The sequence below is a fragment of the Pseudarthrobacter sp. Hb11 genome (assembly GCF_059383655.1).
Map to the genome: position 1 here is coordinate 1 of NZ_JBWZCM010000010.1, position 56877 is coordinate 56877.

53 protein-coding genes (1 of these 53 only partly in view) are annotated in these 56877 nt (G+C 64.8%); 30 read left to right on the forward strand and 23 right to left on the reverse strand.

The features are described from left to right. Positions 1-582 (forward strand): MFS transporter (locus tag AC50X7_RS13675; protein ID WP_494979514.1); only part of this gene is annotated, 582 nt, incomplete at its 5' end. A gap of 80 nt (positions 583-662) precedes the next feature. On the opposite strand, the gene AC50X7_RS13680 is transcribed toward AC50X7_RS13675, so the two are convergent. The 4 genes from AC50X7_RS13680 to AC50X7_RS13695 form a co-directional block, all read right to left on the reverse strand. Then, positions 663-1367: a Gfo/Idh/MocA family oxidoreductase gene (locus tag AC50X7_RS13680; RefSeq protein ID WP_494979515.1), complete on the reverse strand. Its 705-nt coding sequence runs from the start codon at positions 1365-1367 to the stop codon at positions 663-665. Next, positions 1337-1684, reverse strand: coding sequence for a Gfo/Idh/MocA family protein (locus tag AC50X7_RS13685; RefSeq protein ID WP_494979516.1), 348 nt, complete (start codon positions 1682-1684; stop codon positions 1337-1339). The genes AC50X7_RS13680 and AC50X7_RS13685 overlap by 31 nt, the downstream gene beginning before the upstream one ends. A 93-nt stretch (positions 1685-1777) precedes the next feature. Then, positions 1778-2797, reverse strand: coding sequence for a sugar phosphate isomerase/epimerase family protein (locus AC50X7_RS13690; RefSeq protein WP_494979517.1), 1020 nt, complete (start codon positions 2795-2797; stop codon positions 1778-1780). Next, entirely contained in the window at positions 2794-3972 is a 1179-nt protein-coding gene (locus AC50X7_RS13695) for a Gfo/Idh/MocA family protein (protein ID WP_494979518.1), read from the reverse strand. The genes AC50X7_RS13690 and AC50X7_RS13695 overlap by 4 nt, the downstream gene beginning before the upstream one ends. 152 nt (positions 3973-4124) lie before the next feature. On the opposite strand from AC50X7_RS13695, the gene AC50X7_RS13700 reads away from it, so the two are divergent. The 7 genes from AC50X7_RS13700 to AC50X7_RS13730 all read left to right on the forward strand — a co-directional run bounded on the left by AC50X7_RS13700 (position 4125) and on the right by AC50X7_RS13730 (position 11289). Continuing rightward, complete coding sequence (locus tag AC50X7_RS13700; protein WP_494979519.1) at positions 4125-5144, forward strand: LacI family DNA-binding transcriptional regulator; 1020 nt, start codon at positions 4125-4127, stop codon at positions 5142-5144. A gap of 142 nt (positions 5145-5286) precedes the next feature. Next, the gene (locus AC50X7_RS13705; protein WP_494979520.1) at positions 5287-6282 is read left to right on the forward strand and encodes a substrate-binding domain-containing protein; all 996 of its coding nucleotides are present in this window, start codon (positions 5287-5289) and stop codon (positions 6280-6282) included. Between the two features lie 58 nt (positions 6283-6340). Continuing rightward, a complete protein-coding gene (locus tag AC50X7_RS13710; protein ID WP_494979627.1) occupies positions 6341-7390 on the forward strand; it encodes an ABC transporter permease in 1050 nt (349 codons plus the stop codon). A 12-nt stretch (positions 7391-7402) separates the two neighbouring features. Continuing rightward, the gene (locus tag AC50X7_RS13715; RefSeq protein ID WP_494979521.1) at positions 7403-8338 is read left to right on the forward strand and encodes an ATP-binding cassette domain-containing protein; all 936 of its coding nucleotides are present in this window, start codon (positions 7403-7405) and stop codon (positions 8336-8338) included. 46 nt (positions 8339-8384) lie between these two features. Continuing rightward, positions 8385-9473, forward strand: a complete 1089-nt coding sequence (locus tag AC50X7_RS13720) for a Gfo/Idh/MocA family oxidoreductase (protein ID WP_494979522.1) — start codon at positions 8385-8387, stop codon at positions 9471-9473. Continuing rightward, positions 9473-10258 (forward strand): TIM barrel protein, encoded by a 786-nt coding sequence (locus AC50X7_RS13725; RefSeq protein WP_494979523.1) that lies wholly within the window; start codon positions 9473-9475, stop codon positions 10256-10258. Before AC50X7_RS13720 ends, AC50X7_RS13725 begins: the two co-directional genes overlap by 1 nt. Continuing rightward, entirely contained in the window at positions 10255-11289 is a 1035-nt protein-coding gene (locus tag AC50X7_RS13730) for a Gfo/Idh/MocA family oxidoreductase (protein ID WP_494979524.1), read from the forward strand. Before AC50X7_RS13725 ends, AC50X7_RS13730 begins: the two co-directional genes overlap by 4 nt. Before the next feature lie 83 nt (positions 11290-11372). Here AC50X7_RS13730 and iolB read toward each other — a convergent pair whose 3' ends face one another. Both iolB and AC50X7_RS13740 read right to left on the reverse strand, forming a co-directional pair. Then, positions 11373-12266, reverse strand: coding sequence for a 5-deoxy-glucuronate isomerase (gene iolB, locus AC50X7_RS13735; protein WP_494979525.1), 894 nt, complete (start codon positions 12264-12266; stop codon positions 11373-11375). A gap of 89 nt (positions 12267-12355) precedes the next feature. Then, entirely contained in the window at positions 12356-13096 is a 741-nt protein-coding gene (locus AC50X7_RS13740) for a GntR family transcriptional regulator (protein WP_494979526.1), read from the reverse strand. 205 nt (positions 13097-13301) lie between these two features. Between AC50X7_RS13740 and AC50X7_RS13745 the strand changes: the two genes are divergently transcribed. After that, positions 13302-14435 (forward strand): LOG family protein, encoded by a 1134-nt coding sequence (locus tag AC50X7_RS13745; protein ID WP_494979527.1) that lies wholly within the window; start codon positions 13302-13304, stop codon positions 14433-14435. A gap of 28 nt (positions 14436-14463) precedes the next feature. On the opposite strand, the gene AC50X7_RS13750 is transcribed toward AC50X7_RS13745, so the two are convergent. Further along, the gene (locus AC50X7_RS13750; RefSeq protein WP_494979528.1) at positions 14464-15387 is read right to left on the reverse strand and encodes a matrixin family metalloprotease; all 924 of its coding nucleotides are present in this window, start codon (positions 15385-15387) and stop codon (positions 14464-14466) included. Positions 15388-15497: 110 nt separating this feature from the next. After that, positions 15498-16697, reverse strand: a complete 1200-nt coding sequence (locus AC50X7_RS13755; protein ID WP_494979529.1) for a VIT1/CCC1 transporter family protein — start codon at positions 16695-16697, stop codon at positions 15498-15500. A gap of 255 nt (positions 16698-16952) precedes the next feature. On the opposite strand from AC50X7_RS13755, the gene AC50X7_RS13760 reads away from it, so the two are divergent. After that, a complete protein-coding gene (locus AC50X7_RS13760) occupies positions 16953-17177 on the forward strand; it encodes a hypothetical protein (RefSeq protein ID WP_307096402.1) in 225 nt (74 codons plus the stop codon). A 77-nt stretch (positions 17178-17254) separates the two neighbouring features. Here the strand turns inward: AC50X7_RS13760 and AC50X7_RS13765 are convergent, their stop codons facing one another. Next, entirely contained in the window at positions 17255-18775 is a 1521-nt protein-coding gene (locus tag AC50X7_RS13765; RefSeq protein WP_494979530.1) for a sodium:solute symporter family protein, read from the reverse strand. Positions 18776-19044: 269 nt separating this feature from the next. Here AC50X7_RS13765 and AC50X7_RS13770 point away from each other — a divergent pair, with 269 nt between their 5' ends. After that, entirely contained in the window at positions 19045-19620 is a 576-nt protein-coding gene (locus tag AC50X7_RS13770) for a helix-turn-helix domain-containing protein (protein WP_494979531.1), read from the forward strand. A 154-nt stretch (positions 19621-19774) separates the two neighbouring features. On the opposite strand, the gene AC50X7_RS13775 is transcribed toward AC50X7_RS13770, so the two are convergent. Further along, on the reverse strand, positions 19775-20404 hold the full coding sequence (locus AC50X7_RS13775) for an endonuclease domain-containing protein (protein ID WP_494979532.1): 630 nt from the start codon (positions 20402-20404) through the stop codon (positions 19775-19777). A gap of 227 nt (positions 20405-20631) precedes the next feature. Between AC50X7_RS13775 and speB the strand changes: the two genes are divergently transcribed. The 10 genes from speB to AC50X7_RS13825 all read left to right on the forward strand — a co-directional run bounded on the left by speB (position 20632) and on the right by AC50X7_RS13825 (position 34189). Continuing rightward, the gene (gene speB / locus AC50X7_RS13780) at positions 20632-21696 is read left to right on the forward strand and encodes an agmatinase (RefSeq protein WP_494979533.1); all 1065 of its coding nucleotides are present in this window, start codon (positions 20632-20634) and stop codon (positions 21694-21696) included. 5 nt (positions 21697-21701) lie between these two features. Further along, positions 21702-23411, forward strand: coding sequence for a thiamine pyrophosphate-binding protein (locus AC50X7_RS13785; RefSeq protein ID WP_494979534.1), 1710 nt, complete (start codon positions 21702-21704; stop codon positions 23409-23411). Between the two features lie 279 nt (positions 23412-23690). Continuing rightward, entirely contained in the window at positions 23691-24173 is a 483-nt protein-coding gene (locus AC50X7_RS13790) for a MarR family winged helix-turn-helix transcriptional regulator (protein ID WP_494979535.1), read from the forward strand. A gap of 48 nt (positions 24174-24221) precedes the next feature. Further along, positions 24222-25817, forward strand: a complete 1596-nt coding sequence (locus AC50X7_RS13795; protein WP_494979628.1) for an MFS transporter — start codon at positions 24222-24224, stop codon at positions 25815-25817. A 152-nt stretch (positions 25818-25969) separates the two neighbouring features. Further along, positions 25970-27703: an ABC transporter ATP-binding protein gene (locus AC50X7_RS13800; protein ID WP_494979536.1), complete on the forward strand. Its 1734-nt coding sequence runs from the start codon at positions 25970-25972 to the stop codon at positions 27701-27703. Positions 27704-27729: 26 nt separating this feature from the next. Beyond that, complete coding sequence (locus AC50X7_RS13805; protein WP_494979629.1) at positions 27730-29778, forward strand: ABC transporter ATP-binding protein; 2049 nt, start codon at positions 27730-27732, stop codon at positions 29776-29778. 116 nt (positions 29779-29894) lie between these two features. Next, entirely contained in the window at positions 29895-30311 is a 417-nt protein-coding gene (locus tag AC50X7_RS13810; RefSeq protein ID WP_307096392.1) for an acyl-CoA thioesterase, read from the forward strand. 118 nt (positions 30312-30429) lie between these two features. Next, positions 30430-30663, forward strand: a complete 234-nt coding sequence (locus tag AC50X7_RS13815) for a PLDc N-terminal domain-containing protein (protein WP_307096390.1) — start codon at positions 30430-30432, stop codon at positions 30661-30663. Positions 30664-30732: 69 nt separating this feature from the next. Continuing rightward, positions 30733-32964, forward strand: a complete 2232-nt coding sequence (locus AC50X7_RS13820) for an McrB family protein (protein WP_494979537.1) — start codon at positions 30733-30735, stop codon at positions 32962-32964. A 49-nt stretch (positions 32965-33013) separates the two neighbouring features. Next, a complete protein-coding gene (locus tag AC50X7_RS13825) occupies positions 33014-34189 on the forward strand; it encodes a 5-methylcytosine restriction system specificity protein McrC (RefSeq protein WP_494979630.1) in 1176 nt (391 codons plus the stop codon). A 32-nt stretch (positions 34190-34221) separates the two neighbouring features. Here AC50X7_RS13825 and AC50X7_RS13830 read toward each other — a convergent pair whose 3' ends face one another. Then, a complete protein-coding gene (locus tag AC50X7_RS13830) occupies positions 34222-35877 on the reverse strand; it encodes an ATP-binding protein (protein WP_494979538.1) in 1656 nt (551 codons plus the stop codon). A gap of 94 nt (positions 35878-35971) precedes the next feature. On the opposite strand from AC50X7_RS13830, the gene AC50X7_RS13835 reads away from it, so the two are divergent. Next, complete coding sequence (locus AC50X7_RS13835) at positions 35972-36739, forward strand: response regulator transcription factor (protein WP_494979539.1); 768 nt, start codon at positions 35972-35974, stop codon at positions 36737-36739. On the opposite strand, the gene AC50X7_RS13840 is transcribed toward AC50X7_RS13835, so the two are convergent. Then, positions 36712-37125 carry an Hpt domain-containing protein gene (locus AC50X7_RS13840; protein ID WP_494979540.1) on the reverse strand — a complete coding sequence of 138 codons (414 nt, stop codon included), beginning with the start codon at positions 37123-37125 and terminating at the stop codon, positions 36712-36714. The two genes, AC50X7_RS13835 and AC50X7_RS13840, sit on opposite strands and share 28 nt — an antisense overlap. Positions 37126-37316: 191 nt before the next feature. On the opposite strand from AC50X7_RS13840, the gene AC50X7_RS13845 reads away from it, so the two are divergent. Next, positions 37317-37505 carry a hypothetical protein gene (locus AC50X7_RS13845; RefSeq protein ID WP_494979541.1) on the forward strand — a complete coding sequence of 63 codons (189 nt, stop codon included), beginning with the start codon at positions 37317-37319 and terminating at the stop codon, positions 37503-37505. A gap of 119 nt (positions 37506-37624) precedes the next feature. Here AC50X7_RS13845 and AC50X7_RS13850 read toward each other — a convergent pair whose 3' ends face one another. Both AC50X7_RS13850 and AC50X7_RS13855 read right to left on the reverse strand, forming a co-directional pair. Then, positions 37625-38089: a very short patch repair endonuclease gene (locus tag AC50X7_RS13850; RefSeq protein WP_494979542.1), complete on the reverse strand. Its 465-nt coding sequence runs from the start codon at positions 38087-38089 to the stop codon at positions 37625-37627. Between the two features lie 23 nt (positions 38090-38112). Continuing rightward, positions 38113-38541 (reverse strand): pyridoxamine 5'-phosphate oxidase family protein, encoded by a 429-nt coding sequence (locus AC50X7_RS13855; protein ID WP_494979543.1) that lies wholly within the window; start codon positions 38539-38541, stop codon positions 38113-38115. 207 nt (positions 38542-38748) lie between these two features. On the opposite strand from AC50X7_RS13855, the gene AC50X7_RS13860 reads away from it, so the two are divergent. The 3 genes from AC50X7_RS13860 (at position 38749) to AC50X7_RS13870 (ending at position 41656) form a co-directional block, all read left to right on the forward strand. Continuing rightward, positions 38749-39411 carry a DUF6318 family protein gene (locus tag AC50X7_RS13860; protein ID WP_494979544.1) on the forward strand — a complete coding sequence of 221 codons (663 nt, stop codon included), beginning with the start codon at positions 38749-38751 and terminating at the stop codon, positions 39409-39411. 164 nt (positions 39412-39575) lie between these two features. Then, the gene (locus AC50X7_RS13865; RefSeq protein ID WP_494979545.1) at positions 39576-40400 is read left to right on the forward strand and encodes a hypothetical protein; all 825 of its coding nucleotides are present in this window, start codon (positions 39576-39578) and stop codon (positions 40398-40400) included. 185 nt (positions 40401-40585) lie between these two features. Next, positions 40586-41656: an alkene reductase gene (locus tag AC50X7_RS13870; RefSeq protein WP_494979546.1), complete on the forward strand. Its 1071-nt coding sequence runs from the start codon at positions 40586-40588 to the stop codon at positions 41654-41656. 248 nt (positions 41657-41904) lie between these two features. On the opposite strand, the gene AC50X7_RS13875 is transcribed toward AC50X7_RS13870, so the two are convergent. Next, complete coding sequence (locus AC50X7_RS13875; RefSeq protein WP_104044724.1) at positions 41905-42201, reverse strand: hypothetical protein; 297 nt, start codon at positions 42199-42201, stop codon at positions 41905-41907. 144 nt (positions 42202-42345) lie between these two features. On the opposite strand from AC50X7_RS13875, the gene AC50X7_RS13880 reads away from it, so the two are divergent. Next, a complete protein-coding gene (locus tag AC50X7_RS13880) occupies positions 42346-44832 on the forward strand; it encodes a Tex family protein (RefSeq protein WP_494979547.1) in 2487 nt (828 codons plus the stop codon). 61 nt (positions 44833-44893) lie between these two features. On the opposite strand, the gene AC50X7_RS13885 is transcribed toward AC50X7_RS13880, so the two are convergent. Continuing rightward, positions 44894-45691: a ZIP family metal transporter gene (locus tag AC50X7_RS13885; protein ID WP_494979548.1), complete on the reverse strand. Its 798-nt coding sequence runs from the start codon at positions 45689-45691 to the stop codon at positions 44894-44896. 102 nt (positions 45692-45793) lie between these two features. Between AC50X7_RS13885 and AC50X7_RS13890 the strand changes: the two genes are divergently transcribed. After that, positions 45794-46114, forward strand: a complete 321-nt coding sequence (locus AC50X7_RS13890; RefSeq protein ID WP_494979549.1) for a hypothetical protein — start codon at positions 45794-45796, stop codon at positions 46112-46114. Positions 46115-46135: 21 nt separating this feature from the next. Here AC50X7_RS13890 and AC50X7_RS13895 read toward each other — a convergent pair whose 3' ends face one another. From AC50X7_RS13895 to AC50X7_RS13915, 5 genes are all read right to left on the reverse strand, one after another. Beyond that, positions 46136-46879, reverse strand: a complete 744-nt coding sequence (locus AC50X7_RS13895; RefSeq protein ID WP_494979550.1) for a YqjF family protein — start codon at positions 46877-46879, stop codon at positions 46136-46138. A gap of 311 nt (positions 46880-47190) precedes the next feature. Next, complete coding sequence (locus AC50X7_RS13900; protein ID WP_494979551.1) at positions 47191-49212, reverse strand: HNH endonuclease signature motif containing protein; 2022 nt, start codon at positions 49210-49212, stop codon at positions 47191-47193. An 85-nt stretch (positions 49213-49297) separates the two neighbouring features. After that, positions 49298-49690, reverse strand: coding sequence for a DUF1622 domain-containing protein (locus AC50X7_RS13905; RefSeq protein WP_494979552.1), 393 nt, complete (start codon positions 49688-49690; stop codon positions 49298-49300). 85 nt (positions 49691-49775) lie between these two features. Beyond that, positions 49776-50636, reverse strand: coding sequence for an SDR family oxidoreductase (locus AC50X7_RS13910; RefSeq protein ID WP_494979553.1), 861 nt, complete (start codon positions 50634-50636; stop codon positions 49776-49778). Positions 50637-50639: 3 nt separating this feature from the next. Further along, the gene (locus tag AC50X7_RS13915; protein WP_494979554.1) at positions 50640-51554 is read right to left on the reverse strand and encodes an MSMEG_6728 family protein; all 915 of its coding nucleotides are present in this window, start codon (positions 51552-51554) and stop codon (positions 50640-50642) included. A 156-nt stretch (positions 51555-51710) separates the two neighbouring features. Between AC50X7_RS13915 and AC50X7_RS13920 the strand changes: the two genes are divergently transcribed. After that, on the forward strand, positions 51711-52301 hold the full coding sequence (locus tag AC50X7_RS13920) for a hypothetical protein (RefSeq protein WP_494979555.1): 591 nt from the start codon (positions 51711-51713) through the stop codon (positions 52299-52301). 162 nt (positions 52302-52463) lie between these two features. Here the strand turns inward: AC50X7_RS13920 and AC50X7_RS13925 are convergent, their stop codons facing one another. Both AC50X7_RS13925 and uvrA read right to left on the reverse strand, forming a co-directional pair. Next, the gene (locus AC50X7_RS13925) at positions 52464-53138 is read right to left on the reverse strand and encodes a transglycosylase family protein (protein WP_494979556.1); all 675 of its coding nucleotides are present in this window, start codon (positions 53136-53138) and stop codon (positions 52464-52466) included. A gap of 170 nt (positions 53139-53308) precedes the next feature. Continuing rightward, positions 53309-55885 carry an excinuclease ABC subunit UvrA gene (gene uvrA / locus AC50X7_RS13930; protein ID WP_494979557.1) on the reverse strand — a complete coding sequence of 859 codons (2577 nt, stop codon included), beginning with the start codon at positions 55883-55885 and terminating at the stop codon, positions 53309-53311. 48 nt (positions 55886-55933) lie between these two features. Here uvrA and AC50X7_RS13935 point away from each other — a divergent pair, with 48 nt between their 5' ends. Continuing rightward, positions 55934-56877, forward strand: the 5' portion of a protein-coding gene (locus tag AC50X7_RS13935; RefSeq protein ID WP_494979558.1) for an adenosine deaminase. Its footprint extends 118 nt past the window's final position; only the first 944 of its 1062 coding nucleotides appear in the window; its start codon is at positions 55934-55936; its stop codon lies off the right edge, out of view.

Consider the following 56877-nt stretch of genomic DNA (forward strand, 5'->3'; position numbering starts at 1 on the left):
GACGCCAACTCCATCATGTACTACGGGACGTCCCTCCTGTCCTCGTCCGGTGTGGGCGATCAGGCCGCCCTGCTCGCCAACGTCCTGAACGGCGTGACGTCCGTGGTGGCTGTGGTCATTGGCATGTACCTGATGATGCGGGTGCCCCGCATACCCATGCTGATCGTGGGACTGTGCGGCACGGCGACGTCCCTGACGGCCATCGCGGTCATCTCCATGGCCCTGCCGGAGAGCACCCTGCGCGGATATCTGGTGCTGCTGTTTATGGTGACGTTCCTGGCTTCCATGCAGGGGTGCATCGGCACCGTGACGTGGCTGACCATGTCCGAGATCTTCCCCATGCACGTCCGCGGCATCGCCATGGGCATCTGCGTTTTTGTGCTCTGGATGATCAACTTCCTCATCGGTTTCTCCTTCCCGCAGATGGTTTCGTGGATCGGCGTGTCCGGGACGTTCCTCATTTTCGTGGCACTGCAGCTGTGCGCCATTGCCTGGGTCAAGCGCGTGGTTCCGGAAACCAAGGACAAATCCCTGGAGGAGCTGGAGCACCTGTTCAAGCAGCGCTTAGGCGTGCCTGCCTAGGGCGCCGAAAAGGGGCAGCAAAAAACGCCCGACGCCGGCCGGCGTCGGGCGTTTATGTCTCCCGCGGGCGGCGAAGGGTCCTAGAGGGCGATGACGGCGTTCTCCTGCGCACTGCGGCGGGCCGCATCCAGGACCTCCAGCGTCCGGATGCCCTCCGGCGCGGGTACGGGCTTCGGCCCTTCGCCGCGGACTGCCCGGGCAAACTCGGTGTAAAAATCCGCGTAGTTGCCCTGCGCGGAGGGAACGGCTTCGCGGCGATCCCGAAGGGACAAGGTGCCCCAGTTTTCAGCCACATCGACTCCCCACGTGGCAGCATCCTCGGCGGGCCTGCGCCCGGAAAACAAGGCGTCCGCCTGGACGTCAGCACCGGAGGCCACGTAACTGCCCCTGCTGCCGTACGCCCGCAACTCCCGGGTGCTCGAATGGTTCAGTTTGCTGGCGGACACGGTGGAGACGGCACCCGATTTATGCGACAGGGTCAGGAAAAAGCCGCAGTCCGTCCGCTCGCCAAAGCGGTCCGTCCAATCCAGGGTCGCGTGCACGTGGGTGGTCGGTCCCAGAAGCCACAGCATCTGGTCAACCAGGTGGCTGCCGAGGTCCCGAAGCAGTCCACCGCTGGCGCCAAGCTCGAGGCTGCCCGCGTTGTCCTGGTCCATGGTGGAATGGACCCGCCACAGCTCACTAAGTTCACCGCTTGCAAGGACGTTCGCCAGCGTCAGGATATCGGCGTCGCGGCGACGGTTGTGGTTGACGTTCAGGACAACGCCAGCGTTGTCCGCGGCCACGGCCAGTTCCCGCGCAGCCTCCGCATTGGGGCGAAGGGCTTGTCCGCCACAACGTGCACGCCGGCCTTGATGGCTTCCAGGACGAGTTCCTGGCGGGTGTGCGGTGGCGTGGTGATGGTCACCGCATCCACGCCGGCTTCCAGGAGCTCAGCGAGGCTCCAATAGATGGGCAGTCCGGGGAAATCCGCGGCGACCTGGGTTCGTTTCGCGTCGGAACGGGCCACAACGCCCACGAGTTCCACGCCGTCGGCGGCTTCAATGAACGGAGCATGGAAGTACCTGCCGCCAACTCCGTATCCAACAATGCCAATGCGCATGCTTAAGTTCCTTATCTGTGGGAAAGCCCCGTACGACAGGAAGCAGCAAGGAGGCGTCGCCCCCTTGCTGCTTCCATGGTGGTTGTTGGACTGTCAGGCCGTCAGGTTCATCGCCGCGGAGAGCGCTGCGTCGGCGTCCCGCAGGACCGTGGCTGCCACTTCGAGGCCCTCGATGCGGCCCAGGGAGGTGTCCTCGTGTTCGATGTTGACCAGCATGTCCGGGTCCACCTCGTGCAGCGCGCGCAGGAATTCTGTCCAGAAAGCAGTGTCGTGCCCGCGGCCCAGGGCCACGAAGTCCCAGGCCGAGTTCTTGGGCCACTCGTTCGCCCATTCGTCGCCGCCGAGGTTGGTACGGTTTTCCTCGGGGGAGAGCCTGCGGAAGCTGTTGTCCAGGACCCCGTACAGTGCGGCGTTTTCCGTGTTGACCCGGACGTCCTTCGCGGCGGCCTGGAACACCAGGGGACCGAGTTCACGGACCACGGCCACCGGGTCCATCTGCTGCCAGAACAGGTGGGAGGCATCGAGTTCGACGCCGACGTGGGTGGCACCAGTGAGGTCGATGAGCTTGTAGACATCGGAAGTGTTGAACACAATGTTCTGTGGGTGCAGCTCCAGGGCAACTTTGACGTCATGGTCGGCCGCGAGGCGGTCGGTTTCCTTCCAGAACTTCGCGGCTACGCCCCACTGGTAGTCCAGTACGTCCAGTGCCGCAGAGTTCCAGGCGTTGACTACCCAGTTGACGGTGGTGGCGCCGGGCTCGCCCCCGGGCAGGCCGGACATGGTGACCACGCGGTTCTGGCCGAGCCGGTGGGCCAGGCGGATGGAGCGGCGGATGTCCTCGGCGTGCTTCTCGCCGATCGCGCGGTTGGGGTGCAGCGGGTTGCCGTTGCAGTTCAGCCCGGCGATCGAGACGCCGGTGCCTTCGAAGACCGCGAGGTAGTCGTCCCGGGCGGCGTCGCTTTCCAGGATGTCATTGAAGGTGGGGACGTGGACGGCAGGGAGGAAGCCGCCGGTGTTGATTTCGATTCCGGTGAGGCCAAGGTCCGCAATGACCTTCAGTGCCTCGGGAAGCGGCCGGTCGTGCAGGATCGCGTTGTAGACGCCTAGTTTCATAGCGAGATCTTCTTTCCGTTGTTGAGCGCGGATTCGGCGACTGCGCCGAGCAGCTCCATATTGCGGACACCTTCGTCGAAGGTGGCGCAGCGGGGCAGTGAGTCCGCTTCACTAATGCCGGCAACTTCCTCGAGGAATGCCCGGGCCTGGTAGCCGAAGGCATCGTTCTGGCCGAAGCCGACCTCGGGCGCGTCCATGGCAAGGCCGCCGGCGATGTAGGGATGGCCCGGGCCGAGGATGATCTGGCGGTAGCCGTTCTCATTGCCTGAGCCGTCGTTGAGGAACAGCTGGATCTCGGCAGGTCGGCGCTGGTCGAACTTGGCGGCACCGTTTTCGCAGAACACCTCGAACTGCAGGCTGTTGGCGTGCCCGGCGGCGACGCGGGAGACTTCGAAGCTGCCGGCGCCGTTTTCAAACTCTGCGTTGAACGCTGCGTAGTCGTCGTTCTCGACGGCTTCGAAGGTTTCGCTGACGGCAACGTGGTCGTGGCCCATCACGGCGGCGAGCGGCAGCGGGCGCTTCCCGATGACTGTGCTCAGCTGCCCGCCGGAAACGGATTTGATGTCCCCGCACAGGAACTCGGAGATGTACGTCAGGTGGCTTCCGACGTCGGCGAGGGCACCGGAACCGGGGCCGCCCTTGTAGCGCCAGCTCATGGGTGCGGCGGGGCTGAAGCCGTAATCGGTCCAGTAGCGGCCGCTGAAGTGCAGCACATTGCCGAGGAGGCCGTTGCGGATGAGGTCACGGATGTACGCGATGCCGGGGGTGCGGCGGAAGGTGAAGCCGATCCGGGCGATGCTGCCGGCGTTCCGGGCTGCCTCCGCCATGGCACGGGCGTCCGCAAGGGAGTCGCTCAGCGGCTTTTCGCAGAGCACGTGCTTGCCGGCGGCGAGCAGGCCTTCCACCACTTCACGGTGGAGGGAGTTGGCGATGACGACACTAACGACGTCGATGTCGTCGGCTTCGGCAATTGCCTGCCAGGACGTGTCGTTGCGCTCATACCCAAAGCGGCGGGCGGCCAACGAGCCGAACTCGGCATTGACGTCGCCAATTGAGACCAGGCGTACCGGCGGAAGCACGGGGCTGTAGAGGGCGGATGCCGTGCGGTACGCGGCAGCGTGGGCCTTGCCGGCCATGCCTGCACCGATGACGGCGACGCCTAGGCTTTCAGCCATTGATTTCTCCTTCGAAATTTCAGCCGCGGCAGGGACCTCAGCGGCATTTTGGAGCGCTACAATTTGAACGCTGGATCCGAGCGTAACCATGTATGTATGTCCTGTCAATCATCCCGGGATATCCTCTAGTCCGGACACGAAAGGCATTTCCAATGACTGCTCACCGCCCCGAGGCGCGACGCCCCACGATCTATGACGTCGCTAAGCAGGCTGGCGTTTCGCCGTCCCTGGTTTCCCTGGTGCTGCAGAATCCGGTGCGGGTAAGCGACAAGCGCCGTGAAGCGGTCCAGGCGGCCATTCAGGAGCTTGGTTACCGCCCCAGCCGGGCCGCCACGACGCTCGCCAGCAGCCGGACTAAGAGCATCGGCCTGGTCATTGACGACTACCGGAACCTCTGGTTTGTCGACCTGCTCCGGGGGATGGAGTCGGCGCTTACCGACCATGGCTACCATGTGATGCTGGCCGATTCCCGGCCCGGCGAGAACCGTATCAAGGAAGCCGTGGACGGACTGCTTGCCATGCACGTTGACGGGCTGGTGATCGCGGCGGAGCCCAGCGCGTTCATGCTGGCCGGCATGGGGGTGCCCTCCGTGGTGGCCGGATGGCGCGACGGCGTGCCGTCGGGCGCTGACCTCATCACGAACGACGACGACGGCGGCGGCGCCATGGCCGCGGACCACCTGCTGGCGCTTGGGCACAGGCGGATCGGCCACCTCACCGGCTCAGGCGGCGCTGCCGCCCATCGACTGGCAGGCTTCCGCGACCGGCTGCGGGGGTCCGGCTCCGAACCGCTCATCGTGGGGGAGGCTGGTGGCACGTCCGAGGAGGACGGGTACGCCTCGGCGTCCTGGCTGCTGGACCACCATCCGGACACCACAGCCATCTTCGCTGCCAACGACACGATGGCACTGGGCGCCTTCGGTGCCGTCAAGGCGCGCGGTCTTGCGGTTCCAGCGGACATTTCCGTGATCGGATACGACAACTCCACCTTGGCGAAGTCGCGCTACCTCCAGCTGACGTCCGTGGACAACCGAAGCGACCTGGTGGGGGTGGATGTTGCCCACGCGCTGCTGGCCCGTATCCGGGACGCGTCGGCTGGCCCGCAGCGCAAGCTGATCGAGCCCGCCTTGGTGGTCCGGAGCACCACCGCGCCGCCACGATCCCAGGGGTAATAAGGGTCGCTCTACGTCAAAACATCCTAATGTCAGGACAAACTATTGACATTCGTGAGTTGGATCACCATGATCGAGGTAGACAGTGCTCCGGCGGCTGCAGAGTGGCAGCCCGGGGACTGAGAGATCAAAGGAGATTTAGGTGGCTAATTTTTCTTGGCGCAAGGCTGCTCTGGTGGCGGCAGTAGTACCGATGATGGCTTTGAGCGCGTGCTCGAGCACCGGCGGGAGGGCGCCCGAAGCTGCGAACGGCGGTGGCGGCGGCCAGGTCGCCACAACCGAGCGCATGAAGATTGCGTTGATCGCCCACGCCCCTGCGGGTGACACCTTCTGGGACACGGTTCGAAAGGGAGCCGAGGAGGCGGCCGCGAAGGACAACGTTGAACTGCTCTACACCTCCGATCCTGAGGCCGGCCGGCAGGCGCAGCTGATCGAGCAGGCCATCGACCAGAAGGTGGACGGCATTGCGGTAACCCTGGCCACGCCGGACGCCTTGAAGGAGGCGCTGAAGAAAGCCGCCGATGCAGGCATTCCGATTGTCAGCTTCAACGCCGGCGAAGCAGCCTCTGCGCAGCTGGGAGCGTTCACCCACTTCGGCTCCAACGAGCAGCTCGCGGGCCAGGCGGTGGGTTCACGGCTGGCAGAGGGTGGCTACAAGCACCCGGTGTGCGTCATTCAGGCGCAGGGGCACGTGGGCCTCGAGGCGCGGTGTGCCGGCGTGAAGACCAAGGTACCCGGCACGGAAATCCTGTACGTAAACGGAGCGGACATGACGTCGGTCGAATCGACGGCCACCGCGAAGCTCCAGGCATCCAAGGACGCTGATGTCATCATCGGCCTGGGTGCGCCCATTACCCTGACGCTCCTAAAGTCAGTGGCCACCGCCGGTAGTTCTGCCAAGGTTGCCAGCTTTGACCTGAACAAGGAACTTGCCCAAAAAGTATCTGACGGCAGTGTGTTGTTCACGGTGGACCAGCAGCCGTGGCTGCAGGGCTACGGTGCAGTGGATGCGCTGTGGCAGAACCAGCGGGGTGGATTCAGGCTCGGCGGCGGACAGTCGGTCCTGACCGGCCCGGCAATCGTCGACCAGTCCAACGCCGCTGATGTCCTGAAGTTCGCCGAACAGGGTATCCGCTAACAGCCCGCTGGCCGGGCCGGTGAAGGCCGGCCCGGCAGCAAGGAGAATTATCATGACTATGACCCAGACAAAAACGACCACAAAGTCGGCGGTGTCCGACGAGCGTGTGGCCAGGCGCAGTGCGTTCCAGAAGCTGTTGGGCCGGCCCGAGGTCGGCGCCCTGGTAGGTGCGATCGTGCTGTTTATCTTCTTCGCGTTGGTGTCCTCAACGTTTACCCAGCCCAATGCGCTGGCGACCATTCTCTATGGCAGTTCCACGATCGGGATCATGGCGGTGGGGGTGTCCCTGCTGATGATCGGCGGGGAATTCGACCTGTCCACCGGTGTTGCCGTGATCTCCTCGGCCCTGACCGCTTCGATGTTCAGCTGGTACTTCAGCACGAACGTCTGGGTCGGTGTCGGCCTTGCCCTGGTCGTGTCGGTGGGCATCGGCTTCATCAACGGCTGGATCCTGATGAAGACCAAACTGCCCAGCTTCATCGTCACCCTCGCGACGTTCCTGATGCTGACCGGCCTGAACCTGGGCCTGACCCGGCTGATCGGCGGGTCCGTGTCCTCACCCTCGATCTCCAACATGGACGGCTTCGACTCCGCCCGTGCGGTGTTCGCGTCCTCGGTGAACATCGCCGGCATCGAAGTCAAGAACACCGTGTTCATCTGGATCGCACTTGTTGCTGTTGCAACCTGGGTGCTGATGCGGACGAAAGTGGGCAACTGGATCTTCGCAGTAGGCGGCGACGCCAATGCTGCCCGCGCAGTGGGCGTTCCCGTGAAGGCGACCAAGATCGGCCTGTTCATGGCAGTCGGTTTCTGCGGATGGGTCTTGGGTATGCACAACTTGTTCGCGTTCGACGCCGTCCAGTCCGGTGAGGGTGTGGGCAACGAGTTCCTTTACATCATCGCAGCAGTGATTGGCGGGTGCCTCCTGACCGGCGGCTACGGTTCGGCCGTGGGCGGCGCGATCGGCGCGTTCATCTTCGGCATGGCCAACAAGGGCATCGTCTACGCGCAGTGGAACCCGGACTGGTTCAAGTTCTTCCTCGGCCTGATGCTGCTGCTCGCCACCATCGTCAACCTCATCGTCAAGCGCCGCGCGGAACTGAAGTAAGGGGCCCGAGAAATGAATGCCAAAGAGATCGACCAGCAAACACTGCTCCAGAATGAGCGTGACCCCCTCACCCACACTCCCGTGCACCTGCTCTCCCTCGAGGGAGTCGGCAAGCACTACGGCAACATCATTGCGCTGAGCGACGTCACCATGGCCGTGGACAACGGCCGCGTCACCTGCGTGCTGGGGGACAACGGTGCGGGCAAGTCAACACTGATTAAAATCATCGCGGGCCTGCACCAGCACGACGCCGGGACACTGAACATCATGGGCGAGGAACGGAAGTTTGATTCACCCCGCGACGCCCTCGACGCCGGCATCGCCACCGTTTACCAGGACCTCGCGGTGGTGCCCTTGATGCCGATCTGGCGCAACTTCTTCCTCGGCTCCGAGCTCACTCGCGGCTTCGGACCGTTCAAAAGCATGGACGTTGAGAAGATGAAGGCCATCACGCTCAAGGAATTGGCCGAGATGGGTATTGACCTGCGCGATGTGGAACAGCCCATCGGCCAGCTCTCCGGCGGGGAGCGACAGTGTGTCGCCATCGCACGCGCCGTGTACTTCGGCGCCAAAGTCCTCATCCTGGACGAGCCGACGGCGGCCCTCGGCGTTAAGCAGTCGGGCGTAGTTTTGCGCTACATCCTCCAGGCCAGGGACAGAGGACTCGGGGTCATTTTCATTACCCACAACCCGCACCACGCCTTCCCTGTCGGGGACCGGTTCCTCCTGCTTAAGCGGGGCAAATCAATCGGTTATTACGACAAAAAGGACATCACCCTGGACGAGCTCACCGCCCAGATGGCCGGAGGCGCGGAGCTTGCCGAACTTGCGCACGAACTTGAGCAGCTCGGCGGCCACGGCGACGTAGTACAGGAAGTACAGGCCGAAGTTGCCGGCGTCGCCGGAACGGCAGAAGTCCCCAGGGGCAGCAGCGCGCGCCACGCCTAGCAGTCCGTCTGCACCCTTGTTGTTCCACTATTGAAAGGACGAGCCTTTGGCTTACATCACCCACCACCTCACAACAGGCCCGGCGCCTGTTCGAATCGGGCTTATCGGCTCGGGCTGGATGGGCGCGTTCCATGCAGACAGCATTGCCCGCCGCGTCCCCGGCGCCGTTTTGGCGGCCATCGCAGACCCCAATGTCGAATCTGCCCAGGCCCTTGCCGAGGAGCTGAACACGGCGAAGGTGACGGCCAACGCCGAGGACATCCTGGCCGATCCGGAGATTGACGCCGTCATCATCGCCAGCCCGGCCCGGTTCCACGCGTCCCTCATTGCACAGGCTGCAGCAGCCGGGAAGCATGTCTTTTGCGAGAAGCCGGCCGGGCAGGGCCTGGAGGAACTCAACGCCGCGCTCGCAGCGGTCGAAGATGCGGGCGTGCACTTCCAGATCGGCTTCAACCGCCGGTACGCTGACGACTTCCAGGCCGCCAAGAAGGACCTCGCCGCCGGCATCGCCGGAACACCGCAGCTCCTGCGCTCGCTGACCAGGGACCCCGGCAACGGAAGCATCCCCAACGCGGCCCGGGTCCCGGCATGGACCATTTTCCTGGAGACCCTCATCCACGACTTCGACACCCTCAACTGGTTCAACGAAGGTGCCGAGCCGGTAGAGGTTTACGCCGTGGCGGACGCGCTCGTGGAACCCTCCCTGCGTGACCAGGGGTTCCTGGACACCGCGGTAGTGACCATCCGTTACAGCAACGGAGCCGTGGCCGTGGCCGAGGCGAACTTCAGCGCCCTCTACGGGTATGACATCCGCGGCGAGGTGTTCGGCTCGAAGGGAATGGTCCAGGCTGGCCGCGCCACGGAAACGGCGGCCCGCCGGTACACAGCGCAGGGGCTGTCCGCCGACACCCCGCGGCTGAACGTCGAGCTGTTCCGCCAGGCCTACACGGACGAACTTGCCGACTTTGCCGGTGAGGTGCAGGCAAGGCGCGACGGTACGCAGTTGCCGTCGTCCGGCTTCACCCTTACCCCCGGCGCTGCAGACGCCCGCCGTGCCCTGGCCATGGCCCTGGCCTGCATTGAGTCAGTCAAGTCCGGGGCGCCCGTTGCTGTCACGCAGAAGGCAGCCGTTTGATGCGCCTGGCAGTATGCGCGGAAATGGTTTACACCCACCTTCCCTTCGCGGAACGGGTGCGTCGGATCCACGAAGCCGGTTTCGACGTCGAACTGTGGGATTCGCGGGGCAAGGACATCCAGGCGTTGAAGGCCACGGGTGCCGTCTTCTCGTCCATGACGGGCTACACCTCAGGCAGCCTGGTAGACCCCGATACCGCCGATGACGTAGTGCGGACTGCCGAAACGCTGATCCCCACGGCCCTGGAGTTGGGAATCAGCCGCATGGTGGTACATCCGGCGGAACTCATCGACGGCCACGCTGCCCGCCCTGTGTACCGCCCCACCGGCAGGATGTGGGACACCGGCGCGCGGACTCTGGAGCGGCTCGGAAACCTGGGAGAGAAGCACGGCATCACGTTCTGCCTGGAAAACCTCAACACCATCCTTGACCACCCTGGCATCCCCCTTGCGCGGGCAAAAGACACGCTCGCCCTGGTGCAAGCGGCCGGGCATCCCCACGCCAAGCTGATGCTGGACCTTTATCACGCCCAACTGGGCGAGGGGAACCTCATCGAACTGGTGCGAACCGCCCTGCCGTACATTGGCGAAATCCAAGTGGCTGATGTTCCCGGCCGCTGCGAACCTGGAACCGGCGAGATCAACTACGCGGCTGTAGCCTGGGCCCTCGCCGAGCTTGGATACAAGGGCACCGTGGGCATGGAGGCCTGGGCCAAGGATGACAGCGACGCCGCCCTCGACGCCTTTCGAAGCGCCTTCACCGTTTATGCAGAGGAAAAACGATGAAGAATGTAACGCTCGGATTGGTTGGCGTGGGCCGGATCGGGGCCATGCACGCAGACAACATCGTGGCGCTCAACGGTGTCCTGAACCAGAAAGGTATCCAAGTCAGCCTCAAGCTGACGGACGTAGTGGAAGAGCACGCCAGGACCGTCGCGGCCGGCCTGGGCGCCGAGTTCCTCCCTTCTGTGCAGGCGCTGCTCGCCTCCGGCCTGCACGGTCTGGTGATTGCCACCGGTACCGGCACCCATCCCGGCCTCATCAAGGCAGGCGTTGACGCAGGCATCCCGGTCTTCTGCGAGAAGCCCGTGGCGTTGGATGTTCATGACGCCCTGCCGGTGCTGGAGTATGTCCGGGAGCGGCAGGGTGTGGTGCAAATTGGCCACCAGCGGCGCTTTGACCCCGGTTACCTCGAAGCGCGGCGTGCCTACCAGGCGGGTGAGCTCGGCTGGATCCATTCGCTGCGCGCGCTCACGTGTGACATGGCGCCGCCGCCCGTCGAGTTCCTGGCCGGTTCAGGCGGTTTGTTCCGGGACTGCTCGGTGCACGATTTCGACATCCTGCGCTGGTTGACGGGCAGGGAGATCGTGGAAGTGTTCGCGAAGGGTTCCAATAACGGAGATCCCGCCATCGGTGCAGTGGGGGACGTGGACACCGTACTTGCGTTAGTGACGTTCGACGACGGGACTTTGGGTTCGGTCTCCGCTACCCGTTACAACGGGGCCGGCCACGACGTCCGGTTGGAGATCCAGGGGTCCCGGGGGTCGCTGCTGGTGGGGCTTGATGACAAAACAGCACTCGCCTCGGCAGAAGCCGGCGTCGGCTTTCCCGCCGGTGAACCGCACCATACCTTCGCAGAAAGGTTTGGTGCCGCCTACCGCGCCGAGATGGCGGCGTTTGTGGAGCTGATTTTGGGTTTGCGCGAGAATCCCTGCACCCCGGAGGACGCCGTGATGGCGTCCCGGGTGGCGGACGCTGCACAGGAGTCCCTGGCCACCGGAGTGCCGGTGCGTGTTGCCCAGAAGGTGGCCAGCTAAAGGTCTTTCCGTAACAACTGATGCTCCGTTCCGCAGTGCGGTACGGAGCATCAATTGTTTCCGTCATCAGTTGTTTCGGGCGCTCAGCCCGTGAAGGGCAGCCGCGGGTCGATGTCCTGGCCCTCCCACGTCTGGCGGATCCAGCCGTGGTGCGGATCGTCGCTGATGAGCCAGTCGCGGACCGGACCGGGCCCCGCCATGACGTTGAGGTAGTACAGGTCGTACCCGGGCGCAGCCATGGCAGGACCGTGCCAGCCGTACGGAACCAACACAACGTCCCCGGTGCGGACTTCCGCGGACACGTCGATGGGCCGCTCGTCCGAGGCGTAGACCCGCTGGTAGCCGATGGCATCGCCGTCCGCGGGTGCAGCCGAACCGGCCGCCATCTGTGTCTCGAAGTAGTAGATCTCCTCAAGGCTGGTCTCGCCATCCTTCTCCTCGTCGTGCTTGTGAGGAGGATAGGAGGACCAGTTGCCCGCCGGTGTGATGACTTCGCAGACGATGAAGCGGTCAGCTTCCAGCGCGGCCGGCGTGCCGAAGTTGTGCACCTGGCGGGAGCAGTTTCCCGCCCCGCGCAGTTCCACCGGAATTTCAGCAGCGGTCACCAGCCGGGTGGGGTAGGACGTTTTGGCCGGCGCGCTCGCCACCGCCACCCTGCCGCCGTCGGCAGAGCTGATGGTGAGGGCTTTTCCGGTGCCTGTGTACAGCACGTCGCTGGGGCCGTTGAAGACGCTTGCCCTGCCGGCCAATGTGAAGTCCTCACCGTCCACGGCGGCCGTGAAGGAACCGTTGAGCGGCACCACGATGCGCTCCTCGGCAGAGGGCGGAAGTTCGACGGCGGCGCCTGGCCCGAGCGTTGCGACCCTCAATCCCGTGTGGTGCCAGCCGTCGACCTTGAGTGCTGAATCGGATGTTCCCAACGAAACGTCCCAGCTGCCGTCGGCGGCGGAACCCAGCGGATATACCCAGTTGGCCATAGATTTTGCTCTCTCCTTCAGGAGCAGGCGCCCGGATGTGGCGCCTGCGAGGGTTCAGCGCTTTGCGCCGTGTCAGTGGTTCGTCGGGCTCAGCGCTGCACCAGGGTCATTTCGAAACTGTAGGAATCGCCCCGGTAGACATGGTGGCCGGTTTCCACATTGCGTCCGGTGTCGTCCACGGCGGTGCGCTCCATGGTCACCAGGGCCGAGCCGGGTTCGGTTTCCAGCAGGGGTGCCTGGTAGTCGTTGGCCACCATCGCTCCGATGCGCTGCGAAGCGAGCCGGAAGTTCACGCCGCCGTTGCGCAGGATGCCGTAGAGCCCCTGCTCGCTGAGCTGGGCTTCGTCAATGGACGTGATGTCATCCCGCACCCAATTTTCCATCAGTGCCAAGGGTTTGCCGCCCACCCTGCGCAGGCGGGTGAAGTGATAGACCTTGGCCCCGGCGGGGAGATGTAGGGCTTCCCGGGTGGCCGCATCGGCTTCAATATGGGAGAAGCTGAGGACCTCGGTTGTGGGTTTGCTGCCGTTATTACTGAGGTCATCGTAGAGGCTGGAGAGTTCCAGCGGCCTGCGGACCTGGCTGGAAACCACTTGGGTTCCCACACCGCGCTTGCGCACCAGCAGCCCGGATCGGACTAGTTCGTCCATGGCTTTGCGCATGGTGGGCCGGGACAGGTTGAGCTGGGCGGCAAGATCGATCTCGTTGTCCAGCCGGCTGCCGGGAGGGAGCACTCCGGTGTGGATGGCCGCTTCGATGCCTTGCACCACCTGATGGTAAAGGGGCACCGGCGAAGAGCGGTCGATGCTGAGGTTTAGTTGATTCGCCATGAAGCGCTCCCTTGTGGCCGCGGCGCCCGGTCTGCCCGGACCCGCGAATGTCAGCCTATGTTCGCTTGATAGGACATACTGCCTTTGTTGACGATAATAGCAGGCACTTTTGGGCCCGCCAAGGACTCCGCAGGGGAGCCCACCCGGGAGCGTCCTACTAGGCTGGGCGGATGAGCAACCGATTTCTGGCGCGTCAGTTTAACGCATGAATCTCTCCGGCAATCTTGGCCCCAGCCCCCGCAGCCTTGAGGTGGACGATCTCGCTACCTTCGATCGGCTGGTCAGCGCGCGCGGAGTGGACCTGGACGGCTGGCATGCCCAGTCGCTGGACCTGCGCGGGCGGGCCGCGGCCCTGGAGCAGGTGAACGTTGAGGGCGCCATTTTCCTTGGCTGTTCCTTTGACGAGGGGATGGAGGATCTTCTCCGACGGCGGGGCGCCCTGATTTTCCCGCGCCTCGAGGCAGTTCCGTTCAACCCCTACCGGGCCGGTTTGTACTCGCCGGCCGAGCTGTACGCCGGCCTCGCGGATGCCCCGTATGAAGAGCTGCCGGACGCACAGATCTACCAGTGGAGCATTCAGCCGGGGCAGCGGCACCGGCTGGATGCCACCCTCGCGTCGGCGCTGCACGACCACGCCATCGGTGATGCGCTGGAAGAAGCCATTCATTCCGGACCCTTCTCCACCCGGTCCGTTGTCGGCGTGATGGGCGGCCATGCGGCCCAGCGGGGGAGCGCGGACTATGCCCAGGCAGCACGGCTCGGCGGGCTGCTGGCCCGGGACGGGCACGTGGTGGCAACCGGCGGGGGACCGGGAGCCATGGAGGCAGCTAACCTGGGCGCCTACCTGAGCCAGGCGGGCGACGACGGGATGGCGGCTGCGCTGGAAAAGCTCGCCGCCGTCCCGGGGTTCCGTCCCTCGGTGTCCGCGTGGGCGCGGGCGGCGGCTGCCGTCGTCGAACGTTACCCGGACGGAAGGCCGTCGCTGGGCATCCCCACCTGGTTCTACGGCCATGAGCCGCCCAACTACTTCGCCACCCACATCGCCAAGTACTTCGCCAACGCCATCCGCGAGGCAATCCTGCTCGAGCTCTGCCAAGGGGGCATCATCTTCCTGCCCGGTGCCGCCGGCACCGTCCAGGAGATCTTCCAGGACGCCTGCGAAAACTACTACGGCGCCCGCGAGAAAATCACCCCCATGGTGCTGGTGGGCAGGAACCACTGGGAACACCAGTACCCGGCGTGGCCCATGCTCCGCAGCCTGGCCGCGGGCAGGCCGATGGCAGACCGGATTTTTCTGGTGGACACAGTTGACGAAGCGGTGGAAACACTGCGGGGCTAGCCAGGATGGCCGGCCGCGGCAGGGCGGCTCAGAGGTCCTTGCGGCATTGTGCCTTGCCCAATTCGTAGAGGCCGTTGAGGTCCCCATTGGACAGCCCCTCGGGAGTGCCGATCTCCGGGTACATCAGTTGGGTGGGGTCCTCCACATGGTCCAGCCCCATGACATGGCTGAGTTCGTGCAGGATGACCGCAGTGGCGTAGAGGTGGCCGTCGGGGTCCAGCAGTTCATCGGCAATCTGCGGGGCGTCCAGGTCCAGGCCGCCGGTCACGAAGGTCTTGGGTCCGTCGTCGTAGCCGTAGTGGGTGCTGCCGCCGGTGCCGATCACTTTGCCTTTGAGCTGCGGCGCGACTTCCGGGGTGGTCCACGCGATGAGGAGCGGCGCCCAGCGCTCGCCGTAGGCATCGGGCTGGTACGGCGGCCGCTGGGGAGACGGCAGTTCGGTGGTGGTGCCGTCGTAGACGAACTTTATGCCCGTGGCCGCGGAAATAGTAGAGATGGCGTCGGGAACCAGGTGCTCCGAGCCCGCGGGCGCCAGCTCATCATTGATGACGTAGTGCAGCGGCCGACACGGGGAGTACCCCACCGGGCTGCCGTCGCCGTTGACCGCCAGGAACCGGTAGGAATCACTGCCCACCGCTGGTGGTACGGGCGCCCCCAAGGGAGCTTCCTCTTCCTCGACTCCCGCCGGCGGCGCTGCTGTGCGTGCCTCCGCCGCCGACTGCCCTCCAACTTCCCCGGCGGTTCCGGCTTCGGGCACGCGGCCCTCTTGCCCGCCCGGGCCTGGGCCAAGGCGGACATCGAGGAAATCCTTGAACCGGGGATCATCCAGCACCAGCGCCGCCCCCAACAACGATGCGGAGAACAGGGCACCTGTGAGTACGAACCGAAGGGCCCGGCCGGTGCTTCCAGGGCGCGCCCGCCTCCCGGCGTGGCGCGGCGGCTGCCCGTCCACTACTGCACCCCCTATATTCGGTCCCGCTCATCCGCTGCTGCCGGCGAACCTGTTGCTATCGAACTTTACTGCTGGTGAGCCCTGCTGCTGGTGGACAACGAGCTCTACTGCTAGTGGATGACGGTGCCGAAGACCAGCCCGAGCAGGTAGGTGACCGCCGCGGCGCCCAGCCCGATGGCGAGCTGGCGCAGGCCCCGGGTAAGCGGTGACGTTCCGGAGAGCAGGCCCACGATGCCGCCGGTGACCAGCAGGGCAAGGCCCACGAGAACACCTGCCACCACCAGGGCTGCTACACCGGTCATGCCGAACAGGAACGGCAGGATGGGGACAATGGCCCCTGAGGCGAAGAAGCAGAAGCTGGACAGGGCCGCGCCCCACGCCGTGCCCACTGCCTCGTGCTGGTCCTCTGCCTCGGGAAGCTCCGGCTGCAGGGAAAGGCTGGGGTCGCAGTCGCAGGACAGGAGGCCCATGCGTTCGGCAACGCGGTGCTGCGCTGCCTCCTGGGACATACCCCTGGCCAGATAGACGAGCAGCAATTCGTTGTGCTCGATGTCCAGTTTGGGGGCTGCTGCCAGAGTCACCTGGGTGGGGCGGGTGGCCGCGAGGAGTTCGCGCTGGGAGCGGACCGAAATGAATTCTCCGGCTCCCATGGACATTGCACCTGCCAGCAGGCCGGCAATGCCGCTGAGCAGCACCACACTGCTGGCCACGCCGGACGCCGCCATACCCATCACCAGGGAAAGGTTGCTTACCAGGCCGTCGTTGGCGCCGAAAACGGCGGCGCGGAAGGTTCCCGCCAAGCGGTTGCGCCCCCGAGTGGCCAGTCCGCGGACCACTTCTTCGTGGATCTGCTCGTCGGCAGCCATCGCGTCCGTGGCGTTGGGGTCCTTGGCGTAGGGGGAGCGGCCTTCTGCCCTCTGGGCAAGGGCCAGTACGAACACGGACCCGAAATGCCGCGCCAGGAACCCCAGCAGCTGGCTTCGCATCGACGCCGGGCGGGGCTTGCCGGCGTTTTCCCCGAGGAGGCCCAGCCAGTGGGCCTCGTGCCGTCCCTCTGCTTCGGCAAGGGCCAGGAGGATCTCCCGTTCTTCACCCTGCCGGTTCTGCGCCAGGTCCCGGTAGACAGCTGCCTCGGCACGCTCGTCTGCGAGGTACTGGCGCCAGCGGCGGATGTCCGCGGAGGTGGGCTGGGGTACCGGCCGGCGGTCGAATGCGGCCCCGGACGAGCCGTTGCCGGCGGGGCCGGAATCTAAGGGAAACGACTCTGATGGGGCTGCGCGGTGGCGGTATGGATCGGCGTGCTGAGACACGGAAACTCCTGGGCTGGATGGGGCATGGTTCGGCCCCATTGCACCGCCAGCTTACCGCGTAAATCCGCGGTTTTTCGGCTGGCTTCCCTCACTCCGGAGTTTCGGTATCCCTCAAAACGCAGGGTTTTCAGGGGCTCGAGCACCCAACGCGCTGACCCTTGACCGCGGCACCGTGCGGTGCTGTGATGAAACTGTGGCGCACGCCAGCGCGCACCCGAAAGAGCACGTCAGAGGCGAACAAACGGAGGTCGCACAATGAACACCACCGGACAGCACCCGGACATGCCCCACCTTGATTCGGTAGAAGCCGATCCCGCTTACGACTATGCCGAGGATGTGCCCGTCAGTGAAGAAGACTGGGACACCGAGGATGAATTCCTGGACGCGGAGGAACCCGTAGTCCAAACGCCGCCCGTCATCATCGACGCAGAGGAACGCGTGGTCCCGCTGGATGACGACGAATTCCGCGAGGCTCAATAGAACGGACGACGGCGGCACCACACCTTCGCTGGAAAGCAAAGGTGAGGTGCCGCCGTCGTGCGTGCCCGAGACGTCTGCTAGGGAGCCGAAACTGCTTCTGCCGAAGTCTCCCGGCTGTCCTGCCCGGAAACGCGGCGCTGCCAGTTGCGCATCACTTGGGGGTCCGTGGGCTTGGTCAGCAGGGAAACGGCGACGTACACCACGGCGGATGCAAGCAGGCCGTAGTAGATGGGCTCGTTGGCGTAGATCCCGTCCAGCGGCGCCTTGGCGTTGATCTCCAGGACGATCATGGTGCCCAGCGTGACCACCGAGCCCACGGCCATGGAAGCGGCGGCGGCCACACCCGTGCCGCGCTTCCAGACCAGGCCACCCAGGATGGCCACGAGGAGGCCGCCCACCAGGATGTCGTAGGCGATGGTCAGGGCCGCAACCACGTCCTTGGTGATGATGGCGATGACTATGGCAACGATGCCTAAGGTGAGGACCCAGATGCGGTTTGCCTTGACGTCATGCTCGGGGTTGTCCGTGTCCTCGGTGTTGATGTTCTTGCCGAACCAGCTCGCCACAAACGGCAGGACGTCGGCGCGGGCCACGGTTGCGGCCGCAATGAGTGCCCCGGATGCTGTGGACATCATTGCTGCAACGGCGGCTGCGAGCACCAGTCCGCCGATGCCGATCGGCAGCAGGCTCTGCGCCACCTCGGCGTAAACGTCGTCCTTTGCGGCAATCTCGATGTCGGCCAGCGCCACGCTGGCGGCCATGCCGATCAGCGCACCCGCAACACCGTAAAGGATGCAGTAGATTCCGGCGGTGGCGCCGCCCCACCTGGCCACCTTGGCCGTCTTGGCCGTGAAGACGCGCTGCCAGATGTCCTGGCCGATCAGCAGACCCAGGGTGTACACCACAAAGTAGGTGATGATGGTCTGCAGGCCGATGCCGTCGATCTGGAAGAAGCTTTCATCCACCCGGCTGCGGATGCCGTCCATGCCGCCCGCGGCGTTGAGGGTGAAGGGGAGCATCAGGAAGAAGATGCCGACAGTTTTGATGATGAACTGCACCTGGTCCGCCAGGGTGATGGACCACATGCCGCCCACCGTGGAGTAGATCAGCACAATGGCGCCGCCGACGGCAATGGCCATGGCACGGTCCCAGTCGAAGAGGACCACGAAAATGGTGGCGTAGGCGCCGGTGGACGTGGCGCAGAGCATCAGTGTGTACGCGAGCATCACGATGCCCGAAGCCTCGGTAGCCCTGCTGCCGTAGCGCAGGGTGAGCATCTGCGAGACCGTGTAAATCTTCAGCTTTTGGATGGTGCCGGCGAAAAGGAGGCTCAGGAGCAGGACGCCGGCGCCGATGGCGACGACCAGCCACATGCCGGAGATGCCGAACTTGTAGCCGAGGCCCACGCCGCCCACCGTGGAAGCACCGCCCAGGACGACGGCGGCCATGGTGCCGGTGTAAAGGAACGGGCCAAGCCGGCGGCCGGCGACCAGGAAGTCGCTGTTGTTCTTGGTACGGGACTTGCCCCACCAGCCGAATGCCAGCATTGCGAGAAGATACACCACCACAATGGCGATGTTGATGACATTTGCGTCCACGTTGGACTCCTTGGAGCTTTTGGCAGCTGGGGTGGTCTCCGGAAGAAAGGGACGGCCGGGAACCGCTGCATGAGGATGAGTGAGAGTGGGTTCTCAAATATTGCCCTATAGGCAACAGGTGTTTTCCAAAGAGTAGGCTGTGACCGTGGTAACAGTCAAGAGGCTGCTGATGTCCGGAACCCTGCGCGCCATGCAGGCGTCATAGACGCGGCTGGCCATTAGTATTGCTCCAGAGCGGGGCCGGGCTGCCGGCCATGAAAGGTACGCAGATGAAGGCACTGCCAGTTGAGCCGAGCAATATACCTGTTGCCATTGGCTCCCGGATCCGCGCCGCACGACAGTCCCAGCGGCTCACCATTGAGCAGGTCGCCGACGCTACTGGTCTTACCAAGGGGTTCCTCAGCCGGGTGGAGCGTGACCTGACGTCCCCCTCCGTAGCTTCGCTCGTGACGCTATGCCAAGTCCTCTCAATTTCCATTGGCGACCTGTTCGCCGCGCCGGAGACCCACCTCACCAAGCGCAATGACGGGCCGCGGATCTCCCTCGGCGGCCAAGGCATCGTGGAGCGCCTGCTCACGGCCCGCTCGGAGCGGCGCATCCAGATCATCCAGGCCTGCATCGAACCGCACGGCCGCGGCGAATCCGAGCTCTACGCCGTGGACTGCGACGTTGACGTTCTCCACGTTATTAAGGGCAAAATCAAGCTGATCCTCACTAATGAGGAATACGACTTGAGTACCGGGGACACCGTGACCTTCCCCGGCCGGGAACCGCACACCTGGGTCAACCCCACGGACCAGCCGGTCGAAGTCCTCTGGGTCCTGGTCCCGGCCGCCAGCCGCTGACTCCGCCCCCTGCCGGTTCTCCCGGCTTGTGCCTTCCTGTCCACTTGGTCGGGTGGCCCTAAGCGGTTAACCGACTGCCTCCGGTACTTACGCGGGTTATGTGGAACGGTATTGCAGCGGGCCGGCCGGTAACTGGGCGGGAAGGCGCGCCCCGTCAGCCAGCGGTGCTTGCTCTGAGTGCCAGTGCAGTGCGAATGTCGGCCAGAACCCGTTCCTGGTTGAACCAGATGTGCTCTGGCATGTAGCGGAGAACCGCGTAGCCTTTTACGGTTGAGGAGTTGTTCCGGTCACGGTCACGCAGCATGTCCGCCCGTTGTGAATGGAACGCAAACCCGTCGATCTCCACTATCAGGAAGCCGTTCAGGAGGAAGTCCACCCGACCGATGCCCGGCAGGGAAACCTGTGGTTCGAAGGCAACGCCGTTGGTGCGGAAGAGGTGCTGGGCAGCCACTTCAACGATGGATTCGGCGCGGAGGTCCAGCTTCCGAAGTGCCCGTAGAGCGGGCGCTGACCGGTCAGCGAGGAGTTGTTGTTTCAGCAGCTCCACTGGCAGGCCGTGCAGCCGGATGGCCGACGTCGCCAAAGCGGTGGACGCTGGTGGCGGCAGGCACCCCAGCGAGTGCAGGACCACATCCGCCACTCCGGCCACGGGCAGCAGCGGATGTCCACCGAAGCGAATGGACCGGTGCCGGACAAAGCCTGCGCCGTGGCCGTGGTTGCAGGGCAGGTGGAGCTGGTTGTATCTGGGTATCGGGCCCGGCTTTCCATGTACCTTCCTGCCCACTTGCTCTGCGTGAAGCAGTCCAGTTGTTGAGGGCCCCGCGCAGTTCCGCGGTCGAAGCGGAGCCGGTAAGAAGGTGTGGCGGAGTAATTGGGCGGGAACGTCCGCCTCGCCGCGCTGACCCCTTGCAGGGGGAAAGCTAAATAAGTAAACAGCTGGTGCACATGCGAAAACAAGCTGTATGATGGCAGTCACATCAGTCCCTCAACTCCTCGAAGGAGAGGCCTCCATTGGAAGAGCTGCGCATCGAAGCCAACGGCAACATTGGCCCCATCGATTCATCCCGCATTCCCCGTTACGCCGGGGCGGCAACGTATGCCCGGTTGCCGCGCCTGGACCAGGTGAAAAAGGCGGATGTCACCGTGGTGGGCGTTCCCTTCGACTCGGGTGTCTCCTACCGCCCAGGGGCTCGCTTCGGCGCCAACCACGTCCGCGAAGCAAGCCGGCTGCTGCGCCCCTATAACCCCGCATGGGACGTCAGCCCGTTCGAAAACGTCCAGGTGGCCGACGCCGGGGACATGGCCGTCAACCCGTTCAACATCAACGAAGCCATCGAGACCATCCAGCAGAACGCACTGGACCTCACCAGCGGCGGCAGCAAGCTCGTGACCCTGGGCGGGGACCACACCATCGCCCTGCCCCTGCTCCGCGCCGCCGCAGAGCGTGCCGGGGAACCCATCGCCATGCTGCACTTCGACGCGCACCTGGACACCTGGGACACCTACTTCGGTGCCGAGTACACGCACGGCACGCCGTTCCGCCGCGCCGTCGAGGAGGGCATCCTGGACACCGAGGCCATCAGCCACATCGGCACCCGAGGGCCCCTGTACGGCAAAAAGGATCTCGACGACGACCATCGCTTCGGGTTCGGCATCGTCACCTCCGCGGACGTCTACTACCAGGGTGTCCTGGAAACCGTGGCCAAGGTCCGCGACCGGATCGGCAACCGCCCCCTTTACATTTCCGTGGACATTGACGTCCTGGATCCGGCCCACGCACCGGGCACAGGCACCCCGGAAGCCGGCGGTATCACCAGCCGCGAGCTGCTGGAAATCATCCGGGGCTTCCGCGGCATGAACCTGGTGGGCGCCGACATCGTCGAGGTGGCTCCCGCCTACGACCACGCCGAAATCACCGGCGTGGCCGCAAGCCACGTCGCCTACGAACTGGTCACCCTGATGGCGGACAACGCTGTGGCCGGTGACCGCTTTGGAGCCGCAACAGGCTACGCCGCCCAGGCCCTCGGCCAGGAAGCCCGCCGTCCGGCAGGCTTCGCCGCAGCCGGCAAGGAGTGAGCAGTATGATCGATTTCGATCCGGGGACGGCAGCTGCTCCTGCAGGGGACAGTGCTCCCGCGGGTGCCCGCAACGGCGGGGACCTCGTCGTCGAAACCCTTGAAGCCCTGGGTGCTAAAACCGTGTTCGGCATCCCCGGCCAGCACGCACTGGGACTCTTCGACGCGATGGGCAGGGGCAACCTGCAGTTCGTCTCGTCGCGCGTGGAGAACAACTCCGCTTTCGCAGCAGACGGGTACTCCCGCGCAACGGGGGAGGTGGGTGTTCTTTTCCTGTCCACTGGCCCCGGTGCCCTGACGTCCCTGGCCGGGCTGCAGGAAGCGTATGCCACCGGGGTTCCCATGGTGGTGGTGGCCAGCCAGATCCCGCTCGAGGGCCTGGGTGCCAGGCGCAAGGGTATGCTTCACCAGCTCGATGACCAGAAGGCCTCGGCCGCCAACGTCACCAAGAGCCAGCGGCTGATCCAGCACGCGTCAGGTATCCCGTCCGCCATCCAGGACGCCTGGACCGAAGCGATCTCCTCGCCCCAGGGACCAGTCTGGATCGAAATTCCGCAGAACGTCCTGCTCGATCCGATCATGGTCCCGCCGGTGGAGGATGCGCTCGCCGAAGCTGCGGACAACCCGCCCCGGGTGGAGCTGGTCCGGGAGGCGGTGAGGTGGCTGCAGTCGGCGAAACGCCCTGCCATCATTGCGGGCGGCGGGACGCGGCGGGGCCGGGCCGAGAAGTCCCTGCTCTCCATCGCGGAGAAACTTCGCGCTCCGGTGATCTGCACGCCGGGCGGCAACGGCGCGTTCCCCTGGAACCACGAGCTGTCGCTGCAGTCCTGGGTCGAGGACCGCTACATGACCGATGTGCTGGAGGACGCGGACGTCCTGGTGGTGATCGGTTCGTCCCTGGGTGAGGTCACCTCCAACTACTTCACCTTCGAGCCGCGCGGCCGAATCATCCAGATCGACGCCGAACCCCGGGTTCTCGAGTCGAACCGACCGGGCCTGGGCATCCGCGCCGACGCCGGCCAGGCCCTGGCTGCCCTGGACGAGGCGCTGGTGATTGAGTCTGTCCAGACCAGGCCGGACTGGCACGGAATCCCGCCCGAGGACCTGGTGAAGGAAGCGCTGGCGAAGGTCCGGGCACGGCTGGAATCCCAGGACCTTGGCAAGGAACTGAAGTTCATGGCCGACATCCGCGAAGCAGTCCCGGCGGATATGCAGACCTTCTGGGACATGACTATTTCCGCATACTGGGGCTGGAGCTGCTGGGACGCCCGCGAGGGCCAGTTCCACTCCGCCCAGGGTGCCGGCGGGCTCGGTTACGGCTTCCCGGCAGCCATCGGCGCGGCAGTGGGACTGGAAACCGTCGGCAAACCCGGCCGGGTCCTCGCCGTTTCCGGTGACGGCTCGTCCATGTACTCCATCTCTGAACTGGCCACCGCGAAACAGCACAACGTGCCGGTCACGTGGCTGATTGTGGACGACGGCGGCTACGGGATCCTGCGCGAATACATGGTGGGTGCGTTCGGCAAGGCAACCGCCACCGAACTCGCGCGGCCGGACTTCGTCCAACTCGCCGAAGCGTTCGGCGTGCCGGCCACAAAAGTCGCACCGGAGGACGTGCGGGAGGCGCTGCAGGCGGGGTTCGCGGCCGACGGGCCCAACGTCGTCGTAGTTGAGACGCTCCTGAAGATGTTCGCCCCCACCCACCTGCCCGAATAGGTTGCGCCAGTCCTGGACCTGGCAGCCGGCCTGAATCCGGCACAGGCACAGACAGTAAAAGGCCCCGCGGCACGACGTGCTGCAGGGCCTTTCTGGCAACCGCTCCGCCTGATGGGGGACAGGCGGAGAAGCTGAAACCAAGGTAATGGAAAGCATGTTTACTGACAAGTTGCATCTCCCATGCCGGGCGTAAACCTGCCCGCCCCAGCACTTAGTTTCCCAAAGCAACCAACTTCCGATATAGTTGCTTAAGGCAAGCAAGTAGGGAGTGCTGAAGCAATGGCAGTAGCACCGGACACGGCGGCGGATCTCGTGTACCAGATCTTTGACCTTCAGCGTGCTGTGCGGTGCATTGCCACCGCCAGCGTGCGCGGTCAGGACACGGGAGTAGCGCTCCAGGGTGTCCTGCGCTTCGTGGGTGAGGGGGAGTCCCGGGCCACTCACTTGGCCGAGCGGCTGGGAGTGAGCGCCCCGGTCCTGAGCCGCCACATCGCGGACCTTGAAGAGCATGGCTTCGTGGTGCGCAGGCAGGACCCCGACGACGGCCGGGCCCAACTGGTTGCCCTGACACCCCTGGGTGCGGAGAAGCTCCGCCTCATCGAGGAGCAGCGGACAGCCGTCCTGCAGGACTACCTGCGCGACTGGAGCGAGGAAGACGCGGGCAGCACCGCAAAAACCCTGCACAAGCTCACGGAATCACTTATGCAATCAGCCCGGGCAAAGGCGGCCGGCACCATCACCACCACACCTCCCAGGAGCTGAACCATGGCAACCCACCTCGAGGCAAGCCCAACCGCCGCCACGGCCCACATGTCCGCTGCACCCGCGGAGGCGCCGCCGGAGATGTCCCACCGCCAGATCATGGAGGCCCTCACCGGGCTCCTGGCTGCCTTCTTTACGGCGATCCTCAGCAGCACCATCGTGGCCAACGCGCTGCCCACCATTATGTCCGACCTGCACGGGACGCAGACCGACTTCGCCTGGGTCATCACGGCCGCGCTGCTGGCCAACGCCGCCACCACGCCCATCTGGGGCAAGCTCGCTGACCTCATTAATAAGAAAGTCCTGGTCCAGCTCAGCATCGTGATCTTCGTGGCCGGTTCCGTGATGGCCGGCCTGTCCGAAACCATCCCGCTGCTCCTCGTGGCACGGGTGATCCAGGGCGTCGCCATGGGCGGCCTCACCGCCCTGGCCCAGGCCATCATCGGCACCATGATCCCGCCGCGGGACCGCGGCAAGTACTCCGGCTACATGGGCGCAGTGATGGCAGTCGGCACCGCCGGCGGCCCGCTGCTGGGCGGCTTCATCGTGGACAGCCCGCTCGGCTGGCGCTGGACCTTCTTCGTGTGCGTGCCGCTCGCCGTCGTCGCACTGATCCTGCTGCAGGTCACCCTCAAAATCAGCCACGTGCGCCGGCCCGCCAAGATCGACTGGCTCGGTTCCATCCTGCTCACATCCGGTGTGAGCCTGCTGCTGATCTGGGTCTCCTTCGCGGGCAACCCGGCCTACTACGACTGGATCTCCTGGCAGTCGGCCCTCATGGTGGGCGGCGGCATCGTCCTGCTGGCGCTGCTGGTCCTGGTGGAATCCAAGGTGGAGCAGCCCATCATTCCGCTTAAGATCATCTCCGAGCGCACCACCGCCCTGGCCATCATTGCTTCCGTGGCGGTGGGCATCGCGATGTTCGGCTCGTCCACCTTCCTGGGCCAGTACTTCCAGGTGGCCCGCGGCGCGACCCCCACCGAAGCCGGGCTCCTTACCCTGCCCATGATCGCCGGAAACCTGGCCGGCTCGGTGGCATCCGGCCTGCTGATCAGCCGGACGGGCAAGTGGAAGGGCTACCTGGTTGCCGGTTCCATCCTGCTGATCGGCGGCCTCGGGCTTGCCGGCACGATGGACCACACCACGGAACTCTGGCACGCAGGCGTCTTCACTGCGGTGCTCGGTCTGGGCCTGGGCATGCTGATGCAGAACCTCGTCCTGGCGGTGCAGAACACGGTCCGGGCTGCGGACATCGGAACGGCCAGCGCCTCCGTGGCGTTCTTCCGGTCCGTGGGCGGCGCCATCGGCGTCTCCGTTCTGGGCGCCATTCTGGCCAACCGGGTCAGTGAACTTGCCACGAAGGGACTGGCAGCAGCCGGAATCCCGGTGCAGGGCGGCTCGGCCGGTTCCAGCATGGACCTCGCGCACATGCCGGAGCCTGTCCGCGACATTATGCGGGCAGCCTATGGCGACGCCACCGCGGAAGTCTTCCTGATCTCGGCCGCCGTGACCGTCGTCGCGCTGGTCTCCGTGCTGTTCATCAAGGAAAAGCCGCTGCGGCGCACCGTGGACATCCAGCCTGCGGAGTCGGCGGCGCAGGAGAAGGAAGGCACGACGGCGGTCCCCGCCTCCGCTGCCCGGTAAGCCGCCGGCACTACTCCTCCCGGATGATCTTTTGCGGAGCTGTTCCACCCCCCGGGAGGAGTTTCGTAGAGTGGGAAGGCTAAGGCTGTCAGCCCCGGCTGGTACTACTTAAGCCTCACCACTTCGCGAACTCTTCCTAAGGACCCGTGGGCATGCTCCTTACCCTCATACGGCGGTATTCCAGGCCGTACATGCCATACATTGTGGCCGTCATCGTTCTCCAGCTGGCGTCCACCATCGCTGCGCTGTACCTCCCCAGCCTGAACGCCCAGATCATCGACGAAGGGGTATCCCTCGGGGACACCGACTTCATCTGGCGCACTGGCGGAGTAATGCTCCTCGTCGCGTTCATCCAGGTGGGAACGGCCATCGCCGGCGTGTACTACGGTTCCAAGACCGCCATGGCCGTAGGGCGTGACCTTCGGCGAGGGGTGTTCCGGAAGGTCACCAGCTTCTCCGCGAAGGACGTCAACACCTTCGGCGCGCCCACCCTGATCACGCGCGGCACCAATGACGTCCAGCAGGTCCAGATGCTGGTGCTCATGGGGCTGAACTTCATGGTGGCCACTCCCATCATGTGCATCGGCGGCATCATCATGGCCCTGCGCGAGGACCTTAACCTGTCCTGGCTGGTCTGGGTCTCCGTGCCCGTGCTGCTGGTGGTGGTGGGCTACCTGGTAGTCCGCCTGATGCCGCTCTTCCGCGCCATGCAAAAGAAGATCGACCGCATCAACGGAGTCCTGCGCGAACAGATCATCGGCATTCGGGTGGTGCGTGCCTTTGTCCGCGAACCCTACGAAACCGAGCGCTTCGGCGAGGCCAACAAGGACCTGACGGACGTATCCCTGAAGATCGGCGCCCTGTTTGTCCTGATGTTCCCGGCCATTGGCATGATTTTGCACCTGTCCACCGCTGCGGTGTTGTGGTTCGGCGGCCAGCGCGTGGACTCAGGCGAGATGCAGGTGGGCGCACTTACCGCATTCCTCCAGTACCTGCTGCAGATCCTGGTGGCGGTCATGATGGGCACGTTCATGGCCATGATGATTCCGCGAGCCTCCGTGTGTGCGGACCGCATCGGTGAGGTGCTCGACGTCGAACCCTCCATCAACGATCCCGAACGGCCCGAGACCCCCGCTGAACTGGCCGGCGTGGTGGAGTACCGAAACGTCACCTTCGCGTACCCGGGCGCGGAGTCGCCGGTGCTGAGCAATATCAGCTTCACCGCCAAGCCGGGCGAGACCATCGCGATCATCGGTGCCACGGGCGCAGGGAAGACCTCACTGTTGTCCCTGCTGCCGCGCCTCTACGACATCGCTGAGGGGGAGGTGCTGCTGGACGGCGTGCCGGTCAGCAATCTGGACCGCGCGGAGATCACCAAGCGCGTGGCCCTGGTTCCGCAGCGGCCCTACCTGTTCTCCGGCACCATCGAACACAACCTCCGCTTCGGAAAAACCGAGGCCACGGACCAGGAACTTTGGGACGCCCTTGAGGTGGCACAGGGAGCCGACTTTGTCCGGGACAAGAAAAATGGGCTGGGCTCCCGGATTTCCCAAGGCGGTACCAACGTCTCCGGCGGCCAGCGGCAGCGCCTCTGCATCGCCCGTGCATTGGTCACCAAGCCCAGGGTCTACCTCTTTGACGACTCCTTCTCCGCCCTTGACGTTGCCACCGACGCCCGCCTCCGGGCCGCGCTCAAGCGCACCACCGCCGACGCCACGGTCATCATCGTGGCCCAGCGCATCTCCACCATCACCGAAGCGGACCAGATCCTGGTGCTGGACAACGGCCGCATCGTGGACCGCGGAACACACGAGGAACTCCTGGAAACCTCACCCACCTACCAGGAGATTGTTGAATCCCAGCTGAGCGTGGAGGAGATGGCATGAGCCCCCGCAGGAAAGACTCCACCGACATGAACCAGCCAGCAGCTTCCCGCGACCAGCCTGAGGCGGAGCCGGTGGCGGACGCACTGGCTGGGGACGAGGAATTCTTCGAGGAGGAATACAAGCCTTCCGAAGCCGACGGCGACATGTTCGGTGGCATGCCGGCCAAGAAAGCTGAGCACTTCTGGCCGTCCGCCAAGCGGTTGCTGGGTCTGCTGAAGCCCGAGGCCGCGGGCATCTACGCCGTGGTGGCCATGGTGGTGGTCGCGGTGGTCCTGAACGTGGTCGCCCCCAAGATCCTGGGCCAGGCGATGGACGTGATCTTTGGCGGCGTGGTTGGCAAGCAGCTCCCGGCCGGTGCCAGCAAGGAGCAGTTCGTGGAGGGACTGCGCCAGCAGGGGCAGGACAACTTCGCGGACATGATCTCCAAGATGGAGCTGGTGCCCGGAAGCGGCATCGACTTCCAGAAGCTGTCCTTCCTTATTGCCGTGGTGCTGCTGATGTACTTTGTTGCCAACGTCTTCCTGTGGCTGCAGGGCTACGTCCTGAACCGCATCGTGATGAAGGTAATCCGCCGGCTCCGCGATGACACCGAAAAGAAGCTCAACAGGCTTCCGCTGAACTACTTTGACACCCGCCAGCGCGGTGACGTCCTCTCCCGGGTAACAAACGACGTCGACAACATCCAGCAGGCGCTCCAGCAGGCGTTCGCGCAGCTGATCAACTCGCTGCTGACCGTCATCGGCATTGTGATCATGATGTTCATCGTCTCCTGGCAGCTGGCCCTCATTGCATTGGTGGCCCTTCCGCTGTCCGGCGTCGCTGCCGGGATCATCGGCTCGCGCAGCCAGAAGCTTTTTGCCGCCCAGTGGAAAAACACCGGTGCTTTGAACGGCCAGATCGAGGAGTCGTTCTCCGGCCATGACCTGGTGCGGGTCTTCGGGCGGGACGCAGACATGCTGGAACGGTTCGAGGAACGCAACGAGGCCCTGTACAAGGCCAGTTTCGGCGCCCAGTTCGTGTCCGGCATCATCTTTCCGGTGATGCAGTTCATCTCCTACCTCAGCTACGTTGGCATCGCCGTTGTGGGCGGACTCCGGGTGGCTTCGGGTTCCATGTCCCTGGGCGACGCCACGGCCTTCATCCAGTACTCCCGCGAGTTCACGCAGCCGCTGGGGCAGATGGCCGGCATGGCCAACATGCTCCAGTCCGGCGTGGCGTCATCCGAGCGCGTATTCGAATTCCTGGATGCCGAAGAACAGGACATTGAGACGGCCACCGAGCACCTGCCGGCCAAAACGGACGGGCACGTTGAGTTCAGGAACGTCACCTTCAGCTACACGGAAGACAAGAAGCTGATCGAAGACCTGTCCTTCACCGCGCAACCGGGGCATACCGTCGCCATCGTTGGGCCCACCGGTGCAGGAAAGACCACCCTGGTCAACCTGGTGATGCGCTTCTACGAGCTCACCTCCGGCTCCATCACCCTGGACGGTGTGGACATCACCCACCTCAGCAGGTCCGAACTGCGCTCCAAGGTAGGCATGGTGCTCCAGGACGCCTGGCTGTTCGGCGGTTCCATCTACGACAACATCCGCTACGGCAACCTGGACGCCACGGAGCAACAGGTCATGGCCGCGGCAAAGGCCACCTTCGTTGACCGCTTCGTTCGTGCCCTGCCCGACGGATACGACACCGTGATCGACGAGGAAGGCAACAACGTCAGCGCCGGCGAAAAGCAGCTCATCACCATCGCCCGAGCCTTCGTGGCCAACCCGTCGCTGCTGATACTCGACGAGGCCACGAGCTCCGTTGACACCCGCACTGAACTGCTGGTGCAGAAGGCCATGGCTGCGCTCCGCACGGACCGCACCAGCTTCGTGATCGCCCACCGGCTCTCCACCATCCGCGACGCCGACACCATCCTGGTGATGGAGAACGGCAGGATTGTGGAGCAGGGCAACCACAAGGTCCTCCTTGCTGCCAAGGGCGCCTACTACCGGTTGTACATGTCCCAGTTCGCCGGTGCCGACGCCGGGGCACTGCCGGTGGATGATTCGACGGCGGTGCACAGCTGAGCGCGCAGGAGGCACCGGCGCAGGAGAACGCGACGGCGCAGCAGGGCCCACCCCTGCAGCATGACCCGCAGAAGCCGGACAGCAACGGCGGGCGGCGGATCGAGGTCCTGGTTCCAATGCGGTGGGGGGACATGGACGCCTACGGGCACATCAACAACGTGCAGATCGTAAGGATGCTTGAGGAAGCGCGGATCGGCGCTTTCGGGCCGCCGCGGGGAGCGGGGCTGCCAGGCATCGAGCCCCATGTCTCCCTCTTCAACGACGTCCCGGACGGCACCATGGCGCTGGTGGTGGACCACAAGATCCGCTACGTCAGAACCTTGGAGTACCGGAACATCCCTGCTGTGGTCCAGGTGTGGATCGGTGCCGTGAAGGGAGCCAGTTTCGATATCCACTACCTGGTCCAGGACCCGGTCACGGGGGAGGACTGCGTGAAGGCGAGCAGCCACCTGGCGTTTGTGGACGAAGCGACAGGCCGGGTGCAGCGCCTCACGCCTGAACAAAAGGAACGGATGGCGCCGTTCACAGCATGAAGTGGATTTTCGCAGGCGCCACGTGCACGTTGCGCCGGGCGTCCCCTTAGCCGGTGCAGCCCGTTGCGCCGGAACTGCCTGCACCGGAAACTGAAAACCCAACCAAAGAGGAGTAGCCATGGCACAGAAAAAGACCTGGAAGGAAATGTCCCCGTCCGCTAAGGCCGGCACCATACTGGTGGGCATCGCACAGGTGTCCCTCCTGGTGGCAGCGCAGCGCGACATCTCCAAGCGCCCGGCGGCAATGATCAACGGTCCGAAGGCGGCGTGGCGGGCGGCATCCTTCATCAACTTCATCGGGCCGGTGGGCTACTTCACCTTCGGCCGGAAGAAGCCGGGAGCGGTCAAGTAGCAGCCCGGGACAGGGGGCGTGGGCAGGGCTCTGAGCACCCGTTCAGCTTCACCCTGTAAGTTTGAATCCATGACCCCCACTTCCACTGCTGCCATGACCCGCGCCCTCGGCATCTCGAAGGAAATCGAGGACGCCGCGTGGTTTGTGCTTGGTCCCGGGCTCCTCGGCAAGCCGTCAGCACTGGATGGACGCACCATGACGTGGACGTCCGAGGCCGCGGCGGAACTCCTGGAAAGGCTGGAACGGGGCACGCCTGATCCGAAGGCGCCCATGATGACAAACCTCCGGCAGAACCTGGGCGGCGCATCCCGGGAAGCGAAGCAGCTTGCCGTCGAACTGCTGTTCCTGCAGTCGCTGCCGCTGGCCCATGAGGTGAAGTCTCTGAAGGTCAAGCGCGCCCGCGTCGCCGAGGCCGCCTCCTGGCTCGAGCCTCCGCTGGACCTGCCCGAGGAGCTTTATGAGGGGCTGACGGACCACGGCGTCATCCGTGACCGGACCGCCGAGTTCAACTGGACCATCTGGGACCACCTGAAATGGCTGTGCCGTTTTGTACAGCACGTGGACCAGCAGCCGACGGCGGACATTGCCGAGGCGCTGCAGGACCCGTTGAAGTTCCACCATCTGGCCGCCGCAACGCCGGGGGACCAGCCGGCCATCCGCCGCAGCATCGAGTTCCTCACCTGGCCCACCTACTTTGAACCGGTGGTCGCGGACGTGGAACGCCAGGAAATCCGTGACGCCTTCGCCTCGCTGGTGGGCGGCGCGAAGGGCGACGCCGAAGAGGACGTCACCGCCGACATCCACCGCATCCGCCTGCACCTTGACGAGCAGGCAGGCCAGCGCATCGACTGGCACGCCCGCCAGCTGGTCAGCCAGTGGCGCAAGGTAGGCGATCCCGGCCGGCGGGCGTGGTTGCTGCGCACTCACAGCGACAACACCGAGCTGCTCACCGCCTGGCAGGGCGAGGAGAAGGTGACGCTCGACGTCGAACATCTCCGCCTGCTGGGCCCCGGCGTCACGGCAGGGGTGGTCCAGCACGCCGTGGACGAGGACTACAAGCACCTCGGCTACGTGGAGCGCGAGGACACCAAAACCGCGGTCTTTGCATTCCTGACCGTCATGAAACCCGGGGACCTGGTGCTCTACCAGCACTCGGGCACCGTGCGGCTGGGCGTGGTGCTGGGCGAGCCCGAACACAACGAGGACAACCGCCGGCTGCGCCGAAAGGTCCGCTGGTTCGACGAAGGCCACACCACCACCAGCCTTCCCCGCCACGTGCAGCGGCAGTTGGCCACGCCCGGAATCGTTGTTGACCTGACCAGGGTGGTGCAGGCACTGCAGGGCCTGCTGCCCGCCGAAGCGGAAACAGAGCCCGACGGCGATGCTGAAGCGGCCGCCGTCGTACCTTCCGTCCAGGAGGGCTTCCGTCCGCTGACCCGCGATTTCGCGGACTCGCTCCACATGGAGCTCGAGCCGCTCCAGGAGATTGCCGAGCTGCTGGAGGAGAACCGGCAGCTGGTGCTGTACGGTCCGCCGGGTACCGGCAAGACCTACCTCGCGAAGCACCTCGCCGCGGAGCTTGCGGATGACACCACTGACGAGCGGGTCAAACTGGTCCAGTTCCACCCCTCATATGCCTACGAGGATTTCTTTGAGGGCTACCGGCCGGACAAGACGGACGAGGGCCAGGTGTCCTTCAAACTCGTGGCCGGTCCGCTCCGCCGCCTCGCCGAAGAAGCCGCCAAGCCGGGCAACGAGAAGAAACCGTACTTCCTGATCATCGATGAGATGAACCGCGCCAACCTGGCCAAGGTGTTCGGCGAGCTGTACTTCCTGCTGGAGTACCGCGACGACCGGATCTACCTGCAGTACAGCCCCAACGAGCCGTTCACACTGCCGGACAACCTCTACATCATAGGCACCATGAACACCGCGGACCGGTCCATCGCCATGATGGACGCCGCCATCCGCCGCCGTTTTGCGTTCATTGAGCTGCACCCGCAGACCGAGCCGGTGAAGGGCTCGCTGCTCCGGTTCCTTGAGGCACGCCAGCTGGACACCACCCCGGCGCTGCTGCTCGATGTCCTGAACAGCGCAATCGATGAGTGGGACCGGGACCTTATGATCGGCCCGTCGTACTTTATGAAGCCGACGGCCCAGACCCCTAACGGGCTGCGACGCATCTGGAAGTACGAGCTGATGCCCCTGCTCGAGGAGCACTACCACGGGCAGCTGACCCGGCCGCAGCTCGAAGAACGCTTCGGACTGGACCGGCTGCTGGAACGCCTTGCAGGCCGCTGACCCCGGCGCAATAGTCCGGCACCTGGTGCTGGACGAACTGTCCCGCGGGATGGTGGAACGGCTGGATCCCGCCAGCGCGTCCTTCCTGAACTCCAGCGGCCTGGCTAAGGCGTCGCCGATGGGCCTCGGTCTATACCGGATCGAGCCGGTAGGCAAGGTCGGCTCAGTGCGGACCCCCACCGTGCAGCTGGACGTCCGGCCCAAGGACCGGCTGGGGCTCAGTCGGCTCCTGTTCCTGCTCAGCTACGCCGGGGAACAGGGGTTCCGTCCGGATCCCGTGGCGGCCATCGAGGACCGCGAGCTGTGGAGCGCACTCGCTGAGTCATTGGCCCAGCTCGCGGAACGCGCCTTGGGGCGCGGTGTGCTGCAGGGCTACCGCACTGTGGACGAGTCACTGCGCACGGTCAAGGGACGAATCCGGATCTCGGACCAGATCTCCCGGCGGCCCGGCATGCTGGTGCCCCTCGAAGTGTCCTACGACGAGTTCAGCGAGGACATCGCCGAAAACCGCATCCTTCGCGCCGCTCTGGAGCGGATGGGACAGGTGCCGCGGGTCCGCCCCGAGGTGCTGAGCCGGCTCCGCCAACTCAAGGGAAAGCTCGACGCCGTCACCCGCCTTCCAGCAGGTGCCCCGCTGCCGAGGTGGACGGCCACCCGGATGAACCTCCGCTACCACCCCGTCCTCCGCCTGGCGGAGCTGATCCTCCGAAACGCCTCGGCCGAAGCCGGCCAGGGCAAACAGCAGACCGCTTCTTTTGTGGTGGACATGGCGCAGGTGTTCGAGGACTTCGTCGGCACGGCACTGCGTGAGGCGTTGGCGGAGTACCCGGGGGAGCTTCGGCTCCAGTACAACGCGCTCCTGAGTGAGGCGGTGCGGGATGCGGACCGCCTGTCCGTGCGGCCGGACGCTGTGCACCTGCTGGGCGGGCGGCCCGTGGTGGTCTACAACACCAAGTACAAAGCCGCCTCCGACCTCGGTGCCTCGCTCACGGCAGACCATTACCAAATGCTTGCCCACTGCACGGCTTTAGCGGTGCCCACGGCCTGGCTGGTCTATGCGGGGTCGGGGGAGGTCAAACTGCGCCGCATCCTCAACACGGACATCGACATTGTCGAGTTCCCGCTGGACCTGTCCAGGCAGCCGTCCGAAATCCTCGCCTCGATCGCGGAACTTGCCCGGCAGTCCTGGGGCGAAGTGGTCCGGCAGGCGCGCGGCGAAGGTTGACGCTCGCGCCGGGGGGGCCGCCGTCGTACGTCTTAGACGGGAACCCGGAACGTGAATGTGGTTCCCTTGCCCAGGGTGCTTTCCACTTCGATGGTTCCGCCGTGGGCTTCAACGATCGCTTTGCTGATCGGCAAGCCCAGGCCGACGCCGGGGATGGCTGTCCTGCGGACGCTGCTGGTGCGGAAGAATTTTGCGAAGACCTCTGAGGTGTCCTCCGGGTTCATGCCCATTCCGGTATCGGTGACCCGGCAGGCCAGGTGGCCGTCTTCCTGCGCCAGCGAGACCACCACGTTGCCGCCGCCGGGGGAGTATTTGATCGCATTGGACACCAGGTTGTCCAGGACCTGGGAAATCCGAGCCCCGTCCACGTGGGCCTCCAGCCGTTCCGGTGTGTCGGCCTCCAGCGCCACACCGGAAGCAGCCGCCTTCGGCATGGCCGAGGAGACGCTGTTGCGAACGAGGTCAGCCACGTCGACGGCGTGCGGAGAGACGATCAGCTGCCCGTTTCGGGTAGACAGCAAATCAGAAACCAGCGTCAGCAGCCGCTCCGAATTCCGGCGGACAATCTCCAGCATGCCCCGCTGTGATTCGTCCGGCTCATCGCCGAGCAGAATTTCCACATACCCGAGGATTGACGTGAGGGGTGTCCGGAATTCATGCGAGACGCTGGAGACGAAGTCGTCCTTGGCTGTCAGTGCGTTAACGAGGTCCGTGACGTCGCTGAACGCGATCACGGAGCCGGAGAACTTCCCGTCGGCGTCCTTCATTGCCCGGGCGGTGGTTACGAAGGCCCGTTGCTCATTGCCTGAGCCGAGCCAGACGAGGTAATCCGTGAAGGTTTCCCCGAGGACGGCACGGCGGACCGGGCGTTCCTGAACCGGGACCAGCGTCTTCCGGTCCGGCCCGAAAACGAGCAGCTGGGACTCGTTCGGGTCCGCTATGTCCTTGGGCCGTGCCAGTTCGTGGTTGATCCGCTGCTTCCGGTTCATGAGCACGTCATGCCCGTCGGCGTCCACGGCCAGGACGCCCAGGTGGACAGTGTCCAGGACCGTATTCAGCAGCGCTTCCTGGCGCTGGCTGGTCTGCAGGTTGGCCTGCAGTTGGGCATCTTTATCCTCCAGCTCGCGCTGCTGCCGGGTCATGCTCAGGGTTAAAACGCTGACTGAAACGCCGATGCCCAGCATCATCACAGGCAGGAGCAGGGACCGCGCGAGGTCCTGTCCAGTGACGCTGCCCTTCAGCACCAAAGGGACCCAGATGATGGCAAGCGGTGCCAGGAAGGACAGCCAAAGTGCTGCGCGGGGGTAATACCCTGAGGCGCACAGCCAGATCACCGGGAACACGGCCAGCAGGCTGATTCCCGCCAGGCTTTCCTGCCCACCCTCCCTGCCCATGGCAATGGAAACGAAATCCAGCAGCGGAATGATCAGGAAGCTTGTATAGGGCAGCCGCTCCCAAGGAACCAGGTAGCACAGAGCCATGATGGCCAGCTGTGACACCAGGAAGGCAATAAAGAGGGGGTTGTTCATGGTTTCCGGGAAAAACGCCCACACCAGGAAAGCCGTAAGGATTGTCGTGACAAACAGCGGCATCTGGCTCAGCGCCACCCGCTCCGTCAGCCGGTACTCATGGAAGGGCCGCCGAAAGAACCTTATCCGGCCGGACGACCATGCCATGGGGTCAGTCATGGCGCGAAAACTTACGGGACAAGGTGTGCGAGGCCATATCAGCAGGATATCCGCAGCGAGCTATACTTCAGACGTTGGCTGCTGAGGGGGCGCTATGAGTGATGCACGTGTTGGACTGGTCATCGAGGATGACCACGACATTAGGGAACTGGTTCGCACGGTGCTGACCCAGGCAGGCTTTGACGTGACCGTGGCCAGCAGCGGAGCGGAGGGCGTCCTGACGGCGAAGACCCTTAACCCGGACGTCATCACCCTGGACCTCGGGCTGCCGGACATCGACGGTTTTGAAGTGTCCCGGCAAATCCGTGAGTTCTCGGACGCCTACATCGTGATGCTGACGGCCCGCACCGAGGAGCTGGATACCCTTATCGGGCTCGAATCCGGCGCGGACGATTACCTCACCAAGCCGTTCCGGCCTCGGGAGCTGCGCGCACGCATCGCTGCAATGATGCGCCGTCCCCGTTCCGTCCCGGATCCGGCAGAAGTTTCAGGGATCGAGGCCTCGGCCGATGGGCAGGCGCATCCCGAGCGCGGGAATTACAGCCATAACGGGCTGGAGTTGAGTTATGCATCCCGCACGGTGACTGTGGACGGCGCCGAGATGAACCTGACCCGCACTGAGTTCGAACTGCTGCACGCCCTGCTGGAAGCAGGCAGGACTGTCCGGACCAAGTCGGATCTCGTACGCCGGCTGCGGGACGAGGATTACGACGTCGGGGGTTACATCAGCGAAGCCGACGAACGGTCCGTCGAGGTACATATGGGGAACCTGCGCAAGAAGCTGGGTGATTCGCCACAGAAACCGCGCTGGCTTCAGACGGTTCGGGGCGTGGGTTACAGGCTGGCTCCAGGCGAACACTGAGCCTGCAGACTTTTCATCGTCAGCCGGCTGCACCGTCTGATGGGTTTAAGGAACGAGGCAGCGAGCTTCGGGAGGACGACGACGGCGGCGTCAGCGTCAAGCCCTCCAGAACGGATTTCGCCCTCCAGGGCCCTGGCCAGGCCGGCGAGCCGCTCGGCTCCGACCATTTGGCTGGATGACTTCAGGCTCAGGACGGCGTCCACGGATCCGTCCAGGTCACCAGTGGTCAGGGCCAGCTTCAGGCGTCCGATGCGATGCGGGAGGTAGTCGATGAAATTCCCTACGAAGACACGGCAGTACCCCTCGTCCTCCTCGAGATCCTCGCGCAGCCGGTCCAGGATTCTCTGGTCCACGAGCGGGCTGCCGGCATCATCGGACGGGGCCATCATTGTCCTTTCGGGTGTGGTCTTCCACTCCGGAAACCCGGGGGACTAAGTGGGGCATTAGCTCCTCTTCAGATTAGGGCTGCTCCGCCTACCCAGTAGTGGTTCCGGAGAGAATTGCGGGTTTCTTGATGAGGCTGCGGGTTTTACGCCCAATACTTGAGTCGGCGAATGTCGTGTCAACAACGGGAACTATGGGTTCCACTACGTTCTCCTTCGAGGACCCGCTGCGTTTCGGAGTAGCCACCCCTGGCGGAGCCCGGGCTGCGGCGGAACTCGACGAAGTGGTGGCCCTCGACGGCAACAACTGGGGCACGTCCACCGCGTGGAGCAGCTCCTCGGCGTTTGCCTTGAATGCGGCACTGTTGGCGCGTCGCAGTTAGCTGGCGAGAGGGAATGGTGTTGCTCCGGACTCCTGGTGCTGCAGTCCTCCAAGCGGGACAACGGAGTCATCCTTCCGGACCCGCATCAAGAGCTTCTGGGGCAAAGGCCAAAGATTGCATCAAGAATGCTCTTTGTTGAGGCCCGCTCGGGAAGCGTGCGGGGCTGTTTCCAGGAAGTGCACCAGCTGGGCTTCAAGCGCAGAGCCATCCTTGAGTTCGCACTCCCAGACGGTGAGGACCTCCCAGCCGGCGTCCTCCAGCCGGCGGCGCTGGCCGGCGTCGCGCTCTTTGGTGCGTGACCGCTTAACCGCCCAGAACTCGGCGTTCGCTTTCGGCGCGTGCAGGCCCACCCGGCAGTCGTGGAAATGCCAGAAGCAGCCGTTGACGAAGATGACCTTGCGGCGTCCGGCAAAGACGAGGTCCGGATTGCCCGGCAGGCGAGTGCTGCCGGTCCGCCCATGCAGGCGGTACCGGTATCCCTTGGCGTGGAGTAGCCGGCGCACCAGCAGTTCGGGCTTGGTGTTCTTGCCCCGGATCCGGGACATGTTCCAGCTGCGCTGCTCCGGGCTCAGCTTGTCCGCCATGCGTTCAGTCTATGTTCGTAGGCTTAGCGCTCCGGCTGGTCTCCGAGCTGGAAATGCCGCCCGGTCACCGACACTGGCTCGATCTCGACGTAGAAGTCCTTGAGCGTTGGCACCCAGGACTTCAGCCCCAGCTCCTCCACGGCGGCCAGTTCGGCCGAATTGCTCAGGACCCGGGCTTTCCCACGAAGGACCACGGACCATGCCTCGTCAGAGAGGATGCCGTCGGCCTCGAAGAGAACTGCCGAGTTGATGGTCAGCTGGGCGAGCTTGTTGCCCGGAGCAGTCCTCAGATACAGCTTGCGGTTCGAGCTCACATAGTTGACGGGAAAGATGTCGGGTTCTCCGCCAACTGAGACCACCAACCGACCGTGCCTGGTCCCTTCCAACAGTCGCCAGGACTGCTCGCCGTTGAGTTCCAGGACTGGATTTCCGTCTGCGTGTTCAAACATCATGACGCCATTCTTCTACAACTCGTAGAAGTTCGCTAGGGGTTCGGCGGCCTTCTCCGGCTTGCTCTATGACTTTCTTCAGGCTGGGTGGGGTGGTAGAACCATGGCGGGTGCCTGTGGATAAGTCTGATCGCCGAAATGTGACCTGGGCTACCCTTAAGTCACTGTCCGGAGCATGCCGTCTTGAAACTACTGGGGGATTAGCGGCCCATGACATCGCACAACGTTCTCACGCCCCGCTTCATGCGTTCCGGCGCTGTGGCTTTCGGTGTTGCTGCCACGTTTATGCTGGCCGGTTGCTCGGGTGGAGCACCTGCAGATCCCGGCACCGCACCCCCGATTGCTTCAGAAACAGCCTCCTCCAGCCCTGCGGCCACCCCCACGGCGAAGCCCAGCGCCGTTTACAAACCAGCCGATGCATCTGGCCCCGCCCAAAACGTCCCTGTACCTGTGCTGCCGGAAGTGGCGAAGACGGAGACAAAGGAAGGGCTCGAGGCGTTTGCTCGCTACTGGTTTGAGCTTCTGAGCTATGGATATGAAACAGGCGACACTAAAGCGGTGTCGGCAATAACTAGCGCAAACTGCACAATGTGTGAACGAACGAAGCAAGTTCAGGGTGGTTGGCATGAGGACGGTCGCTGGCTGGCGGGCGGAAAAGTGAGTACGCCGGCCGTGAACACCACATTCCACAAAGCATCGGACGGCCAGTATCAGGTGGCCGTGCAGGTTTCCCAGGAAGCTTTGAGCTATTACAACGCGGATGGTTCGCTCGATAGCACTGACTCCAAGCCGGCGGACTCGGGAAGCCTGATGTTCGCAGTTTTTAGGGACGGCGCTTGGTATGTAAACACCATCGAGCCGATCGCTGGCTGAAAGTGAAAGGCGTCTTGCTTCGCAGCCTGCTGGGCGTCCTAGCCGCCACTCTTGCCCTCTCCGCAATGGGAATGCCCGGCCTTGGGCCTGCTAGCGCACAAACAACTGTCCGTGTAATTCACGAAAAGTTGGAGCCACCAAAAGCGTCGACTCCGCCAAAAGGCGTGTGGTCATCCACTGGGACAGACATAATTGGCTGGGCCCGAGACTCGGACACCGGTGATTTTTCTCCGCTAGCCCCCGGTACCGCGGATACCGACCCCAACGAGTACAAGTACGAACTCCAGTGTCACCTTGGCGGGGGCGACTTCGACACTTCCTGCCTTGCCCGGCAAATCGAATGCAACGACGGCCCTGACGGTGAAGAAGGTATTCCCGTCATCTGGCTTTCAAGGCCCCGCGGAGTCCCGGGTGCCGTTTGGGCCCGCCACTCGGGCCCGACCTGCCTTTACGATGCCCGACCTGAGGACCTGCTGCCCCGAATTGCCGCCGCCATCCAGCGGCAGTTCGAAAGCTTGCCGGTGAAGGCCGGGAGTGTGGTCGCCCAGCCCAGTCCTCATACGCTACGGGGTGCCGAAACCAACTTCTACGCCGAAGCGGTTGAACAGCAGTTCGACGTCACCATGTTCGGCCAGCGGGTGCACATCGTGGCTACCCCGGTTCAGTACACGTGGAACTACGGCGACGGCACGGTCTTCGGTCCGCAGTCGTCGATGGGAGGCCCGCTGCCGCAGGACCGGTGGGGCGAGAAGACGAGGACAAGCCACGCCTACGGAACTACGGGGGACTTCCAGGTCGTGCTGACCACCACCTTCCAAGGAACGTACTCGGTCAACGCCGGCCCTCCGCTGCCAATCCCCGGCCAAGGCCAGTTCAGTGCGCCGCCTCAGACAGTCAGCGTCTGGCGATCGCTTACCCGCAACTATGCCGACGACTGCATTGTGAACCCGCAGGGACAGGGGTGCCCGGGAGCCGGGGCGACGCGCTGATCTCCTGTCGTGCCCCTTAGGCGCATGCACCACCGGCACTCACCCTGGCCGCGCCGCCTGCTACCCACCCGCCCTGGTACCCGAACCGCCATCATGAAGGTGTGTGATTCCCGCCGCATCCGGAATAGTTGCACGCGCCGCCCAGTTGGACCAGACAGAACGTTGAAAACTTCGAAAGGACGCGCATGCTGTTTTCCCCTCTGGCCCTTGGCGAACTTGAACTCCCGAACCGCCTGGTGATGGCACCCCTGACCCGCCTCCGCGCGGGTGAGGATGGCATCCCGGGACCCATCATCGCGGAGCATTACCGCCAGCGCGCTTCCCTTGGCCTCATCGTCAGCGAAGGAACCTACCCCAGCCCCGCCGGCCGCTCCTACCCCGGGCAACCCGGCATCGTCACCGAGGAACAGGTGGCCGGCTGGAAGAAGGTCACCGACGCCGTCCACGCCGAAGGCGGGCGTATGTTCGCCCAGGTCATGCACGGCGGCAGGGTCTCGCACCCGGACATCACGGGCGGCAACACCATCGTCGCCCCCAGCGCAGTAGCTATTGAAGGCGACGCCCGCACTCCCTCCGGCAAGCAGCCATACCCGGTGCCGCACGCACTGACCACTGACGAACTGCCGCTGGTGATCCAGGAATTCGTCGCCGCCTCGCTGAATGCGATTGAGGCCGGGTTTGACGGCGTGGAGCTGCACTCAGCCAACGGCTACCTCCTTCACGAGTTCCTGGCACCGAACTCCAACGTCCGCACGGACAGCTACGGTGGTTCCCCCGAGAACCGCGCGCGTTTCGTGATTGAGACGGTCAACGCGGTTGTAGCAGCGGTCGGCGCCAACCGGGTGGGCATCCGTATCTCCCCGGAGCACAACGTCCAGGGCATTGCCGAGGTGGACGCGGCCGATGTACGCGCAACGTATGAGGTGCTGGTGGACAGCATCGCCCCGCTGAACCTCGCCTACCTCAGCATCCTGCACCACGAACCGAGCGGCGAACTGGTCCAGGACCTCCGCGCCCGCTTCGGCGGCACCTTCCTGGTCAACACAGGTTTCAGCGTCGTCACCACCCGTGAGGAAGCCGTTGCCCTGGTGGCCGACGGTCACGCCGATGCCGTCGTGGTGGGCCGTCCCGCCATCGCCAACCCCGACCTGGCCCGGCGCTGGAACGAGAGCCTGCCGCTGAACGAGCCTGACCCCTCCACCTTCTACGCCGAAGGCGCCAAGGGCTACACGGACTACCCGGCATACGCGGGTTAAACGTCCCTTCAACAGCAAACGCGAATACCAGCAAACACGCGAGAAAACGACGACGGCGGCACCCGGCCTGGGTGCCGCCGTCGTTTGCTGCTCGGTGTGCTGTCCCGGCAGCGGGCGCCAGGGCCATCCCACGGCCTCCAGCAAGGTGAAGTTGGCCCACCGGGCTCCTCTGGGGTCCCGGCGGTGATCAGATGCTACTCCAGCAAATGGAGTTTTACTAGAGGCCGGTGCAGCGTCTGCCGGACAGGCTAGAGAAGCGCCTCCCGGCCTGTTCCTTCCTTCATCACGAGCTTGCCGTCCTCGATCGAAACGAGCACACTTTTGGGCTTTCCGCTGACCTTTGTGATCGCCTTCAGGCCCCGGTTGGTCACTTCGACTCCCACCTGCGCGCCCTTGGCCGGCAGCTCTATGGACACCTCGGATGCGATGCCGAGAATCGGATTCGTGGAGACGTCCAGGTCCCGCCGCGCCTGCTTGCCGTTCACCGTCACGGTGATGTTGGCTTCCTCGAACCCCTCCTGAAACACAATGAGCAGTTCCCGCATGATGCCCTCTTCCTCGAGCGATGGGTGCCTTGTGACGGTAGTCCAACTACAGCACTTTGTGGGCGGCAGCGGAATACCTTCCGGGCAGGGCAGCACGCCTCCGCGGCAGTGGAGCCGGACGAGCGCTTAGGGCAAAATGTTCTGGTGACCCAACTGCCGCACGCCCCTTCCCCTGCACCGTCCACCCCCGCGAAAAGGGAGGACGGAATCTACAGCCAGATCGCAACCGAACTGGGCGTCAAAGCCTGGCAGGTGAAGGCAGCCGTGGAACTGCTCGACGGCGGTTCCACCGTCCCGTTCATCGCCCGCTACCGCAAGGAAGCCACCGGGACGCTGGACGACACGCAGCTCCGTGACCTCGACGAGCGCCTGCGCTACCTCCGGGAACTGGAGGACCGCCGTCGTACGGTGCTCGACTCCGTTGCATCCCAAGGCCAGCTGACCCCCGAGCTGCAGAAGGCGATCCTTGCTGCGGACACAAAGTCCCGGCTCGAGGACATCTACCTGCCGTTCAAGTCCAAGCGGCGGACCAAAGCCCAGATCGCGCGTGAGGCAGGCCTGGAACCGCTTGCCGAGGCGCTGCTGAAAGGGCCCGAGCTTCATCCGGAACGTGAAGCCGCCAAGTACCTTAACCCTGAGCATGCCGTTGGTGACGCAGCTGCTGCACTCGCCGGTGCCAGGGCCATCCTCGTTGAGCGCGTGGCCCAGGACCCGGACCTCGCCGCCACCCTGCGCGAGCGCCTTTGGACGCAGGGGCGCATGGTGTCGCGCGTGAAGAAGGGTAAGGAGACCGAGGGCCAGAAGTTCGCTGACTACTTCGAGTTCGCGCAGGCGCCGGCCGGCATGCCGTCGCACCGGGTCCTGGCTTTGCTGCGTGGCGAGAAGGACGGCGTCCTTGAGCTTGATCTCGCCGAGGCAGACCCCACGGACGACGGCGCCCTTGCCGCCGCGCGTTCACGGTACGAATCTGCGGTGGCCCGGTGCCTGGGGGTCGCCGACCGCGGACGGCCCGCCGACGCCTGGCTGATGGAGACCGCCCAGTTGGCATGGCGGTCCCGCGTGCTGGCCCGGCTGACAGCCGACCTTCGCGGCAAGATGTTTGCAGCTGCCGAGGATGAGGCGGTCCGCGTTTTCGCTGCGAACCTTCGGGACGTGCTGCTGGCCGCGCCTGCCGGGAACCGTGCCACGCTCGGTTTGGACCCCGGGCTTCGAACCGGCGTCAAGGTAGCGGTGGTGGATGGCACCGGCAAGGTCGTGGCCACAGATACGGTCTACCCCCACGCTCCGGCACGGAAGTGGGACGAGGCGCTGGCGACGCTGGTGCGGCTGGCGCAGCAGCACGCCGTCGAACTGGTGGCCATCGGCAACGGCACTGCATCGCGCGAAACAGACAAACTCGCCGCCGAGCTGATCAAGCGGCTGCCGGACGTGGAACGGAAACCGCAAAAGCTCGTGGTGTCCGAAGCCGGGGCCTCCGTCTACTCGGCTTCCGCTCTCGCTGCGGCTGAACTGCCGGACATGGATGTGTCCCTGCGCGGGGCGGTGTCCATCGCCCGCAGGCTGCAGGACCCTCTTGCAGAATTGGTTAAGATTGACCCGAAGTCAATTGGCGTGGGCCAGTACCAGCACGACGTGACGGCGTCGAAGCTGGACCGGAGCCTGGACGCTGTTGTGGAGGACTGCGTTAACGCCGTGGGCGTGGACGTCAACACCGCTTCGCCCGCGCTGCTCAGCCGGGTGGCCGGCGTCGGGCCCCTGCTGAGCGAAAACATTGTGGCGTACCGCAACGAGCACGGGCCGTTCGCCAAGCGGGCCGAATTGAAGAAGGTGCCGCGGCTCGGTGCCAAGGCGTTCGAACAATGTGCAGGCTTCCTTCGCATCACCGGGGGAGCGGAACCTCTGGACGCCTCCAGCGTGCACCCCGAATCGTACGCTGTGGCCCGCAAAATTCTTGTTGCCGCCGGTTCTGCGCCCGCCTCCTCACTGGACCCGAAGGAGTTTGTGGACGACACCTTCGGGCTGCCCACGGTGCAGGACATCCTGGTGGAGCTGGACAAACCCGGCCGTGACCCACGTCCCGCGTTTGCAGCCGCTACCTATTCGGAGGGGATCGAGAAGATTTCCGATCTCAAGCCGGGGATGGTTCTGGAAGGGACAGTAACCAACGTTGCCGCGTTCGGAGCGTTCGTGGATGTGGGCGTCCACCAGGACGGACTGGTCCACGTCTCGGCACTGGCAAACCGCTTCGTGTCCGATCCCCGCGACGTGGTGAAATCCGGGCAGGTGGTCCGAGTGAAGGTCCTCGAGGCAGACCCCGAGCGGAAGCGGATTTCGCTGACGCTGCGGCTCGACGACGAGCCTTCCTCGGGTGCGGCAGCTTCCGGCAGAGCCGGTGGTAAGCCGAAAAACCAGGAGCGGGGCAGGACCGAAAGTGCCGGGCGCGGAGGCAACCCGAATGCCGGGCACGGTGGAAAGCAGGGTTCCGAGCCCGCTACACGGCAGGAACGGGAACGATCGGGTGGTAGGCCGGCACGCAACGCGCCGGTGCCTGGCCGCGGCTCTGCTTCCCAGCCGGCCCCAGTGAATACCGCGATGGCTGAGGCGCTGCGGAAGGCTGGGCTCGGTAAGTAGTTCCGTTCGAGGCGCTCGGGCTCTTGGGTGTTAGATGCGGCAGCCGCCTGGCACCTACTGCTTAGGCCAGCGACAGCACGAACGCGAGGACGAATCCTGCGGCCGTGCTGAGAGCGACGGCAGGACCGCCATGTTCGTACGCCTCGGGCATCAGCGTGTCCGCGAGCGATGCGATCACCGCACCGGCAGCAAACGCCAAAGGTATGGAGATGGCCTCCGGGTCCACTCCGGAGAGCGGTCCGGCTCCCACTACGACGGCGATGACGAGCAGGACCGCACACGCCACCCACAGCCCGAGGATACTGCCGGTCGACCTGCCCTGGCTGCGCATGGACGCCGAGCCTACCAGCGCTTCCGGGAAGTTCGATACGAAGATAGCTGCCAGCAGCGCCAAGCCGCCGGTTCCCTCGCCCAGCGAGATTCCGAGGGCAACGTTTTCCGGCACACCGTCCAGGGTCACGGCAGCCAAAAGCGCCAAGCCAGCTGCTCCGCGGGTTGAAGCAGATGTGGCGGATTTGTCGCTGGCGGCCGCGTCGGTGTCCAGCTTGGCGCTGCCCTCGAACTCGTCCGCAGGCGTGGCCTGTTTCTGTTCTCCGGCCTGCGCCCACCGGTCCAACAGCGCGCTGAGGACCGTGAACACCACTGCACCGCCCATGAGGCCGATGGCTGCGCGGAGGATCCCACCGCGCTCGTAAGCGTCTTCGAACAATTCGAAAGCGAGGGCAGTGATAAGCGAGCCGGCGGCGAAAGCCAACAGCATGGCCAGGAGACGCTTGGGCAGTTCGAAGCGGACGCCGACGAAGGCACCAACGACTAGGGCGCTGGATGCTATGACGCCAAACCACAGCGACATCATCATGTCGCAAGTATAGGAGTGCGCCGCTGACGTGGGAATACATACCTGGCCCTCCACCCGCTGAGCGCACTTTCGATGATGAGGTGTTTCTGCAAAGGTGGGTTCATGACCTATTTCCTGGAGTACACCATCCCTGCCGCAACCAACGATGCCGGGTTTGAGTTCCCGCACGATGAAATCAACTCAGGTGCCACCATTCCACTGACCCAGACGAATGCTGATGTAGTGCACACGCCCGAACTCCCGGCGCGGACAGGCATCATCGGGGCGACTGTTCCCGAGGCAAAACTGGAGGCAGAGCAGCTGATCACCCACAGCCGCGCAACTGAAGCATCGCTGTACTTCGACCCGTCCAACTCCTTGAACGCTGGAGTCGGAACCCTTGTGGCCACTTTCGATGAGGGCCGCGGCTGGCAGGACGTTTAGGACCTAACGCTTGGGGTCCAGCTATCGGCCGAGGAAACGGGGCCGGCCGAATTGGGTCCGGACCCCAGGCGAATACAGAACAGACTCCGGCGGGCCGTCCACTGCAATCCCCGCGGCTGCCATCAACCCATCGTTCAGTTCCAGCACGTTTGCCCCGTACAGGGGCCATGGTTCGTGTGTATTAGGGATGTAGACCGTATGGCCCTTGAAAGTGCTATGCAGCCCGAAGCGTGCAGTCAGATGAGTGGACAGGGGATCCTCCACAAACTTGCCAAGATCCAGCGCCGCACGAAAAATGCTGCTGGCGCCCTGCCTGAACCGGCGAACTGAGTAGCTGGTGACAGGGGACCTGGCGGAGGGCGGCTCGTAACCTGTGCGCGACCAGACATAGGGCAAGTCAGCCGCCCGAGCGGCCAGGACCACGGGCAGCCGGTTGGCGTCCAGGCTCAGAAAAACCACACCACGTGTACCGTCAGGCTCCCTGGAGTAAAGGCGGACATTGACCTCAGTGAAACTCCCCAGGTGGGGGATGCCTGGTCCGCGTCCAATCCCAGCCTCCTTCATGCGGAAGCCGATAAGGCCCGCCCAGGAGCTTCCGTCGAAGGTGTCCGGCTGCACGCCCCGAGGCATAAACCGGGCAGCAACGGGTTCCGGAATGCGCCAGTGGAGGAAAACGGCGTCGATCCAACGCTGATCCATGATGACTGGAGGAGGTAGCTCCTCCGGCATCGGCCACCGCGCCGCCCCGTCCTGGTGCTGTTTCATCGCCCTCCTGCTGGTTCATCGCTTGAGTATCTGGGAAACATGGCCACCGCCGTGAGGAATGGCCGCGGGAAAAGCCTTGCTGACTGGGCGCTCGTCGTTGTAGAGATGCTTTGAAGCCTAACGGAGCTCGTCGGAAACCAGCAGGAGCCCTCCGCAGGGAGGTACGGCTTGCTGGATGTGCGACGGCGGGTGGCAACTCCGGTCCGGTGGGAACCCGTGGATTCCTCCCGGTACAGAGCTGCTTAACGGGCCGGGCGCCGTATTCCTGCCTGGGTTGTCATTCCGGTGGTGTTTATTTCAGTGGCGGGCCCTCACTGCCGGGGTGGTGGGGGTGGTTTGAAGTAGGTGTTTTGTTGGGGTTTTTGGTGGGGGTCGATGTGTTTTGGGGGTGTGTACCAGGGGGTGCCGTTGATGGTGGTGATGGTCCATTGGTCTTTGTGGATCAGGTGGTGGTGGCCTGTGCAGAGGAGTGCGCCGTTGTTGATGGTGGTGGGGCCGCCGTGGGACCAGTAGGTGATGTGGTGGGCTTCGCACCAGGGGGCTGGGATGGTGCAGTGGGGGAAGGTGCAGCCTTGGTCACGGGCGGTGAGGGCGAGGCGTTGGGTAGGGGTGAAGAGCCGGTTTTTGCGGCCGAGGTCGAGTAGTTCGCTGTGGGTGCCGAGGATGGCGGGGATGATGTCGGCGTCGCAGGCGATTTTGCGGAGGGTCGCTGGGGCGACGGGTCCGGTGAAGACGAAGTTCCCCGTGCCCTTGCCGGTGCCGGTGCCGGGTGGGTTGTTGTCGGTGTGGGGGAGGAGGTCTTGGTAGTTGATGGTGGCGATGATTTGGGGGCGGTTGCCGCCGGTGCCGGGCAGGGCGTTGGTTGCGAGGGCAACCTTGGCTGCGCCGACGAGGCCGTCGAGTTGTTTCTGTGGCCGGGTGCGGCGGTCCAGGTCAATGTCGCCGTGAACCCAAACGTCCTGTCCAGTGCCAGTGCCAGTGCCAGTGCCAGTGTTGGTGCCAGTGCCGGTGCCCGTGCCAGTGCCGGTGGTGGTGCCAGTGCCGGTGCCGGTGCCGGTGCCGGTGGTGGGTGTGGTGCGGGGGTTGGTGGCGGTGTTCATGACGGTGAGGAGGTGTTCGTACTGGTCGGTGGTGGCGAAGATTTCGAGGTGGTGCAGGCCGTGGTGGGGTTTGCGGATGAACGCGCCCTGGGTGTGGCGGAGGGCTTCTTCGCTGGGTTCGGTGCCGTCGGCGTCGATGGTGTCGGCCCAGCGGCGGGCGACGCGGGTGAGGAAGTCCGGGTCCGTTGTCGCGGCGGTGGTGGTGAGGTTCTCCTCGATCAGCGCGAGTTTCTCCGGGGTGGTGAGGTGTTGGAGCCGGTTCAGGGTGAGGCTGATGATGGTACCGGCACGGGATGACACGACCGGGCCGGCCGGGGCCTGACCGGGCAGCAGGACTGCATCGGCGCCGGTGGTGTCATCGGTGTCATTGGTGTCGTCGGGGTTTGTGGCGGGTGTGGGGGTGAGGGCGGCGGCGAGGTGTTCGCGCGGGGCCGGGATGGTGTCGCCGGTGAGGGTAGTCGCGGGGAGGATGTCCGCGGCGAGGGCGAGCCGCCGGTGGGCTTCACTCTTGCTAATGCGCAGCCGCTGGCGGAGGAACTCGGCGGTGTTGACGCACCCGTCATCGGCCGGGGAGGTGCTGACCCGGTCACGACCCGCCGTCACAGTCCCGCCAGGGCCGGCAGGTGCTTCACTGGGCCAGGCTGCGTCCGTTTCGTTCAGGGTTTCCACGCCGTTGTCCCAGCCGGTGACCCAGCCCTTGCCTGTCCGGGAGCGGCCGGCCCGGGCGGCGTCCGCGGCGGCGATGGCCCCTGTTCGGGTCCGGTCCACGGTGCCGGCGGCCAGGATCTGCAGGTACTCCACGCCCCGGGAGAGGTCCTCAACCTGCCCGGCGAAATCGGCGGCCTCCACGTAGTCAGCCGAAGCCAGCAAACCAGGTGCAGCAGCAGCGGCAGCGGCCAGGAGCCGGCCAATATCTGCGAGGCTGAGCGGGGCACCGGCACCGGCACGCAGCCAGGTAGCCGGGGCGAGGGTCTCAGCTTCACCGGGCACAGCTTCGGAGGACTCAGCTTCGGCAGGCTCAGCTTCACCCGGCACAAATTCAGCCGGCAGAGCTTCGGCAGACTCAACTTCGCGAGGTGTGGGCGTGGCGGGACCGACGCGAAGGCGAGGTCTGGAACTGGTGCGAGAGTCGTCGTCGTACGCTCCAGGGCCATGTGCGGGACTGGTTCCAGCCCGCGTCAGCACGGCGGTAGAACCGCCGAACTCCGCAAGCTGATCCCCCATGGCTCCCATAGGACAACTCTGCCAAAGACCACCGACAAAAGTGCGTGCAAGAGTGGCTATGTGGATAACTTACGCAGGACGCATCCCAAAGAAATCAGCGCGAAGTAGCTTCCGCGGAATCCGGCGTACGTTCTTCCTTCTGCCACGGCCAGCGTCCCGTAATTTCCAGCTCCAACGAAAAGCTCAGGAAAGTCCGGATCAGCACAATCATGGCCAGGACTCCCACGCTTTCGAACGTCGGCGTGACAGCCACCGTGCGAATGATGTCAGCCGCCACCAGGAGTTCGAGGCCCAACAGGATGGATCTGCCCAGCAGCTGCCGATAAAGGCGGTAGGTGCTGAGGCTTTCAGCCCCCGCCGGCAAGTTGCGCGGCTGGCGTCCACGGAGTGCCAGCGGAATGGAAACCAGCGCCCCGATGACCATAACGGCCACTCCGGCAAAGTCGACAAACTCTCCGACCGTCTCGATGATGTGCTTAAAATCCACGGTTGCAGCCTCACTTGCGTCGCGTCAAAGCTGTTGGCGTCCAGGTGACAGCCTAAGCGCTGATACTCAGGGGAAAGGCCACAACCTACGGGTGCCGGACCCCGTTCCCGGCAAGAATGTCACGGTAGCCCTCGCGGAACGACGGAAAGTTGAACTCGAAACCAGTGTTTCGCAGGAGTCGGTTGCGGCAGCGCTTGTTACCGCCGCGCGCCGGCCCAGCGTCTCCCAGAAGGGGCTCGGCCAAGACCATCTCGGCGGCCAGGAAACGGAGCACGGTACCGAGGTCGGCGGGTTCGTCGTCCACACCAACATAAACGGGCGCCGGTTCGAGGGCCATGGTGGCGAGATGAACGATGGCAGCAGCGGCATCGTCGCGATGGATACGGTTGGTGTACCGGACATCTTCCGGAATGATGGCTGAACCGCTGCGCACCTGGTCGATCAACCGGGTCCTGCCTGGGCCGTAGATGCCGCCCAGCCGGAGCGAGGCCGCCCTCGTCCGTGTCCCACTAAACCTGGCGTGCAGGAGTTTTTCGGCTTCCAGAAGGACCCGTCCGGAGAATCCGCCGGGAACCGCTGCCGTACCCTCATCAACCCAGCCGCCGCCGGCGTCGCCATAAACAGCGGTGGAGGAGACAAAGAGGACCCGCTCCGGCGTAACGCCGTCGCGCTCCAACGCGTCAAGGACGTGGATGAGGCCCCGGACGTACGCGTCCCGGTAGGCCTCCTCCGTTGGTGAGTCGGCGGCTACAGCTATCACGACGGCGGTGGTGTCGGCAGGCACCGGCGGAAGGTTGGGAGCGCTCAGGTCAGCCGCCACGCCTTCGATAACCGGCGGCAGCTTCGCAGGGGAGCGGCGCCAGCCCACAACCCGGTGACCCTGCGCGGCGAACCGCAGTCCTGCTTCCGTTCCAAGATCGCCGCAACCGGCCAGGAGGATCGTCATGCCCTACGGTGCCTCCACCGGGAAGAACACCCGGGGGTCCTGCAGGAGTGCCGGGTAAGCGAAGGCAGACCTGTCGATGATCTCGGTGACGGTGAAGTTCCTGCCGAACCTGCCGTCCGGGAGCGTGATGGGCCGGCCCACTACCTGCCCGACCGCAAACTTCGTGCCGTGCTCGAACGGGACCGCTACGGGGGTCTTTCCCGGGAGTGTGGAGAAGGCTTCCTCCTGCGCCAGGCGCTTGCGGGTGGGCTTCTTCACGCGCTGTTTCGGCGGTGCCTTGCGCGGCTGCTTGGAGGGACGGCGGGACGAGTCCTCGATGTAAACAGGGGTGTAGTCGTCGTCGGCATCAGTAGCGGCGGCAGCGGTGAAACCATGCACGGGCGGCAGTGCCACGGTGTCCAGCGTCTGGGGATCGACGTCGTGATGCGGCGACCGGAGGATCCAGAGAATCTCCCCCTCGGGTTCCTGCGGCAGAAACTCGTGCTTGGGCTCGGGCCAGAGGTAGTCCATGTCCGGAACCGCGTCCGTGAAGACGGAGCTGTAGAACTTCGGTTCCTTGCGCACAAGCTTTGAGCGGTGGCTGAGGTGGAAGTCCTCATCGCCAAGCCACGGCGGCATCGGAATTTTTGAAGCGTAGTCCGGGTGGGCGGCCTGAGGGGCGAACTCTGTGATGTTCGCGCGGGTCTTGTCCGGGTGCCCGCGTTGGGTCCACTCGTCCACCATCGCCAGCCCGTACATGGTCAGCGCAGGCACGTACCCCATCCACATCCGGATGGCCGGGTGGGTCTGCCAGCCGTATCCGGGAATCACCAGTGCGCGGAGCGTCTGCAGGGCTTCGACACGCTGCTTGCCGAGCCGGGCAGTATCCAAGGAAGCGGCGCTCTGCCGGAAATCGGGGTACGGAAGGAAGGTTTGCATCCATTCAGTCTGACGGCAGCCGGCTGATGTGCCAATTGCAGTGCCGGGCACCACAAACGCGGCACCAAAATGTTCACATCGTGGACCATTACATACACCGGACGGACGGAACCACTAAGATCACCGCAACCACCCCAGCGTTCTGGAAGCCCTCTCATGACATTCACACCTGAAAACTCCGCCGGAAACACACGCTCCTTCGCGCCCCGCTACGGGCAGATGCTGAGCCCGGAAGCTAAGGGCATCCTGGTCCTTGACGAATTTACCATCGACCCCGAAGCCGCCATCAAGGAACAGCATGGCTTCCTCGCCGGTGTGGCCGCCGTCGCCACAACTATGCGCCGCATCGCCGCGTTGCGCGTGGTGATCGCGGCCGTGGCCATCGCTAATCTGCCGCTCTTCCTGCTCTCCAGCGGATGGTGGATTTACGGCGTCTCACTCACCCTCGTCGTCGGCGTCCATGCTGCCGTCACCTGGCTGAACCGGCACGAGCCGAGGCTGAAGGAGCGGTCCGCCATGGAGCTGCACCTGCACCGCGAACGCAGCGCCAACTACCGCAAGGTCCGCGACGCCGTGAAGTACATGATCGATACGCCCAGCCGGATGAATGAGCACCTCTACCTGGAGCTCCTGGCCGCCAAACGCGTTGCCCTCAACCTTGCGCACGGCACCGTTGCCCTCCTGGACACGAGCGACGACGCCGCCTGGAAGGTGCGCATCGTCCGCGAATTGCCGGCAGCCAGCTAAGCATCCGGCTTCAACAACTTAAAGAAAGTACGACGCCGGCCCGCCCCTTGTGGGGGCGTGCCGGCGTCGTTCTGTGGTCAACGGAATTTGTCTATCGCCGACCGATTTGGGAGCCCTTGCGGGCGTCAGGCACTACCGTGCCACGTTCGCGCGGGAAAGGATTCACGCGGGAAGCTGGATGACCTGTCCCTCGAAGACGAGGTTCGGATCTGAAATGGTGTCCAGGTTCGCGTCGGCAAGGTGCTGCCAGCCGCCGTCGACACCCAGTTTCTCAGCCACGATGCTCAAGGTGTCGCCGGCCTGCAGGGTGTAGGTCTCGCCGCTCAGGGCAACCGCGGTGACGTGCTTGGCGACGGGCGCCTGGGCAGCGGGCGCGTTCTGAACCGGGGCCGCTTGGACTGGGGCAACCTGGGCGGGTGCAGCCTGAACCGGCGCAGCCTGGACCGGAGCGGCCTGGACCGGCACGCTTTGTGGTGCGACGCCAGTGCCGCCTCCGCTGAGGCCAAGCTGTGCAGCACAGGATGGCCAGGCACCCCAGCCCTGCGACGCCTGGACCTTCTCGGCGACCGCAATCTGCTGCTCGCGGCTGGCGTCCGCGGCTGAACCCGTGCCGCCGTAGGCTGCCCACGTGCTGGGGCTGAACTGAAGGCCGCCGCTGTAGCCATTGCCGGTGTTGGTGGCCCAGTTACCGCCGCTCTCACACTGCGCGACGGCGTCCCAGGTGGGGGCGCTTGTAGCGGCGTTTGCCCCGGTGGCCGAGAGAGCGATCCCTGCGGCCGAGATGGCGGCTACGGTGGCGCCGCGGCGCGCGGCAGTACGGAATTTGGTGTGTTTCATGATGGTGATGCTCCTGAAGGCCACCTGCGCTGGCTCCGTCCCCGGAGATCGTCGCGCCACTGCCCACCCCTGACGAATAGAGGTCAATTTCGGTGGCTGCCAGCTGGGCAGTTCTGGTGGGGGCAGCACCGGGCATTCATGCGCCCACGTTCGCGGGCATGCCTTTCACGCTAGGACATAGCCCGGCCGTTATCAAATCGAGATTTTTCTGGGCGTTGGCTGGTGCTTTCCTGACTGAGTGCGTTGGCCAGGTAGGGGGCGGTGCGGCTTTCAGGGGACTGCGCGACGACGGCGGGTGTCCCGGTTGCCATGATCTGGCCGCCTTTGTCCCCGCCTGACGGTCCGAGATCAATCACCCAGTCAGCGCCAGCCACCACTGCCATCTCGTGCTCAACAACCACCACCGAGTTTCCGGCCTCCACCAAGCCGTGGAGTTGCGCCATCAGCAGTTCCACATCAGCGGGGTGCAGGCCGGTGGTTGGTTCGTCCAACAGGTACAGGGTGTGCCCGCGTTGGGCCCTCTGAAGCTCGGTGGCCAGCTTGATGCGCTGCGCCTCCCCGCCCGAAAGCTCAGTGGCCGGCTGCCCGAGCCGAAGGTAGCCAAGCCCAACGTCCTGCAGGCTTTTGAGGCTCCGCGCCGCGGCGGGGACGTGGGCCAGGAACTCCGCGGCGATGTCCACCGTCATGGCCAGCACTTCGGCCACGTTCCGGCCGCGGTAATCCACTTCAAGCGTTTCCGGGTTGTAGCGGGACCCGTTGCATTCAGGGCAGGGGCCGTAGCTGCCGGGCAGGAAGAGCAGTTCGACGGCAACAAAGCCCTCGCCCTGGCAGGTCTCACAGCGCCCGCCGGCCACGTTGAAGGAAAACCTGCCGGCACCAAAGCCGCGCACCCTTGCCGAGTCAGTGGCGGCAAAAATCTTGCGGACCGCGTCAAAAAGCCCCGTGTAGGTGGCGAGGTTGGAGCGCGGTGTCCGGCCGATGGGCTTTTGGTCCACCGTCACCAGGCGATCGATGTGGCCGCTTCCGGTGACAGTTCCCAGCGCCAAGGGCTCCCCGGTTTCGTCCGGCTCAACCGGGGTCTTGAGCCCGGAGCCCACAACTTCGCCCAGCACTCGGCTCACCAGGGTGGACTTGCCGGAACCTGAAACACCGGTGACGGCAGTCAGGACGCCAAGGGGAAAACGGGCGTCCAGTCCCCGCAGGTTGTGCCGGCTGACGTCTTTCAGCTCCAGCCATCCGGCAGGCTCCCGTGTCTGGTCCTTGCGCGCATCGTCGGCGATCTGCGGCAGGTCTTCGCCAAACAGGAAGGGCCTCGTGACGGATGCCTCGATGCCGGCGAGCCCGTCCACGGGTCCGCTGTAGAGCACCTCGCCACCGCCTTCGCCCGCGCGTGGCCCGACGTCCACCAGCCAGTCCGCCCGGCGGACCACGTCCATGTTGTGCTCCACCACGAACACCGAGTTGCCGGAGGACTTCAGTTGCTCCAGCACGTCCAGCAGGGGCTCGGCGTCGGCGGGGTGGAGCCCTGCGGACGGTTCGTCGAGCACATAGATGACGCCGAAGAGGCCGGAGCGGAGTTGGGTGGCGATACGGAGCCGCTGCATCTCTCCCGGCGACAAAGTGGGCGTCGCGCGGCCCAGAGCAAGGTAACCGAGCCCGAGGTCCAGCAGGACAGTGATGCGCTGGAGCAGGTCCCTGGTGATGGCCACGGCAACCTCGTTCGACTCACCGGAGACATGCGTGCGGGAGGCTGTGGCGGCGTCGTGCAACTCGGAGGTGGGGCGGACTATCTCCGCAAGGTCCGCCATGGGAAGGCGGTTGAGCTCCGCGATGGTCCGGCCGGCAAACGTGACGGCCAGGGCCTCCGGCGTCAGCCCGGTGCCTGAACAGCGTGGGCACGGCCCGGACTCCATGAACGCAAGCACCCGCTCCCGCATGGAGGCGCTTTGCGAATCAGCCAGCGTATGGAGCACGTAGCTCCTGGCACTCCAAAAGCGCCCCTTGTACGGTTTGGCCACGCGGTCCCGCTGGGGCGTCACCTCCACCACCGGCTGTTCCTCGGTGAAGAGGATCCAGTCGCGGTGCTTCTTTGGCAGCTTGCGCCACGGGATGTCGACGTCGTAGCCCAAGTGGGTGAGGATGTCCCGCAGGTTCTTTCCCTGCCACGCGCCGGGCCAGGCAGCGATGGCGCCGTCGCGGATGCTCAAGGACGCATCCGGGACGAGCGAGGACTCAGTGACGGTGTGCGCGGTGCCCAAACCATGGCATTCCCGGCACGCCCCTGCGGCGGTGTTGGGGGAGAAGGCGTCCGAGTCCAGCTGGGTGCTGCCGGCGGGGTACGTGCCTGCGCGGGAAAAGAGCATGCGGAGGGAGTTGGAGAGCGTGGTGACCGTTCCCACCGTTGACCTGCTGCTGGGTGCGCCGCGGCGCTGTTGAAGCGCGACGGCGGGCGGCAGGCCGCTGATCAGCTCCACCTTGGGATTGTGCCCCTGCTGGATGAGCCGGCGGGCATAAGGGGCCACGGATTCGAAGTAGCGGCGCTGGGCTTCTGCGTAAATGGTGCCGAACGCAAGCGACGACTTTCCGGATCCGGAAACCCCGGTGAACGCCACGATCGCATCGCGCGGAACGTCAACGTCTACGTTGCGCAGATTGTTTTCGCGGGCTCCGCGCACCCGGACAAAGCCGTCGGTTGCGTGGGCAGGAGCTGGATCCTGCAGGTCATCAGCGTGCTTTGCATTCTGCATTGGTTCGACTCTAGTGGCGTTTCCGGCGGAGGGCATTATCCTGACCGGATGGATAACTTTGCGGGCGGTACTGCCGCGCCTGAAACCGAGCCCGTCGCAGTTGAGCCCGAGGTCCCCACCAGGCTCCTCCCGGTGGCGGAGCTGCACCTCCATATCGAGGGGACACTTCAGCCGGAGCTGATCTTTGCGCTCGCGGAACGCAACGGCATCGCCCTGCCCTACAGCAGGTTGGACGAACTCCGTGCCCGCTATGAGTTCAGCGACCTGCAGTCCTTCCTTGACCTGTACTACGCCAACATGGCCGTTCTGCAGACGGAACAGGACTTTGCCGACATGACCCGCGCTTACCTTGAGCGGGCTGCGGCGGCTGGCGTCCGGCACGCCGAAATCATGATGGACCCGCAGGCGCACATCTCCCGCGGCATCCCGTTGGAGACCTGCGTCAATGGCGTGGCCTCGGTCCTGGCGACGTCCGAGGAAGACTACGGGATCTCCACCATGCTGATCGCGGCGTTCCTGCGCGATCTTTCCGAGGAGTCGGCGCTGGAAGTCCTGGATAGGCTGTTGGCCATAAACGCGCCCATCGGAGCGATCGGGCTGGACTCAGCAGAGGTGGGGAATCCGCCGTCGAAGTTTGAGCGGCTTTATGCCAAGGCACGTGAAGCGGGGCTCCGCCTGACGGCCCACGCAGGCGAGGAGGGGCCGGCGTCGTACATTATTGAGGCCCTGGACATCCTCGGCGTGGAGCGCATAGACCACGGCATCCGCTGCATGGATGATCCCGACCTGGTGGAGCGCCTTGTAGACGCCCGGATTCCGCTGACTGTCTGCCCGTTGTCCAACGTTCGGCTGCGCGCCGTCGACACCCTGGCCGACCACCCCCTGCCCGCCATGCTCGCTGCCGGGCTCAACGTTTCCGTGAATTCGGACGATCCCGCCTACTTTGGCGGCTACGTGGATGACAACTTCACGCAGCTGGAGGCGGCCTTCGA

Bases quoted from the DNA above. Each gene is read 5' to 3' on its own strand.
- AC50X7_RS13890 (WP_494979549.1), top strand. From the start codon at position 45,794: ATGACCTATTTCCTGGAGTACACCATCCCTGCCGCAACCAACGATGCC.
- AC50X7_RS13685 (WP_494979516.1), bottom strand. From the start codon at position 1,684: ATGCGCATTGGCATTGTTGGATACGGAGTTGGCGGCAGGTACTTCCAT.
- AC50X7_RS13770 (WP_494979531.1), top strand. From the start codon at position 19,045: ATGAAGGCACTGCCAGTTGAGCCGAGCAATATACCTGTTGCCATTGGC.
- AC50X7_RS13860 (WP_494979544.1), top strand. From the start codon at position 38,749: ATGACATCGCACAACGTTCTCACGCCCCGCTTCATGCGTTCCGGCGCT.
- AC50X7_RS13730 (WP_494979524.1), top strand. From the start codon at position 10,255: ATGAAGAATGTAACGCTCGGATTGGTTGGCGTGGGCCGGATCGGGGCC.
- AC50X7_RS13825 (WP_494979630.1), top strand. From the start codon at position 33,014: ATGGTGGAACGGCTGGATCCCGCCAGCGCGTCCTTCCTGAACTCCAGC.
- AC50X7_RS13800 (WP_494979536.1), top strand. From the start codon at position 25,970: ATGCTCCTTACCCTCATACGGCGGTATTCCAGGCCGTACATGCCATAC.
- AC50X7_RS13850 (WP_494979542.1), bottom strand. From the start codon at position 38,089: ATGGCGGACAAGCTGAGCCCGGAGCAGCGCAGCTGGAACATGTCCCGG.
- AC50X7_RS13840 (WP_494979540.1), bottom strand. From the start codon at position 37,125: ATGGCCCCGTCCGATGATGCCGGCAGCCCGCTCGTGGACCAGAGAATC.
- AC50X7_RS13845 (WP_494979541.1), top strand. From the start codon at position 37,317: ATGGGTTCCACTACGTTCTCCTTCGAGGACCCGCTGCGTTTCGGAGTA.
- AC50X7_RS13790 (WP_494979535.1), top strand. From the start codon at position 23,691: ATGGCAGTAGCACCGGACACGGCGGCGGATCTCGTGTACCAGATCTTT.
- AC50X7_RS13855 (WP_494979543.1), bottom strand. From the start codon at position 38,541: ATGATGTTTGAACACGCAGACGGAAATCCAGTCCTGGAACTCAACGGC.
- AC50X7_RS13835 (WP_494979539.1), top strand. From the start codon at position 35,972: ATGAGTGATGCACGTGTTGGACTGGTCATCGAGGATGACCACGACATT.
- AC50X7_RS13910 (WP_494979553.1), bottom strand. From the start codon at position 50,636: ATGACGATCCTCCTGGCCGGTTGCGGCGATCTTGGAACGGAAGCAGGA.
- AC50X7_RS13925 (WP_494979556.1), bottom strand. From the start codon at position 53,138: ATGAAACACACCAAATTCCGTACTGCCGCGCGCCGCGGCGCCACCGTA.
- AC50X7_RS13810 (WP_307096392.1), top strand. From the start codon at position 29,895: ATGCGGTGGGGGGACATGGACGCCTACGGGCACATCAACAACGTGCAG.
- AC50X7_RS13740 (WP_494979526.1), bottom strand. From the start codon at position 13,096: ATGGCGAATCAACTAAACCTCAGCATCGACCGCTCTTCGCCGGTGCCC.
- AC50X7_RS13760 (WP_307096402.1), top strand. From the start codon at position 16,953: ATGAACACCACCGGACAGCACCCGGACATGCCCCACCTTGATTCGGTA.
- AC50X7_RS13690 (WP_494979517.1), bottom strand. From the start codon at position 2,797: ATGAAACTAGGCGTCTACAACGCGATCCTGCACGACCGGCCGCTTCCC.
- AC50X7_RS13875 (WP_104044724.1), bottom strand. From the start codon at position 42,201: ATGCGGGAACTGCTCATTGTGTTTCAGGAGGGGTTCGAGGAAGCCAAC.
- uvrA (WP_494979557.1), bottom strand. From the start codon at position 55,885: ATGCAGAATGCAAAGCACGCTGATGACCTGCAGGATCCAGCTCCTGCC.
- AC50X7_RS13915 (WP_494979554.1), bottom strand. From the start codon at position 51,554: ATGCAAACCTTCCTTCCGTACCCCGATTTCCGGCAGAGCGCCGCTTCC.
- AC50X7_RS13920 (WP_494979555.1), top strand. From the start codon at position 51,711: ATGACATTCACACCTGAAAACTCCGCCGGAAACACACGCTCCTTCGCG.
- AC50X7_RS13795 (WP_494979628.1), top strand. From the start codon at position 24,222: ATGTCCGCTGCACCCGCGGAGGCGCCGCCGGAGATGTCCCACCGCCAG.
- AC50X7_RS13820 (WP_494979537.1), top strand. From the start codon at position 30,733: ATGACCCCCACTTCCACTGCTGCCATGACCCGCGCCCTCGGCATCTCG.
- AC50X7_RS13885 (WP_494979548.1), bottom strand. From the start codon at position 45,691: ATGATGATGTCGCTGTGGTTTGGCGTCATAGCATCCAGCGCCCTAGTC.
- AC50X7_RS13715 (WP_494979521.1), top strand. From the start codon at position 7,403: ATGAATGCCAAAGAGATCGACCAGCAAACACTGCTCCAGAATGAGCGT.
- AC50X7_RS13695 (WP_494979518.1), bottom strand. From the start codon at position 3,972: ATGGCTGAAAGCCTAGGCGTCGCCGTCATCGGTGCAGGCATGGCCGGC.
- AC50X7_RS13805 (WP_494979629.1), top strand. From the start codon at position 27,730: ATGAACCAGCCAGCAGCTTCCCGCGACCAGCCTGAGGCGGAGCCGGTG.
- AC50X7_RS13745 (WP_494979527.1), top strand. From the start codon at position 13,302: ATGAATCTCTCCGGCAATCTTGGCCCCAGCCCCCGCAGCCTTGAGGTG.
- iolB (WP_494979525.1), bottom strand. From the start codon at position 12,266: ATGGCCAACTGGGTATATCCGCTGGGTTCCGCCGCCGACGGCAGCTGG.
- AC50X7_RS13725 (WP_494979523.1), top strand. From the start codon at position 9,473: ATGCGCCTGGCAGTATGCGCGGAAATGGTTTACACCCACCTTCCCTTC.
- AC50X7_RS13710 (WP_494979627.1), top strand. From the start codon at position 6,341: ATGACCCAGACAAAAACGACCACAAAGTCGGCGGTGTCCGACGAGCGT.
- AC50X7_RS13870 (WP_494979546.1), top strand. From the start codon at position 40,586: ATGCTGTTTTCCCCTCTGGCCCTTGGCGAACTTGAACTCCCGAACCGC.
- AC50X7_RS13830 (WP_494979538.1), bottom strand. From the start codon at position 35,877: ATGACTGACCCCATGGCATGGTCGTCCGGCCGGATAAGGTTCTTTCGG.
- AC50X7_RS13895 (WP_494979550.1), bottom strand. From the start codon at position 46,879: ATGAAACAGCACCAGGACGGGGCGGCGCGGTGGCCGATGCCGGAGGAG.
- AC50X7_RS13815 (WP_307096390.1), top strand. From the start codon at position 30,430: ATGGCACAGAAAAAGACCTGGAAGGAAATGTCCCCGTCCGCTAAGGCC.
- AC50X7_RS13785 (WP_494979534.1), top strand. From the start codon at position 21,702: ATGATCGATTTCGATCCGGGGACGGCAGCTGCTCCTGCAGGGGACAGT.
- AC50X7_RS13900 (WP_494979551.1), bottom strand. From the start codon at position 49,212: ATGGGAGCCATGGGGGATCAGCTTGCGGAGTTCGGCGGTTCTACCGCC.
- AC50X7_RS13700 (WP_494979519.1), top strand. From the start codon at position 4,125: ATGACTGCTCACCGCCCCGAGGCGCGACGCCCCACGATCTATGACGTC.